At 41.2% G+C, this 57,671-nt stretch carries 50 protein-coding genes and 1 pseudogene (1 of these 51 cut by a window edge); 13 read left to right on the top strand and 38 right to left on the bottom strand.

The genetic code is table 11. The features are described 5' to 3' along the window. From FFR60_RS15010 to tgt, 8 genes and pseudogenes are all read right to left on the bottom strand, one after another. A partial coding sequence (locus FFR60_RS15010) for a Spy0128 family protein (protein WP_283205010.1) occupies nucleotides 1-2,948 on the bottom strand: 2,948 nt, incomplete at its 3' end. A gap of 250 nt (nucleotides 2,949-3,198) precedes the next feature. After that, nucleotides 3,199-4,779 carry an LPXTG cell wall anchor domain-containing protein gene (locus FFR60_RS15015; RefSeq protein WP_137664786.1) on the bottom strand — a complete coding sequence of 527 codons (1,581 nt, stop codon included), beginning with the start codon at nucleotides 4,777-4,779 and terminating at the stop codon, nucleotides 3,199-3,201. A gap of 261 nt (nucleotides 4,780-5,040) precedes the next feature. After that, nucleotides 5,041-5,307 (bottom strand): helix-turn-helix domain-containing protein, encoded by a 267-nt coding sequence (locus FFR60_RS15020; protein ID WP_137664787.1) that lies wholly within the window; start codon nucleotides 5,305-5,307, stop codon nucleotides 5,041-5,043. After that, a pseudogene (locus FFR60_RS15025) lies at nucleotides 5,294-5,428 on the bottom strand (type II toxin-antitoxin system RelE/ParE family toxin); the annotation flags it as partial. The pseudogene FFR60_RS15025 and the gene FFR60_RS15020, both read right to left, overlap by 14 nt. A gap of 20 nt (nucleotides 5,429-5,448) precedes the next feature. Beyond that, a complete protein-coding gene (locus FFR60_RS15030; protein ID WP_137664788.1) occupies nucleotides 5,449-5,799 on the bottom strand; it encodes a type II toxin-antitoxin system PemK/MazF family toxin in 351 nt (116 codons plus the stop codon). Continuing rightward, a complete protein-coding gene (mazE, locus tag FFR60_RS15035) occupies nucleotides 5,792-6,025 on the bottom strand; it encodes a type II toxin-antitoxin system PemI/MazE family antitoxin (RefSeq protein ID WP_137664789.1) in 234 nt (77 codons plus the stop codon). The genes FFR60_RS15030 and mazE overlap by 8 nt, the downstream gene beginning before the upstream one ends. Nucleotides 6,026-6,543: 518 nt before the next feature. Next, nucleotides 6,544-6,912: a preprotein translocase subunit YajC gene (gene yajC / locus FFR60_RS15040; protein WP_088934277.1), complete on the bottom strand. Its 369-nt coding sequence runs from the start codon at nucleotides 6,910-6,912 to the stop codon at nucleotides 6,544-6,546. Nucleotides 6,913-6,997: 85 nt separating this feature from the next. Beyond that, nucleotides 6,998-8,143, bottom strand: coding sequence for a tRNA guanosine(34) transglycosylase Tgt (tgt, locus tag FFR60_RS15045; RefSeq protein WP_137664790.1), 1,146 nt, complete (start codon nucleotides 8,141-8,143; stop codon nucleotides 6,998-7,000). 401 nt (nucleotides 8,144-8,544) lie between these two features. Here tgt and adhE point away from each other — a divergent pair, with 401 nt between their 5' ends. Continuing rightward, the gene (gene adhE, locus FFR60_RS15050) at nucleotides 8,545-11,148 is read left to right on the top strand and encodes a bifunctional acetaldehyde-CoA/alcohol dehydrogenase (RefSeq protein ID WP_137664791.1); all 2,604 of its coding nucleotides are present in this window, start codon (nucleotides 8,545-8,547) and stop codon (nucleotides 11,146-11,148) included. 76 nt (nucleotides 11,149-11,224) lie between these two features. On the opposite strand, the gene FFR60_RS15055 is transcribed toward adhE, so the two are convergent. Continuing rightward, nucleotides 11,225-13,867, bottom strand: a complete 2,643-nt coding sequence (locus tag FFR60_RS15055) for a cation-translocating P-type ATPase (RefSeq protein ID WP_137664792.1) — start codon at nucleotides 13,865-13,867, stop codon at nucleotides 11,225-11,227. 744 nt (nucleotides 13,868-14,611) lie between these two features. Between FFR60_RS15055 and FFR60_RS15060 the strand changes: the two genes are divergently transcribed. Further along, nucleotides 14,612-14,938 carry a hypothetical protein gene (locus FFR60_RS15060; RefSeq protein WP_137664793.1) on the top strand — a complete coding sequence of 109 codons (327 nt, stop codon included), beginning with the start codon at nucleotides 14,612-14,614 and terminating at the stop codon, nucleotides 14,936-14,938. 375 nt (nucleotides 14,939-15,313) lie between these two features. On the opposite strand, the gene FFR60_RS15065 is transcribed toward FFR60_RS15060, so the two are convergent. The 10 genes from FFR60_RS15065 to FFR60_RS15110 all read right to left on the bottom strand — a co-directional run bounded on the left by FFR60_RS15065 (nucleotide 15,314) and on the right by FFR60_RS15110 (nucleotide 24,070). After that, nucleotides 15,314-16,471, bottom strand: coding sequence for a mannitol dehydrogenase family protein (locus FFR60_RS15065; protein WP_171004948.1), 1,158 nt, complete (start codon nucleotides 16,469-16,471; stop codon nucleotides 15,314-15,316). 48 nt (nucleotides 16,472-16,519) lie between these two features. Further along, on the bottom strand, nucleotides 16,520-17,191 hold the full coding sequence (locus tag FFR60_RS15070; protein WP_137664795.1) for a ribulose-phosphate 3-epimerase: 672 nt from the start codon (nucleotides 17,189-17,191) through the stop codon (nucleotides 16,520-16,522). A 128-nt stretch (nucleotides 17,192-17,319) separates the two neighbouring features. Continuing rightward, nucleotides 17,320-18,144 (bottom strand): PTS system mannose/fructose/sorbose family transporter subunit IID, encoded by an 825-nt coding sequence (locus FFR60_RS15075; protein WP_137664796.1) that lies wholly within the window; start codon nucleotides 18,142-18,144, stop codon nucleotides 17,320-17,322. A gap of 21 nt (nucleotides 18,145-18,165) precedes the next feature. After that, nucleotides 18,166-18,924 carry a PTS mannose/fructose/sorbose/N-acetylgalactosamine transporter subunit IIC gene (locus FFR60_RS15080; RefSeq protein WP_137664797.1) on the bottom strand — a complete coding sequence of 253 codons (759 nt, stop codon included), beginning with the start codon at nucleotides 18,922-18,924 and terminating at the stop codon, nucleotides 18,166-18,168. Between the two features lie 15 nt (nucleotides 18,925-18,939). Continuing rightward, nucleotides 18,940-19,413: a PTS sugar transporter subunit IIB gene (locus tag FFR60_RS15085; RefSeq protein WP_137664798.1), complete on the bottom strand. Its 474-nt coding sequence runs from the start codon at nucleotides 19,411-19,413 to the stop codon at nucleotides 18,940-18,942. Further along, nucleotides 19,413-19,838, bottom strand: coding sequence for a PTS sugar transporter subunit IIA (locus FFR60_RS15090; RefSeq protein WP_137664799.1), 426 nt, complete (start codon nucleotides 19,836-19,838; stop codon nucleotides 19,413-19,415). Before FFR60_RS15090 ends, FFR60_RS15085 begins: the two co-directional genes overlap by 1 nt. A 204-nt stretch (nucleotides 19,839-20,042) precedes the next feature. Then, nucleotides 20,043-22,505 carry a sigma 54-interacting transcriptional regulator gene (locus tag FFR60_RS15095; protein WP_137664800.1) on the bottom strand — a complete coding sequence of 821 codons (2,463 nt, stop codon included), beginning with the start codon at nucleotides 22,503-22,505 and terminating at the stop codon, nucleotides 20,043-20,045. A 204-nt stretch (nucleotides 22,506-22,709) separates the two neighbouring features. Further along, a complete protein-coding gene (locus tag FFR60_RS15100) occupies nucleotides 22,710-23,159 on the bottom strand; it encodes a type II toxin-antitoxin system HicB family antitoxin (protein WP_137664801.1) in 450 nt (149 codons plus the stop codon). Nucleotides 23,160-23,190: 31 nt separating this feature from the next. After that, nucleotides 23,191-23,376 carry a type II toxin-antitoxin system HicA family toxin gene (locus FFR60_RS15105; protein WP_137664802.1) on the bottom strand — a complete coding sequence of 62 codons (186 nt, stop codon included), beginning with the start codon at nucleotides 23,374-23,376 and terminating at the stop codon, nucleotides 23,191-23,193. Nucleotides 23,377-23,527: 151 nt separating this feature from the next. Beyond that, nucleotides 23,528-24,070, bottom strand: coding sequence for a TetR/AcrR family transcriptional regulator (locus FFR60_RS15110; protein ID WP_171004949.1), 543 nt, complete (start codon nucleotides 24,068-24,070; stop codon nucleotides 23,528-23,530). A 118-nt stretch (nucleotides 24,071-24,188) separates the two neighbouring features. On the opposite strand from FFR60_RS15110, the gene FFR60_RS15115 reads away from it, so the two are divergent. Together FFR60_RS15115 and FFR60_RS15120 are read left to right on the top strand one after the other, a co-directional pair. After that, entirely contained in the window at nucleotides 24,189-25,133 is a 945-nt protein-coding gene (locus tag FFR60_RS15115) for an amidohydrolase family protein (protein ID WP_137664804.1), read from the top strand. A 22-nt stretch (nucleotides 25,134-25,155) separates the two neighbouring features. Further along, nucleotides 25,156-26,094, top strand: coding sequence for an alpha/beta fold hydrolase (locus tag FFR60_RS15120; RefSeq protein ID WP_171004950.1), 939 nt, complete (start codon nucleotides 25,156-25,158; stop codon nucleotides 26,092-26,094). Between the two features lie 62 nt (nucleotides 26,095-26,156). Here FFR60_RS15120 and queA read toward each other — a convergent pair whose 3' ends face one another. Further along, nucleotides 26,157-27,188 (bottom strand): tRNA preQ1(34) S-adenosylmethionine ribosyltransferase-isomerase QueA, encoded by a 1,032-nt coding sequence (gene queA, locus FFR60_RS15125; RefSeq protein WP_137664806.1) that lies wholly within the window; start codon nucleotides 27,186-27,188, stop codon nucleotides 26,157-26,159. A gap of 418 nt (nucleotides 27,189-27,606) precedes the next feature. On the opposite strand from queA, the gene FFR60_RS15130 reads away from it, so the two are divergent. From FFR60_RS15130 to FFR60_RS15145, 4 genes are read left to right on the top strand one after another with little or no spacing between them, the layout of a single operon-like run. Next, the gene (locus FFR60_RS15130; RefSeq protein ID WP_137664807.1) at nucleotides 27,607-28,779 is read left to right on the top strand and encodes a betaine/proline/choline family ABC transporter ATP-binding protein; all 1,173 of its coding nucleotides are present in this window, start codon (nucleotides 27,607-27,609) and stop codon (nucleotides 28,777-28,779) included. Nucleotides 28,780-28,781: 2 nt separating this feature from the next. Then, the gene (locus FFR60_RS15135) at nucleotides 28,782-29,417 is read left to right on the top strand and encodes an ABC transporter permease (RefSeq protein WP_088934267.1); all 636 of its coding nucleotides are present in this window, start codon (nucleotides 28,782-28,784) and stop codon (nucleotides 29,415-29,417) included. Nucleotides 29,418-29,420: 3 nt separating this feature from the next. Then, the gene (locus FFR60_RS15140) at nucleotides 29,421-30,338 is read left to right on the top strand and encodes an osmoprotectant ABC transporter substrate-binding protein (RefSeq protein ID WP_137664808.1); all 918 of its coding nucleotides are present in this window, start codon (nucleotides 29,421-29,423) and stop codon (nucleotides 30,336-30,338) included. A gap of 7 nt (nucleotides 30,339-30,345) precedes the next feature. Beyond that, nucleotides 30,346-31,008, top strand: a complete 663-nt coding sequence (locus FFR60_RS15145; protein WP_088934265.1) for an ABC transporter permease — start codon at nucleotides 30,346-30,348, stop codon at nucleotides 31,006-31,008. Nucleotides 31,009-31,062: 54 nt separating this feature from the next. Here the strand turns inward: FFR60_RS15145 and FFR60_RS15150 are convergent, their stop codons facing one another. The 6 genes from FFR60_RS15150 to FFR60_RS15175 all read right to left on the bottom strand — a co-directional run bounded on the left by FFR60_RS15150 (nucleotide 31,063) and on the right by FFR60_RS15175 (nucleotide 36,203). After that, nucleotides 31,063-31,998, bottom strand: coding sequence for a sugar-binding transcriptional regulator (locus FFR60_RS15150; protein ID WP_088934259.1), 936 nt, complete (start codon nucleotides 31,996-31,998; stop codon nucleotides 31,063-31,065). Between the two features lie 40 nt (nucleotides 31,999-32,038). Beyond that, a complete protein-coding gene (locus tag FFR60_RS15155) occupies nucleotides 32,039-32,845 on the bottom strand; it encodes a Cof-type HAD-IIB family hydrolase (protein WP_137664809.1) in 807 nt (268 codons plus the stop codon). Nucleotides 32,846-32,899: 54 nt separating this feature from the next. Then, nucleotides 32,900-33,205, bottom strand: coding sequence for a PTS sugar transporter subunit IIB (locus tag FFR60_RS15160; RefSeq protein ID WP_088934257.1), 306 nt, complete (start codon nucleotides 33,203-33,205; stop codon nucleotides 32,900-32,902). 78 nt (nucleotides 33,206-33,283) lie between these two features. Continuing rightward, the gene (locus tag FFR60_RS15165) at nucleotides 33,284-33,748 is read right to left on the bottom strand and encodes a PTS sugar transporter subunit IIA (RefSeq protein WP_137664810.1); all 465 of its coding nucleotides are present in this window, start codon (nucleotides 33,746-33,748) and stop codon (nucleotides 33,284-33,286) included. 14 nt (nucleotides 33,749-33,762) lie between these two features. Next, nucleotides 33,763-34,803: a zinc-dependent alcohol dehydrogenase gene (locus FFR60_RS15170; RefSeq protein WP_137664811.1), complete on the bottom strand. Its 1,041-nt coding sequence runs from the start codon at nucleotides 34,801-34,803 to the stop codon at nucleotides 33,763-33,765. Beyond that, the gene (locus FFR60_RS15175; protein WP_088934254.1) at nucleotides 34,800-36,203 is read right to left on the bottom strand and encodes a PTS galactitol transporter subunit IIC; all 1,404 of its coding nucleotides are present in this window, start codon (nucleotides 36,201-36,203) and stop codon (nucleotides 34,800-34,802) included. Before FFR60_RS15175 ends, FFR60_RS15170 begins: the two co-directional genes overlap by 4 nt. A gap of 215 nt (nucleotides 36,204-36,418) precedes the next feature. Between FFR60_RS15175 and FFR60_RS15180 the strand changes: the two genes are divergently transcribed. Genes FFR60_RS15180 through FFR60_RS15190 form a run of 3 tightly spaced genes read left to right on the top strand, consistent with a single transcriptional unit; the run spans nucleotide 36,419 to nucleotide 39,021 of the window. Next, nucleotides 36,419-37,072, top strand: coding sequence for an L-ribulose-5-phosphate 4-epimerase (locus FFR60_RS15180; protein ID WP_137664812.1), 654 nt, complete (start codon nucleotides 36,419-36,421; stop codon nucleotides 37,070-37,072). A gap of 29 nt (nucleotides 37,073-37,101) precedes the next feature. Then, nucleotides 37,102-38,007 carry a transketolase gene (locus FFR60_RS15185; RefSeq protein WP_088934252.1) on the top strand — a complete coding sequence of 302 codons (906 nt, stop codon included), beginning with the start codon at nucleotides 37,102-37,104 and terminating at the stop codon, nucleotides 38,005-38,007. A gap of 24 nt (nucleotides 38,008-38,031) precedes the next feature. Beyond that, complete coding sequence (locus FFR60_RS15190; RefSeq protein ID WP_137664813.1) at nucleotides 38,032-39,021, top strand: transketolase family protein; 990 nt, start codon at nucleotides 38,032-38,034, stop codon at nucleotides 39,019-39,021. A 41-nt stretch (nucleotides 39,022-39,062) separates the two neighbouring features. Here the strand turns inward: FFR60_RS15190 and FFR60_RS15195 are convergent, their stop codons facing one another. Both FFR60_RS15195 and FFR60_RS15200 read right to left on the bottom strand, forming a co-directional pair. Continuing rightward, nucleotides 39,063-40,103: a 2-hydroxyacid dehydrogenase gene (locus FFR60_RS15195; protein WP_137664814.1), complete on the bottom strand. Its 1,041-nt coding sequence runs from the start codon at nucleotides 40,101-40,103 to the stop codon at nucleotides 39,063-39,065. Between the two features lie 32 nt (nucleotides 40,104-40,135). Then, nucleotides 40,136-40,774, bottom strand: coding sequence for an L-fuculose-phosphate aldolase (locus FFR60_RS15200; RefSeq protein ID WP_371853547.1), 639 nt, complete (start codon nucleotides 40,772-40,774; stop codon nucleotides 40,136-40,138). A gap of 245 nt (nucleotides 40,775-41,019) precedes the next feature. Here FFR60_RS15200 and FFR60_RS15205 point away from each other — a divergent pair, with 245 nt between their 5' ends. Then, nucleotides 41,020-42,006, top strand: coding sequence for a DUF4947 domain-containing protein (locus FFR60_RS15205; RefSeq protein WP_137664816.1), 987 nt, complete (start codon nucleotides 41,020-41,022; stop codon nucleotides 42,004-42,006). Beyond that, nucleotides 41,996-42,589: a hypothetical protein gene (locus FFR60_RS15210; RefSeq protein ID WP_137664817.1), complete on the top strand. Its 594-nt coding sequence runs from the start codon at nucleotides 41,996-41,998 to the stop codon at nucleotides 42,587-42,589. Before FFR60_RS15205 ends, FFR60_RS15210 begins: the two co-directional genes overlap by 11 nt. A 57-nt stretch (nucleotides 42,590-42,646) precedes the next feature. On the opposite strand, the gene FFR60_RS15215 is transcribed toward FFR60_RS15210, so the two are convergent. The 10 genes from FFR60_RS15215 to FFR60_RS15260 all read right to left on the bottom strand — a co-directional run. Continuing rightward, nucleotides 42,647-44,491, bottom strand: a complete 1,845-nt coding sequence (locus FFR60_RS15215) for an ABC transporter ATP-binding protein (protein WP_088934246.1) — start codon at nucleotides 44,489-44,491, stop codon at nucleotides 42,647-42,649. A 15-nt stretch (nucleotides 44,492-44,506) separates the two neighbouring features. Further along, nucleotides 44,507-46,888: an ABC transporter ATP-binding protein gene (locus FFR60_RS15220; RefSeq protein WP_088934245.1), complete on the bottom strand. Its 2,382-nt coding sequence runs from the start codon at nucleotides 46,886-46,888 to the stop codon at nucleotides 44,507-44,509. Beyond that, a complete protein-coding gene (locus FFR60_RS15225) occupies nucleotides 46,888-47,334 on the bottom strand; it encodes a MarR family winged helix-turn-helix transcriptional regulator (protein ID WP_088934244.1) in 447 nt (148 codons plus the stop codon). Before FFR60_RS15225 ends, FFR60_RS15220 begins: the two co-directional genes overlap by 1 nt. Nucleotides 47,335-47,570: 236 nt before the next feature. Continuing rightward, nucleotides 47,571-49,394 carry a potassium transporter KimA gene (kimA, locus tag FFR60_RS15230; RefSeq protein WP_088934243.1) on the bottom strand — a complete coding sequence of 608 codons (1,824 nt, stop codon included), beginning with the start codon at nucleotides 49,392-49,394 and terminating at the stop codon, nucleotides 47,571-47,573. A 255-nt stretch (nucleotides 49,395-49,649) separates the two neighbouring features. Beyond that, nucleotides 49,650-52,385, bottom strand: a complete 2,736-nt coding sequence (locus FFR60_RS15235; protein ID WP_137664818.1) for a YhgE/Pip domain-containing protein — start codon at nucleotides 52,383-52,385, stop codon at nucleotides 49,650-49,652. Between the two features lie 154 nt (nucleotides 52,386-52,539). Next, nucleotides 52,540-52,857, bottom strand: a complete 318-nt coding sequence (locus tag FFR60_RS15240; protein ID WP_137664819.1) for a hypothetical protein — start codon at nucleotides 52,855-52,857, stop codon at nucleotides 52,540-52,542. Between the two features lies 1 nt (nucleotide 52,858). Continuing rightward, nucleotides 52,859-53,791, bottom strand: a complete 933-nt coding sequence (locus FFR60_RS15245; RefSeq protein WP_137664820.1) for an NADP-dependent oxidoreductase — start codon at nucleotides 53,789-53,791, stop codon at nucleotides 52,859-52,861. A gap of 2 nt (nucleotides 53,792-53,793) precedes the next feature. Then, nucleotides 53,794-54,252: a GNAT family N-acetyltransferase gene (locus FFR60_RS15250; protein ID WP_137664821.1), complete on the bottom strand. Its 459-nt coding sequence runs from the start codon at nucleotides 54,250-54,252 to the stop codon at nucleotides 53,794-53,796. Nucleotides 54,253-54,361: 109 nt separating this feature from the next. Beyond that, complete coding sequence (locus FFR60_RS15255; RefSeq protein WP_137664822.1) at nucleotides 54,362-56,242, bottom strand: ABC transporter ATP-binding protein; 1,881 nt, start codon at nucleotides 56,240-56,242, stop codon at nucleotides 54,362-54,364. Further along, nucleotides 56,232-57,671 carry the 3' portion of an ABC transporter ATP-binding protein gene (locus FFR60_RS15260; RefSeq protein ID WP_137664823.1) on the bottom strand. It continues 300 nt past the right edge of the window, so 1,440 of the gene's 1,740 nt are visible here — the last part of the coding sequence; the start codon falls outside the window, past its right edge; it ends in the stop codon at nucleotides 56,232-56,234. The genes FFR60_RS15255 and FFR60_RS15260 overlap by 11 nt, the downstream gene beginning before the upstream one ends.

Consider the following 57,671-nt stretch of genomic DNA (forward strand, 5'->3'; position numbering starts at 1 on the left):
TTTTCCTTTGTCTCGATCAGTTGCTCGGCAGAGTCGAATAGTTCAAAGCTAAAGTCCTGATCTTTCAACTCGCGGCCGGTTAATTTTTTCTCCGCTTCTAAAGAGACATCGATTGGTTTTGGTTTTTCTTTAAAGGTATTCTCGAATTGATTAGCGGTGTTTTCTTTGGCATCGTCATCTGTGTACGTGACTGTACTCTCTAATTTATCATCCTTTTCAGTAATCACAATCGTTGCCGTGACGGTCTTGCCATCGTAGGTCATGCCAGCTTCATTGCCGGCTTTTTCTTTGATCGTATATACATAAGTTCCCGTTTGATCAAACGTTAGCTTCTTGAACTCGATTGATGAACCATCGTTTTCCTTTGTCTCGATCAGTTGCTCGGCAGAGTCGAATAGTTCAAAGCTAAAGTCCTGATCTTTCAACTCGCGGCCCGTTAATTTTTTCTCCGCTTCTAATAAGACATCGATCGGTTTTGGTTTTTCTTTGAAGCTATTCTCGAATTGATTAGCAGTGTTTTCTTTGGCATCGTCATCTGTATATGTGATCTTACTTTCTAATTTATCATCCTTTTCAGTAATCTCAATCGTCGCTGTGACGGTCTTGCCATCGTAGGTCATGCCAGCTTCATTGCCGGCTTTTTCTTTGATTGTATATACATAGGTTCCCGTTTGATCAAACGTTAGCTTCTTAAACTTGATCGATGAACCATCGTTCTCCTTCGTATCAATTAACTGACCATTTGAGTCGAATAGTTCAAAGCTAAAGTCTTTGTCTTTTAACTCGCGACCGGTTAATTTTTTCTCCGCTTCTAATGAGACTTCGATCGGTTTTGGTTTTTCTTTTTGATTATCGACCAAGAACTGATAGCTGCTAGTTTCTCCGCTGGCTACCGTAATGGTATTGCCTGAGCTATATTCACCCGAATCGCCTTGGCGATGAGAATATTTTGGTTGATAGCCGTTCGTATCTATTTCTTCTAGCGTATACTGTTCTCCAGAAGTAAGGATTTTTTTCCAATCAGTGACTCTGCTTTCTTCTTCAAAGTTCGCTGAAGTATAAAAATCAATCGGGAATTCTTTGTCTTTTTCTGTCACCGTGGTTTTCCCGTATGCAACCGGACTTCCCTCATGCTTTAATTGGAAAGTAAAGACGGTCGGCTTACTCAGATTCGCAGTACCTGTGACAATCTTTTTCGCTTGTAGGTCGATCGTTGTTTGGTTCAGAATCAAAAAGTGTGTTCTTTTTTCAATGTTAGCATTGTAATCGTATTGATCCCCTTCACCAGTACCGCCCGTGATCAATGGAGAATACTCCGGACTGCCTATCTCGCGGATCAAATAGCTGTGTCCATCGGTCAAAACCGAGCGCCAGCCATTTACTTCCCCATTACCATCGATTTCATTTGTGTACTCTGCCTGAGAGCTTTTGTTTTTATAAAAATTAACTTTCACTCTTTCGCCTTTTTGAGTTACTTCTTTATCCGTAATCCCATAAGCGATTGGATTTGTGGGATCAGCCTGATCTACGATTTCAAATTCAAAGTGACGAGGCTTAACAAGTGCACCAGTTCCTTCAACCTCTTTTTCCACTTGAATAAACTCGCCAGTAACGCTTCCGCCAATTTGGTGGAAATGCGTATCCCATTCATCTTCTTCTGATCCATCTTCACCCCAAATAAACTGAGCCTTATTTGCATATATTCCGTTTCCGTATCCTTCACCGACTTGCACATCTGCATTAAAGCTCAATCCATAAGCGACGATCCCACCGCCACCGGGACTATTCTCAGGATCGCAATAGATCGTTTGTAAAGCTTCTTTTTGCTCTTGACTTAATGTGTCGTCGTTCATGATAGCATTCGCGATTGCTCCAGCATGAACCTCGTTATACAACGCGTGATCGCCCGGCATATTGCCAAAAGCAACGAACACCGTATCACTATTTTCGCTATCGGTGTAAACGCCATAAGCCAGACTGCCATTTTCTGTCGGATAGTTTCTCACACGATTCTGGAAATCCTCATATTCTTCACCTTCTTGAGGATAGACTCGGATAAACTGATCTTGGATTTGCAGATTGTTTGTTCCTTTTACGAATCGCGTTCCCATATGACCTTCACTATTGATTATCTGAACAGGAATCGTTACAAACAGAGAACCATCTTGAAATTTCATTCCGGGATCTAATTTATCGATCAATAAGCCATTTTCTCGTGGGATTATCTTATTATTCAATCCTGATTCCTGATTCGCTGAATATGTTTCAATCAATTCATTCAGACCTTGATTATTCACGACAAAAGACCAGTTGATACTATTTTGTCCATGATTTTGTTTCCCTTTTTTATGGAAAGGAAGTTGGTCATCTGGAAATGCTTCATCGTCAGGATCATGCCCTTCACCACCGCCAGGATCAGTAATTTCTAGTTTAGGAATAGTGACCGCACCGTTACCGCCACCATCGATATTCGTTCCGGCTTTCAGCGCTTTTACATCAACCGACAGCCAGCCATCGGCTAATACATCTTGTTTGGCTCCCTCTTCATTGATCTCTACAACAAAGTTATTTCCAATTAATGAATATTTTCCCAAACTGGGGCCATCATAAGGATTATCTAGGTCATAAGGACCTTCATCACCATAGCCGCCAAAATAAGTCGGGTCAGGTAAAGAGAGCGTAAAGCTATCTCCAGCTTCTACTCCATCCATATTTTCTTTAGATACTTCCCAAAAGTACTTTATATGGATCGTATCTCCCTTCACTATCTTGTTTTCATCATTAATTTCATGACCATTCTTTGTCACCTCACAGCCAGTAATATCCACAAGATTCGTGATGTCCTTTGCGGCTGTCGACACACTGGGGGAAATAGTAACTAACGCGGAAATATAGGAACTAAGCAATAATACCAGCATAAAAATGTTTGATAATTTGTTTTTCTTCATTTCTTCACACTCCTTATTTTTTAAGATAGAGATTAACAACAGTTTTTCGAAAAAATTATTATTAAATTATAATCAAACTAAAAGCCTCTTTGGATATCTTCTATTATTCATTTTCTCAAAATTTTTATCGTTTTTGAGCCTATTTATTAAATATATTTTTCAATTTTTTAATACAATATTAATAAATTGGATTTTCTAAAATATAACTAAAGCTGATCAGCGATGGTCTGCTGATCAGCTTTAGTTTTGATTATCTTTTTTTCTGATAAAATCCTAGACTAACAAGCAGCAGGCAACCGAGTATATAGAAAAAATTATTTGTTTTCATTCCTGTATTGGGATATTTCTTTTCGGTTGAAGAGGGGACTGTTTTGCTTGCTTGTTCACTACTTGCGGGTTTGCTAGATTCTGATTCCTTCGGGAAAACCTTTTTTACCGGTGCCGCTTTTTCTGTTTTTGCATTTTCTTTTGTTAGCGTTACTAGCTTATCCGCTTCATCAAAGGTAAATTCGATAGGCTGACTATCTCGTTCATAGCCTTCCGGTGCCGTTATCTCCAGTAAGGAATATTTCCCATCCGGCAAGGAATTGATGTGCAGCTCTCCGTTCTCATCGGTGATCAGTTTCTTGCGAAGATACATCTTCTCCCCTTTGGCATTCTTTAATTCAAACTCGGCTCCTTGAAGCTTCTCTCCGCTGGCTGAATCTGTCTTAGTCAAAAGAATACCTTTCTTGTCATTTTCTGTTTGGTCGGTTTCATCAGTCGATGCTGGTGCCGCTATTCTCTTACGAGCAGTATCCTTAATTTTCAATTCTTCTTTGGGTTGTCGCGGCTGCTCGTCTTTACTCTGAGGGATCGCTATTGCAGGGACTTTTGCTAAGTTGTTGGGAAGCGGCTCTTTCAGCGCTGTCTGATTTAAGATTTTGAAGTGCGTGTGCTGCTGCGTATCCGTCTGATAATCGTACTGATATCCTTCACCCACACCCCCAGTAATCACCGCCAGATATTCTGGATCGGGAACTTCGCGAATCAAATAGCTGTGCTCATCCTTTAATAGCGAATACCAGCCTAAAGCGCCTGTATTTCCAGCGATCTCCTCTAGCAAATTCCCTTGAGCAGTTTTATTTTTATAAAAAGCGATGTTGACTGCTTCGCCTTTTTGCACGATCCTTCTCTCTGTAATGCCGTAAGCGATCGGCTTTGTTAGATTTTCTTTATCTAGGATCACGTATTCAAAATTCCGTGGACTGGTTAAACTTCCAACGCCTGCTACTTTTACTTCTGCTTGAATCAGTGTTTCCGACTCAACGATTTCTGCTTTAGGAATATTGGTTGAACCCATGCTGATTCCGCTGCCTGCTTGGATAGCTTTGGCTTTGATCGCGAGTTGGAGATTCAGCGTCTCTTTTTGCTTTGCATCCTGTTCATTGATGGTGACTAGCAGTTGATTCCCATTTCGTTTCGCTTGTCCGAATGTTTCATTCGTTAAGGTATTTTTCAGTTGCGGTGGCGGACTGTTCTCGTCAATCCGAAAATAGTGATTGTCTGGTAAGGAAAGAGTGAAGGTGTCGCCTGCCTTGATCTCAGCGCTTTTCTCTTGTTCGATCTTCCATGAATAAATCAGCTGCACCGTATCATTCACTCGAATCTTATTTTCCTTTGATACCTCGCTGCCATCCTCCTTTATCACTTTCAAATCAAGCAAACGTACTTTCTCCGTAAGATCTCCCTCCGCATTCGAAACGATCGGACACATCATCCCCATGACCACCATAAAAGAGCAAAACATCCAAAAAAACATAAGAATCGACAACCGGCTTTTTCTCTTCATTCTTATTCCCCCTAATAGCTATCTTTCTGTTCAAACGACTCGCGATTTTCTTAGGAATTCTCTATTATGACTTTTACTCAAAAAGTCTTCTCTTTTTTATTTTCTCAGAATATGTGTCGCAACTGAGCCGATTTTCAAATCTTATATTCCTTATTTTTTAGCCTCTGTAAGTAATCTGGTTTTTTGGGGAAATAAAAAAAGACATGCTAAAAAGCACGCCTTTTTATAACCACGGATTCCCATTCACTTAATTATTCAATTCTATAAAAACTCAACTTTTAATTTTTTACCCATTGCATGTGCAATTTCAGATAATTTATCAAAAGATACATTATCACCACGCTCAATCCGAGCAATAGTAGCTTGTGTCGTGTGAGCTTTCTCAGCTAATTCCGCCTGCGTCAATCCTGCCTCTTCTCGAGCGCGATAAAGAGAAATTGCAGTTTGCAACTTCTCCCCCTCCTTCTCATAAGCTTCAGCAAATTCAGGGTCTTTCAATTCTTCTTTAATTAAATCATCTATTTTCATTATCAAACCATTCCTTTCGCAATTCTTTAGCGTGATCAATTTCTCCTTTTGGCGTTTTCTCAGTTTTCTTTGTAAATCCATGAGTTATTACATAACGACCCGTATCTACATGGAAATATACTCCCATCTTGAAGAGAACCCCTAGATAGGGAAATTGAAATTCATAAGAACATGTTGCGCAATGTTTGTAAACTCTCTCGTTGAAACTTTTCCAAGGATTTCTACATTTCTTCCGCCTCGTTTAGTAAAATCCAAAGTGTATATCTGCTTCGCATTAACTTTGCTGCCGCTTTTCAAGGCCTCATTGTCAATACTGACAAAATAAGGTCGATTCTTATCGGTGCTAGTAACCGGGCATACGATGATTAGGTTAGAAGATAAACTGTATTCATCGCGGCTAATGACCACTGCTGGTCTCCTTTTTCTGATTTCACTCCCCTTTGAGGGTTCGAAGTCAATATAAACAATGGTTCCTTGTTCGATACTATTCATCCAATGTCCCGCTTTCTACAGTAAACTCTCTTGCTAAATCATCTTCTTTATCGATATACTCATTCATTTTTGCACCAGCAAAATAATCCTCTACTTTTGGAATCAATGAGATCGTCCCGTCAGCTTCTTGGGTAATATAGTAAATCTTGCCTTCTGGCACGTCAAACTTACTAGCGATCGTTACCATCACCGAATTTCCTTGCTTGCGTGTTTTGACTATATCCATAATAATCACTGATCCTTTCTTGAACTCTTCGTGACTATTATAACATGTAATTACAGTAATTACACGTTATCAATTCATAGGTACATTTTGAATTTCACTTCGAATCGGAATTATTCTGCTTTCCATTCTTGATCACGAGATTTTTCTACTTCCCTTAATGAATACCAAAGAAATTAGTTATTACATACTGCTATTCAAATAAATAAATGTTTGAATTGTCAATTTTGATTGTTATATAAGCAAAAACACAAGTTTTAGATTAACTATGATAACGCTTACTTAGTTAATAATCATTTCACAAAAATTCAGCAATAAAATCATTCCTAGATATTTAACGATTAGAAAGGCTTCGCGAACTCGCTCAGCTTTTGAGCAATAAGACCAAAATATTTCTAAATTGCTTCTCAAATTTCGAAATATTTTTGCTTATTGCCGATAAAGCTAGTTCGTGAAGCCAGACAAAAAAGGCGCGTATAAATACGCACCTTCACTATGAATCAATCTAAGTAAGAACTTGATTACTTGTCTTCAGTTTTATCTTCTGGTGTTTCTTCTACTACTGTTTCTTCTGGCATAGTTGCTTCTGGTTCAACAACTTCTGTTTCTACAGGAGCTGCAGTCGGTCCTACACCTGCTTTAACAGTTCGGATTGATGAACGGTCAAATACTAGGAAGATACCCTCACAGTCCAAAGTAACTGTTTTATCGCTGTTGTTGATTTCAGAGATCACACCGTGTAATCCGCCGATGGTTACAACGCCGTCTCCAACCTTCATTGCTTCTAATAGATTTTGACGTTCTTGCTGTTGTTTCTTTTGAGAACGGTTCATCATAAAGAACATTCCCAGCATCAACACAAGTAAGATAATCATTGAAAAGTTTCCCATTTAAAATTTCCCCTCGCATTCTTAGTAATTCCACTTTTAACTGTAACAAAGTTTACAGTCTTACACTAGCGTTTTTATCTATCCTTTAAAAACTTTTTGCGTTTTGCTTGTTAAAACCATATTCTTCAAAGAATGCTTGACGAAATTCTAACAAATTATCATCCATGATTGCTTGGCGAACTTGTTTCATCAAGTTGATCAAGAAGTATAGATTATGATAAGAAGTTAAACGAATTCCAAAGGTTTCATCGCAATGGATCAAGTGGCGAATGTATGCTCGAGTGTAATTACGACAAGTATAGCAATCACATTTTTCATCTAGCGGACGGAAGTCATGAGCGAATTTCGCGTTCTTAACGACTAAGCGGCCAGCAGATGTCATGCAGGTACCATTACGAGCGATACGTGTTGGCAATACACAGTCGAACATATCGACTCCGCGAATCACGCCGTCGATCAATGAATCCGCCGCGCCAACGCCCATTAAGTAACGAGGTTTGTTCTCTGGGATCAATGGTGTGGTGAATTCCAATACCCGATTCATCTCTTCTTTTGGCTCACCGACAGAAAGTCCGCCGATAGAGTAGCCAGGGAAGTCCATGCTGACTAAGTCTTTCGCACTTTGACGGCGCAAGTCTTCAAAGCCAGCCCCTTGAATGATGCCGAATAAGCCTTGTGTTGCTGGATTCGCATGAGCTTTTAGACCACGTTCGGCCCAGCGAGACGTACGTTCCACAGATTTTTTTACGTAATCATAGCTTTCATCAAATGGCGGGCATTCGTCAAAGCTCATCATGATATCTGAGCCTAATTTATTCTGAATATCGATCGCCTTTTCTGGTGAAAGGAACATTTTTGATCCATTTAAATGATTCTTAAAATGCACGCCTTCTTCAACGATATTGCGCATATCAGCTAAAGAGAATACTTGGAAGCCGCCAGAATCGGTTAGGATCGGCTGATCCCAATTCATAAATTTGTGCAGGCCGCCTGCTTCAGCGACTAGATCTTCTCCTGGGCGCAGCCAAAGATGATAGGTGTTGCTCAGGATGATTCCGGCCCCCATCTCCTTTAATTCCTCAGGTGACATTGTTTTTACGGTGGCCAACGTTCCTACCGGCATGAACATCGGTGTCGGGAAGGTTCCGTGAGGCGTAATGATCTCGCCAAGACGCGCTCCTGTATGTTTTTCTTTCTTTATTAAACGATAAGAAATGGCAGGTTCAGTCATTTAATTTCCTACTTTCTTCTATATATGTATGTGTTTGCAACTTGTACCATAATACTGGTTTTACCCCGCTTTTGCAACTTTCTCTAAAGGGATTAAAGCTTCTCATAATATTTGAAAACCTATTTGTTCAAAGAAATACAAAGTTGAACATTTTCATCCTTTTCAAATAAATGAACCATTTGTGCAATTTTCCATTTCGTCATTTTCACGATTCGAAAAAGCTTGGATTTATCAATAAAACCTAGACCAAATGAAATAAAAAGGAAAATTCCATAAGTATTCTCATTTCATTTTTATCTTTAAATAGCATTGTGAAATAAATCTTTATTAAAATAAAGCGTTTACATTGTTAGGTGTACCAATTATGATGAATGTGTAAAAAAAATATTAGGAGGAAAAAAATGGTTAAAGCAACTGACAAGAAAAAGACGGAAACAATCGATGTCGAGGCCATGATCAATGATCTGGCAACGAAAGGAAACGACGCTTTAAAAGTTTTAGCACGCTTTGATCAAGAAAAAGTGGACCATATCGTTCACGAAATGGCCATGGCAGCATTAGATAAACACATGTTGTTGGCTAAGATGGCAGTAGAAGAAACTGGTCGCGGAATCGTTGAAGACAAAGCGATCAAAAATATGTATGCTTCCGAATACATTTGGAACAACATCAAAGATGACAAGACCGCCGGGGTGATCTATGAAGACAAGCAAAAACATCTTGTCCAGATAGCGGAGCCAGTTGGCGTTATTTGTGGTGTGACTCCTACGACCAATCCAACTTCAACTACTGTCTTTAAGTCGCTGATTGCTATTAAGACTCGGAATCCAATTGTCTTCGCCTTCCATCCAAGCGCGCAAAAATGTTCGGCTGAAGCGGCTCGGATCGTGCGCGATGCAGCTATTGCGGCAGGTGCTCCGGAAAATTGTATCCAATGGATCGAGCAGCCATCGCTTGATGCCACGCAAGGATTAATGAATCATCCGGGAATCGCGATCGTCCTAGCAACGGGCGGCGGCGCCATGGTGAAATCCGCTTACTCAACTGGTAAGCCGGCTCTAGGGGTAGGGCCAGGAAACGTCCCTTCTTATATCGAAAAAACGGCGAATATCAAACGTGCGGTGAACGACCTGCTCGTTTCCAAAACATTTGATAGCGGAATGATCTGTGCTTCTGAACAAGCAGTGATTGTTGACAAAGAAATCTATGAAGATGTGAAGAAGGAGTTCCAAGCGCATCAAGTTTACTTTGTTAAGAAAAATGAATTGCGCCAGTTAGAAGCTGTTGTGATGAACGAAGGCAAATATGCCGTTAATCCAAAAATCGTCGGCTTCTCTGCAAAAGCGATCGCTGATTTAGCCGGTATCGGTGTACCAGAAGGAACAAAAATGCTCGTTGCTGAAATTGACGGTGTAGGACCAGATTATCCATTGTCTCGTGAAAAACTGTCTCCTGTCTTAGCAATGATCAAATCAAATAATACGGAGCACGGTCTTGATTTATCTGAGGCGATGTTGGAATTAGGCGGTCTAGGACATACCGCGGTCATCCATACCGAAGATTCCGATGTTGAATTGGAATTCAGCTTGCGGATGAAGGCTTGCCGGATCTTGGTGAATTCACCATCATCTGAAGGCGGTATCGGAGACATCTACAATGAATTGATCCCATCTCTTACATTAGGGTGCGGCTCTTACGGAAAGAATTCAGTTTCTCATAACGTATCTGCCCTTGACTTGATCAACATCAAAACTGTAGCGAAACGGAGAAAAAACATGCAATGGTTTAAACTTCCACCAAAAATCTACTTTGAAAAGAACTCTTTGTTGTATTTGGCTCAAATGGAAAATGTGGAACGCGTCATGCTTGTTTGTGATCCTGGGATGGTTCAATTCGGTTATGCAGATATCGTTCGCGAAGCTCTTGGACGGCGTAAAAATGACGTGAAGGTCGAGGTCTTCTCTGACGTTGAACCAAACCCTTCTACAAATACTGTTTATAAAGGCTTGGAAATGATCATCAACTTCCAACCAGATACGATCATCGCTCTGGGCGGCGGTTCTGCAATGGATGCGGCGAAAGGAATGTGGATGTTCTTTGAACACCCAGATACTTCATTCTTCGGCGCGAAACAAAAATTCTTGGATATCCGTAAACGGACATACGGGATCGAACCACCAGAGAAAACACAGCTAGTATGTATTCCGACGACTTCGGGTACCGGTGCTGAGGTTACACCGTTTGCCGTTATCACAGATAGCGAAACACATGTGAAATACCCGTTAGCAGACTATGCCTTGACTCCAAATGTAGCGATTATCGATCCGCAGTTTGTACTAACACTGCCTTCTTCAATCGCAGCGGATACGGGGATGGATGTGCTGACTCACGCGATCGAGTCTTATGTCTCTGTCATGGCATCTGACTATACCCGCGGACTGAGCCTGCAAGCGATCCAAATCGTCTTTGACTACTTAGAAAAATCAGTGAAAAATGGCGATGAGGAATCACGCGAGAAGATGCATAATGCTTCTGCGATGGCTGGGATGGCCTTTGCCAATGCCTTCTTAGGAATCTGTCACTCTGTCGCTCATAAGATCGGTGGCGAATACGGCATTCCTCATGGACGGACCAATGCGATCCTATTGCCGCATATCATCCGTTACAATGCTAAGGACCCGCAAAAACATGCGATGTTCCCTAAATATGACTACTTCCGTGCGGATGCTGACTATGCAGCTATCGCGAAATTCTTAGGTCTTAAAGGCAAGACGACAGCTGAATTGGTCGAAGCTTTAGCAACGGCTGTCTACGATCTAGGCGTATCAGTTGGGATCGACATGAATCTGAAAGCACAAGGTGTGACACAAGAAAAACTAGATTCTACTGTTGACCGGATGGCTGAGTTGGCCTATGAAGACCAATGTACAACAGCAAATCCAAAAGAACCATTGATCAGTGAACTAAAAGAAATAATCGTTACCAGCTTCGATTACCAACCGTAACTCCATACAGCAAAAGCCCCGCGATGATTAAATTCATCGCAGGGCTTTTGTCATTTATAATAGAAGAAACACAGTCTTAAATTTCTTCTGGATCTACTTCTGGTGCTTTATGGAATTTGATCAGCTCGTTGACAATCAGCGGAACGATCGATAATAAAATAGCGATGATCCAATGATTCATACTGATTGGAACAAGATAGAATAATTCTTGTGTCTGAGGAATCAAGGCGATCGCCGTTGTGATCCCAAGTGCCAACCAAGCCATTTGAGCCAATGATTTATTAGTTGCCAAATCGACTTTAAACATCGATTTGCTGCTGCGTACATTGAAGACGTGCAGGATAGATGAGTAAGCCAATACTAGAAACGCAACCGTTTGACCAACTTCTAAACTTGGCGGTGTAAAGTAGCTGATGTGCTCCACAAATGCGCCAATGTAAAAACCGATCAAGGTCACAACCGTAAACACGGCGGCATTCAAGCCGATCTTTTGCCATAGTCCTCGAGCAAAAATCCCCTCGTCATGAGGAATTGGTTTTTCATCCATGATCCCCGCCTCTGCAGGTTCTCTGCCTAGCGCAAAGCCTGGCAATCCATCCGCTACTACGTTAACAAATAATAGTTGAACAGCCGTAAACGGTGCTCCCCAGCCTAATAGCATAGCAATAACCACAATAAAAATCTCTGAGATATTACAGCTTAACAGGAAGTTGATCGCTTTACGTATCCCCTGATAAACAGAACGTCCACGAGCTACCGCATCAACGATGGTCGCGAAGTTATCATCCGTCAGCACCATATCCGCTGCCCCTTTTGCCACGTCGGTTCCGGTAATTCCCATGGCACAACCAACATCACTGGCTTTCAACGCGGGTGCATCATTGACCCCGTCACCGGTCATAGCCACAACTGCGCCTGTCCGCTGCCAAGATTTAACGATTCGGATTTTATCTTCTGGTGTTACCCGTGCATAAACGGATAAGTCTTTGACGCGATCATCTAATTCTTCATCGCTCATCTTTTGCAGCTGAGCGCCGGAGATCGCCTCTTTCCGACTCTTCATGATGCCTAATTCTTTTGCAATCGCTCCTGCTGTTACTACGTGGTCACCAGTAATCATGACTGTTTTGATGCCCGCCTTTTTCGCACGCGCAATCGCCGCTTTTGATTCTGGACGCGGCGGATCGATCATCCCGATCAATCCCATCAAGCGTAAATTCTTTTCCAACGCTTCTGAGGTGATCTCTGTTGGTTCTTCCTCATGGATCGCATATCCCACAGCAATCACCCGCAATGCTTTTTTCCCAAAGCGGTCATTAACAATCGCTGCCTGATCGACATCACCATAATGGAATTTTGGTAATAATACGTCGAAAGCGCCTTTTGTGATGGAGATAAATTTCTTCCCGCGCTTATGTACAGTCGTCATCATTTTTCGATCAGAATCGAAAGGAATTTCACCGATCCGCGGATATTTTTCTTCCAGCTCAGCTTTCGTATGATAATTTTCTTCTACTGCGCGAACGATCGCCGCTTCTGTAGGATTGCCTTTGATTTCTAATTCATTGTCATCATTTTCCACGATAACATCGGTACACAAAGCCGCAATGCTTAACACCTCCATCGCTTCTTCCGTCATACCTTCTTCAGTATCGACCACAGAATCACCATGTGTCCATACTCGTCGAACACGCATTTTATTTTGCGTCAATGTCCCTGTTTTATCGGAACAAATCACATTCGCTGAACCTAACGTTTCTACAGCCGGCAATCTGCGAATGATCGCATTTTTCTGTGCCATCTTCTGAACGCCATAGGCCAACGTTAGCGTCACAATAACCGTCAGTGTTTCAGGAACCGCAGCGACTGCTAAAGAAATCGCCGTGATGAACATGTCCAACATCGGTTCGCCTTGCATCTCTCCAATGAAAAACACAAAAGCCGCAGCTGCCAAAGCGATCAAACTGATCCGTTTTCCTAACTGATTTAATCGTTTTTGCAGAGGTGTTTTTTGAGTTTCATCACTATTTAAAAGACCAGCAATTTTCCCCATTTCAGTTTCCATACCAGTCGCCGTAACAATTGCTTTTCCGCGACCATTTACCACCGTTGAGCCTTTGTAAAGCATATTCAAACGATCGCCTAAGGAGTCATCTTCTTCTCCAAGATAGTCGGCCTCTTTCATGACCGGTTCGCTTTCACCAGTCAAAGCTGATTCTTCTACTCGCAGCTGTGAAGCTTCCGCAATACGAGCATCCGCCGTGATCATCGTTCCTGATTCCAGCAGCAAGGTGTCTCCCGGCACCAGATCTTCTGCATCAATCTCAAGCTGCTTGCCGTCACGTATGACGGTCGCCGTCTGCTTGTTCATATCCTGCAATGCCGATAAGGCTTTTTCCGCATTTCCTTCTTGAACAATCGCTAAAACCGAATTAATAATAACAATCGCAATAATCAGAAAGCTTTCAAAATAATCGCCGTGATCCGTGGCAATCGCTGTGTATAGCGAGATTATCGCTGCCACCAATAAAATAATCGTCGTGAAATCTGTTAGACTATGAAAAAATTTCTTTACCAGCGATTCTTTAGGCGCCTCTTCAAACTTATTTTTTCCGTTATTTTTTATCTTTTCTTCAACTTTTTTTTCCGTCAATCCATTATCTAAATCTGCACCATACTCGCTTGTCACAGTATCTACTGTCTCTTTGTAGGGTTCCATCCTATTCCTCCTTTTGTTATAAAAAAACTACTTATATTATTACTATAACATAGGAAAGTAAAAGAACTCAAAGCATACACCTTGCGAACTCTTCAAAAAGTAACAAAATAAATTATTCAAAATAACCAGTAGTAAACGCTTTCAAAAAATGACTAGTTGTGCTATATTATAGATACAAGGAAGGAGGAACTTAGATCATTCGAAGGATTTCTCGATAAGGAAGTAGAAAAAAGTAAACAATAAAATTGTTAGTAATACAAGATTCACCTAAAAGTTGTCAAGAGTGTATGTGTGAAGTATTTCTTTATAAATAGTGAATGCGTATCAGAGGTTGAGTAGTACATCAAACACACAAGTAAAAAGATACGTAAGTAAGAAAAGTTTCTTAAAACTGAATAAAAGTGAAAACGTAGTAAAAACAAATATTTATGTTTATAGTCAAGAAATTCATGTAATACTTTGCATGTATCATATAAAGTAATATAAAATTCGAATGAACTAATCCTTCCGATATTCTAAGAGCCAGGCAGTCGAGAGCCTGGCTTTTTTGTGTTTAAGTTTGCAATCCATTGAAACAACAACGATTTGAAGCGGTTTTGTAAAAATTGATTGCCAAAAGTTTGCACTGAATTGCACTGTTTTGAACATCAATTTTAGCCAAGTTTTAGCCACTTTCTAAGACCTAAAAACGAGGCTTACGCCCTATGAAATCACCGAAAATAAAACATAGGGAGTGGCTTAAATATGGGATTCAATTACGATCAAAAAAGAAAAGATTATCTCGTTGGCGAGATTTCACATGAAGAATTTTATTTAGAATTTGCAGACGCGATCAATTTCGATGACCTTGCATCGTTAGTGCCAGCGGATGCTTGTAAATCGCGTGATCCACATCTAAATGATGTTCCATTAAGATTGTGGGATTATCGGTTCTCTGAGGTACGGTTCTTACTATCACGAGCAATCAACCAAGGGCGTCTCATCAAACGATTAAACGGACTATCAGCAGCGGAATCTGCTTGCTTGTTGAAAGACGTTGCTAGAGAATGTATGACTGCTGTATTAATTTAAAAAGCATTCCGGTATCATATATCGGGCGGTATGCCAATCAGACATCTAATTCAATAGAAGCATGGCTTTTCCTATTGAATCTATATAAATAATCCGAGCTGCATCATTTTATTGATTTATTTGTCATACACTAAAAATTATCTTACTTACTTAAGAAAAGTTTCATAAACTAACTTATGTGACTAATAAGCTAATTCATGAAACAAGAAAATAGTAAATTTGTTGATTCATATTTTGGTCTAAAGAAAAAAGACGACTATATTTTAGTCGCCTTACAGTTATTACTTCTATTTTTTCAGAAAGCTGAATAACTACTTATGCAAAATAATTACTCAACATTTTACAGATTTTTAAAAAGAGCTTTATAATACACTCTTAAATAACATTATAATATTCTAAAACTTGATTAAACATATCTGATCCTTTTTGAAGTCCAGAAAATCTTTCGATTGCGGCCTCAATACCATTTTCTTTGATGTACTCTTGCAATTCTACTGCTTCTTCATCATCAGAATTATCGTACTTAAAGGCATACGCAGCACCATACAACAAATGATCATTTGATAGATTATACTCAGCAGCAATATATGCAGGTCCCATTATTCTATCATCTGATGATAATTTGCGAATAGGTTGACGTGCAACTCTGGCGATTGGATCATTGATTCCTTCTTGATTATAATCGTCATATCGTTTTAGAATCATTTCACTGATATAATTATTCATTTCATCATTAGAAAAGCCAAATTTCTTTTCCAAGCCCGCTGCAGATTCAATTACTGCTTTTTTCACTATTTTCTGAATATCTTCATCACGAAGTGCTTCATCAACCATTTTGTATCCTTTTGTATGTCCGATATAACTAGTTATTGCAAGCCAACAGTTCACTAAATAGATTTTTCTTTTAAGTACTGCTTCTAAATTATCTACATACTCAGCACCTGAAATAGGTTTACTATCCGGATCATCCAATTTTTGACGTTCGATCGCAAGTTCATGAGAGTCACTAACTGCTGTGCCTTCTCTCCCCTTATAAATTCCACCAAATACGAACCTATCAACACCTGTATTAGGATACGAACCAATCTCTTTTAACTGATCCAAAGTAATAATACTTGTATCAGTCATAAGATTTACTAACGTATCTGTTCCCATGATGGCATTTTCGCACGCCATTACAAGTACTCTGCTTCGTCCCTCATCTAATCGTCTCTTTAAGCCTTTAGCTAAAATGGGGGCAACACTCACTAAATTGCTTTTCATAACAGACGTCATAATAATATCTACTTGCGTAATAGCTTCAAGTATCACCTCTTGATTTTTCAAAAGTGATAATGCGGAAACATTATCAATAATCTTTTCTTCATAATTATGGTTAGTTAGAAACAAACTATAACGGTTGTTTTCGTTTATTTCTTCGATCACTTCATTAGAAACATCTGCAAAGATAATTTCATACCCATCCTCATGAAGAAGATCTCCAAGAAAACCCTGACCAATTTTTCCGGCTCCAAAGATTAGTGCTTTTTTCATTTTCAAATAGACCACCTTCTCTTTAACGTTAAATCATTTATCTATTCATTAACCCAGTACATGCATAAAATCATCGTAATATTTTCCAAAAGTACTTGGATCTTTAAGAATTTTTGAGGCACTACCTACTACAAACCCATTGGCACCGCTTTCAAACATTTTTTTACTATTCTCTGGTGTTGTATTACCGTCAACTAAAAGATCTATGTCAGGATTATATGAATCTAGTAATTGTCTAATTCTCTTTAATTTATCGAAAGAATTAGGAACCAATGTCTGTCCTGCGAATCCTGGATTTACTGTCATTAAGGTCACGTAATCTAATTGATCAACACACTCTTCTAAATAAGAAATAGGAGTTCCTGGACTAATTACCAGCCCAGCTCTACAGCCCATATCCTTTATCGTTTGGAGTAATCGATAGGATTGATTCGTTGTTTCTGGATGAAAACTAATCCAATCATCTTTTCTGGTATTAAACATAGAAATGTATTTCTCAGGTTCGTTAACCATCAAGTGAAGATCTATCGGAATTTGGGTCATCTGCTTTAAATCGTTAAAAACAGATGTACCTAACATGATATTTGGAACAAAATGACCATCCATTACATCAAAATGAATGACAGAGAGATTATACTTATCAAATTGTTTCATGTACTCTTTATATTCATAAATTTTTGGAACCATTATTGATGGAGATATAAATCTGCTTAATCCCATACACTGTACACGTCCTTTATTTTTTATAGCAGTTTAAATGACTTACATCTTTGTTTGTAAATATGATGATGTATTTGATCAGAGTCAATTCAAGACCGTTTACACGAGTCCCCTTGTTTTTGCTAAATTTAAAAGATCCCAATGATCGCTCCGACGGCTGAGATCAATACTAAGATCATGAGCACAGTCGTAGACTTCATTTTTTTATTCAAACAGAACAAGGCTATCATCGTTACAGCTAATGGCAGCATCCCTTTTAGTAATTTATCTAAAATATCAGTTTGTACATTCAGCTTTAAATCACCAAATTTAAATACTAATCCTGTACTCAAGCTGACATAATTCGCTGTCAATGCACCGATAACGACGCCACCCATAACTTTGGCTCCCAGCATTACTTTTTTCAGCAAGTCGCCACCCATTAGTTTCTGGATTCCTTCTTTCCCGTAACTATAACCTTGCATCCACAAGTAATACGCAAGACCTAACATAATGACGAACATTGATACGACGTAGAAAATCGGACCAAAGACATTTCCTTCTGAACCGATACTAATCGCAATCGATAAAAGAATTGGTACAAGTGTTCCCTGCCACAGCGTATCTCCGATTCCGGCCAATGGCCCCATCAAACCTGTCTTAATTGAATTGATCGCGTCCCCTGTAATGGGTGCCCCAGCCGCTTTTTCCTCTTCTAAGGCAATTGTTAATCCGCCGATGATTCCTCCAAAATGAGGTTCTGTATTAAAAAATTCCAAATGACGATGATAGCTTTTACGGAGAGCTTCTTTGTCATCACCGTAAAGTTTATCTAAGGCCGGTAGCATGGCATGTAAAAAACCAGATGATTGCATACGCTCATAGTTGTAATTTGAATGAGAGAAACATGTCCAACGCCAGAAACTTTTTTTGATATCCTTTTTCGTTAATTTCTTTTCTACTGTCTTTTCCATTGATCTGTCACACTCCTTTAGTTAAGCTTGATTAGGTTTAAAGAATAATTGTGTATAAACAAACGCCGTGATAAAGGCTAAGATTGATACGGCAATGATCGGCAATTCTAAATACACTGCCAAAACAAATCCTAAGAAGTAGAACGCTGCGGTATCTTTGCTCATAATTGATTTCAAGATCATCGCAACCCCCAGTGCTGGTAAAACACCACCAATTACTTCTAGTATATGCAACGGTTTGCCTTCTAATGCATCAAGAACATCCTTCACAACCCCTGATCCGAAATAGGCAACAATAAATACTGGAATCACTGAGATCAGCATTAAAAAGAGTTGAGGCATAAACATTTGGATACGATCAATTTTTTTAGAATCTACTTCATCCGCTGCCTTATCGATCATATGCAAGAACGAAATATCGACTGTCATATGAGCAATCCAGATTACAGTTCCTAATAAACCAATCGGTACTGCCATCGAAACTGCCACTTCTGGTGAAGCATTTGCTGCCATCGCTAGAGCCGTTCCCAATGTTCCTGCCAATCCTGGATCCATCGGTACAGTCCCCCCGGCAGAAATATAAGCGAGATATGGCAAACTAATCGCCGCGCCAATCACACAACCTTGAACGACATCTCCAAGTACTAAGCCTACCAATGTTCCACAAATCAACGGACGGGCTAATATTGTACTTCCTAACAATGTAAGCCAAGGTGTCCCATTAATACTCAGATAATAAATCAAACCAATCAACAAAGCTTGAAAGACATTAATTTCCATTTTTTTCGCTCCTCTTTATAAGTATTGTTCGATATTCGCACTCTTTTCTTCTGGAATTACTTGAACATATACAGAAGTTCCACCTAGCATAATTTGCTTGAAACACGCGCGCTCTTCATCACTGACAGAAATATTGCGATATAATTGCGTGCGGTCTTTTCGTGCACCCATTCCACCAACGTTTAATTCTTCGATCTTCACACCGCCATCAATAACATTTTTAATCACCTTTGGATTCTTCGCTAAAACGATCAACTTATTTCCATCCGCTTCCTGTGTCAGATAATTGATTGCTTCTTCTTCGGACATGATTAATACCTTGATTCCCGCAGGAGCTGATGAAGTCATGATCATCTTCAAAAAATCATCCTGTGCTACTTCATTATCAATAATAACGATTTCATTTGCTTTTGTTTCATGAACCCATGCAGTCATAACTTGACCATGGATCAAGCGATCGTCGATTCGAGTAAATACAATATTTCTCATTATGCTTCCTCCTCAGTAAATGTTTTTGCTTCTGTAAATAGCTCTTTGATTCCCTGTTTTCCTGTATCCATCACATGTTCGCTTAATTCTTCTAATCCCATCGTTTCTCTAAGCAGGACACTTTCGATAAACATTGAAAAATTGATTCCTGAAACAGAACGATAGAATGTATTTGGCAGTTTCTTCACACAATATGCCGTTGCCTTAAATGGACTGGCACCATATAAATCAGAAAAAACCAGCACACCATCACCATCGTCCAGTTCCTTGATCTTTTCCGCCGTTTGGTCGTAAAACTCATCAATATTGTTGCCTTCATACAGCCCTAAGTAATCCACTTTCTCATTTGTTCCAACGATCATTTTTCCACTTTCTACTACTCCTTGAGAAAGATTTCCGTGGCTTAACACTAAAATCCCAATCATACTCTCACCTCTTTACAAAATTCTTCTTACACCTTTACTAAAGCAAGAGCCGTGCCAACTTTTTCGCACACATCTTTTTCCAGCTACAGCAAGCGTTTCCAAATATTCGATCCACGATGTGTAACAGATTTTGTCACACATTAGGATTTTTTTCATGTGTGCGTAACCAAAAAAATATCTGTCACACATGATGTGTGACAGATATTAGATAAAGGGACGAATAATTTTGGTTACATATAGGATTTCACTAGCAGAAAGCTCTGCACCATAAGTTCTTTCTAGTATATTGAGCTCTTTAGCAACAAGTTGATATAGCTCATCTTTCTCTTCTTCCTCCACTTCGAACTGCAGTCCTTCTTTTCGGATCGCCCTCTCGATCATTCCTAAACAGTGAAAATAGAATTTGATGACTAAGGTGTCAATAATCTCAAATTTGAATTGTTTTGATAACGAAATAAGAATCTCATCAAGAATTTCTGTCGCACCATAAACGTTTAAGAAAATGACGCTCTTTTCCAAAGAATGGTAAAACAAATGGTCTTTGTTTTTAATCAGCCTACGACTGGAGTAATCAAAGATGTTCGTATTTTTTCGATTGGCAGTATAATAATTTGCTTCCTCCAAAAGCTCATTGACTAGTTGCTGCAAACCCATATTGGCAAACAAGGCTTTTCTAGTCGCCTCGATAATGATTGGCGACGTAACATTATCAATAATCATCGTATCGATGCCCGTATCTTTTATTATCTTGGCCGGAAAAGTTGCTAATGAACCCATGTCGGCTAAAAGAAGAACACCAGAACCTTGATCCAGCGTTTTGACTACAGCAACTGCCTTTTGATACACGTTTTCCACTGAATCATCTAGCGGCATATCAACACCCACCGCATGATTGATCCCTAATAAATCATTTACCATTTTAGCCAAATTCGTTGCGACACCAATTCCATGCATTAAAATTAATATTCCAATTGGATTTTTCCGTACATCCTTATAGATTGTATCTAAAAACAGCTCAATAATATCTTGCTCTTCTGCTGGGACTTCAATATTCATTTGTTTGTTCACTTCAGCAATCAGTTTATCGGCATATTTTCTTAACGGAGAACCAGAGACCTTCTCGACAACCTTCGTTGCACGATAGGAAATCGTACTCGTTTGAAGCTTCAATACCAAAGCTTCGATGTGAAGGGCTAAGTTATAAGTAACATGGGGATCACACTCAACTTCTAGCTCATTAGATATTTCTTGAATTACTTTGTCTACGATTTCTAATACTTCTATGGAGACTAGCTTTTCAATACCTTTATTTCGCGGTCTTTCGATGATTTCGGGCTTCAAATCTACGGCAAAAAAATCATCCAAAAAATAAGTGATCTTTTGTTGGATTTCTTTTATTGAACGGCCTTCTCTTAGAAGTGTAGAGTACTTTTCTAGAATCGACTTATAGAAGGAACTTTCATTGCCGGTGACGACTGCATAGTTAATTTCTTGCTGCTGATTCTCTTGTTTTTTCTTACCTTGATAATAAATACTGTCTCTAAATAACTCATTTCTCTTATTCTTTTCATTTTCCTGCAGTACGCGTTCGATTTCTATATCTTCGCCAGTGATTTCGATTCTTTCCTGCTTTTTAATCATCGCTTGGGCAAATTCCTTGGCGCAAAAGATTTGAATATCATTTTTCAACTGTCCAATATTTCCTAGACAATGATAAGTCGATAAATATTCTAATACATTCGCTTTGACTAGAATTTCAAGATCGATTTTTTCGGATTCTAAACAAAAGAAATAGTCAATCAACTGTAGGCGTTCTTGCGTACTTCGATCCTTTAAATCCGGTAAAGTCAGAACCATAGGAAAGCGTCGCTTAAACGTTTGAAGAAGTGAACTCTCGATATTTTCAGTAGTTGCACAAATTATCAATACATCTACTTCTCGAGCAACACTTTCAGTTTCTCCCAACCTGCGGTATTTCCGCGTATCGATGATCGTAAAAAGCATTTCTTGTCCTTCTGGGGGAAGTCGATGGATTTCATCTAAAAATAGAACACCATGATTCGCCTGTTCGATCATTCCGGATTTATCAGCTTCTGCACCGGTAAACGCACCTTTCACATAACCAAAAAGAACTGATAATAATAATTGCGGATTATTGGAATAGTCTGAACAATTAAAATGAAGAAATGGACTTTTGTCATTAAAACGACCAATTTCTTGACCATACTGAAACATGATTTTTGCAAAAGTTGTTTTACCAACTCCAGTAGAACCAAGAATGATTGTATGTAATCCGTTTGGCGGATACATGATAGCAGCTTTTGCAAGGTTGGTATGTACCTCCATACTCCCTTTTGCTCCGATAAAATCGGAAAATATACTTGTCTCTTTAATTTCTTTTGATGCTTGTTCACTTTTTTTCGTTGGGATTGATGCTGGTTCAATTGCAGTATTTTCACCAAGATAATAGTACTTGACTGGTTTTCCCTTCAATTTCCCCAGTCTTTTCTCTCGAACCAACGCATTCAACTCGCGACTCGCAGCCGTTCTACTAAGAGCTAGATTTTCACTGACATCGAGTGTCGTAACTTCTAAATCAGACTGCTTTGCAGAACCTAACGCCTTTCTTTCCCGTACAAAAGCTAGTATTTCCTCTTTCCTACTCACAACTCCACGTCCTTCCGAAGAGAATGTATTCTATGTCAGATTATATTTTAATTAGAACATAAGTCAAACGCCTAAAATACATTTTTTCAGGAAAAGAAAAACTATGTAAGCAAACACTTTCCTAGGAAAAGCAGGTACTTACACAGTTAATATTGCACTCTCAAAAGACATGCTGAAAAGCACGTCTTTTTTACTTTGTTAAATCTATGCACCTATCTTTTTTTCTACAATCGCATCAGTAAGTGTTTTTGAAAAATTCAAGTGTAACTCCTTACCTAACTTGTCAGCCCATTTAGGAATGGTCAAAGTTTTCTTTATAGGCTCATTAGCACTTAAATATTCATCTAATTCAACACTCACCATTGAGATAAATGACTTTGCAGCATTAAAAGTAAATTTAAAATCATCATCATCTTGAAACGGTCTATTTTTTACCAAACTAAGAGAATTTATGTCAGAAGGTTCAGCAATAGAACGCTCATTTTCAATATCATCTGCCAAGCGAATGCCTAATAAATCAGAAGCCATAAAGATAGAATCTGAAATATCACGTCCTTGCGTCATCGCGTCCAAATCAGGAATATAAACTTGATAACTTGCTTCTAAACCGTCACTATCATCAAAAAAGAATAAAGCTGGATAACTAACTAACATTTCAATGCCCCCTTTCAAAATTCGGAGCTAGCTACAGTAAGCCAGCATCCTTTAAAATACTCCGCTCAGTTCCTTTTTTTAATTCACCATGCGGAACAATCAATGGTCTTGTTAATCCCTCTTGTGTCATTTTTATGTGAGAACCTTTCCCACCCTCAGTTTTTTCAAACCCATGACTTTGAAGTAACTTCACCATCTCTCTTTGTGTCATTGGCATTGTGCATCATACCTCCTGACAACAAAAAGTATAACACGTGTTACACGTATAGTCGATAGTTTCATACGTGTAATACGTGCTAAATTTAAGAATTACTCAAAACCCTATCACTTCCTCCTAGACTAATAGATAAAATTCCCACGTAATCATTTCAGCTTTGTTTATAAGGAAAGACGTCTTCTAAGGAGAGCTGCTGACTAGCAAACACGCTAGTCGTCATCGCTGTGACTAACTCAGCTAATTTATCGGGCGGCTGCAGCGGTTTTTCATTCAGCCAAGCCATCACCACTCCGATATGGGCATTCACAACATAATTACTCAATACCTGACTCAGCGTTTGATCGCTTGTTTTACTATAAATAAAATTGCGATAGACATCGATCCCGATTTGGTTCATTTTATAATGAAATTGCGGCCACATTGAGCTATTGTTAAAGGTTTTAAAGTAAATAGCATGATCATAAATATAGGTGAAATAATGGTGATAAAACTCTAGCGGACTGTTGGCGGTATATTTTGCGACCCCGGACAATCCTTTCATGTGATAATCCAAGACCCATTGGAAAAACTCTTCTTTTGTCTCAAACAAACGATAAAACGTCGAACGACTCACTTCTGCCTTGCGAATCAATTCAGAAACTTTGATTTCTTCTACGGATTTAAACGTTAAAAAATAGGCAAATGCTTCCAGCAAGCTTTGTTTACTCCCAGATAATTTTTCCATAAATGAAACAGAATTAGAAATTCTGTACCTCCTTTTTTCCTCTGACCTCTCTTAAAATAAAGGTACATTAATGAAAGAGGGAATACAAATGTTTAACAAAATCGATTTTCATACCCACTTCATTCCTAGAGCTTATGAAGCTTACTTGGAAAAATACTATGCTGGCAAAGCAGACGGCGTAGCTACTCCCCATTGGTCAGTAGAAGATCATTTGCAATTAATGAAGGATAATCAGACCACTCATTCAGTTCTTTCCTTATCCAGTCCACATCCGAGTCTCGGAACAGCGGAAGAAACAAAAGAATTGATCCAGAATATAAATCAAGAGGCGGAAAAAATCTGCCAAGCTTATCCAGAAAAATTTTCTTTTTGTGCCAGCCTTCCTTTACCTTCAATTGAAGACTGCCTAGAAAGCATCGATCGTTTCGCTGATACTGCATTTGGTTTTTCATTTCCGACGAATTGCCAGGGGCTTTATCTTGGCGATGAAAAACTAGAGCCCTTGATGTCCGAATTAAACAAGCGGCAAGCAAAAATTATGATCCACCCAACTGAGCCTCATAAACAGACGATTCATGCTGGTGAGCTGGTGAAGACACCTTTAATGGAATTCTTCTTTGATACAACTCGGGCAATCGTAAATTTGGCGCAAAACCAAGTCTTTTCTCGTTATCCAAAAATCACTTGGATTCTTCCCCACGCAGGCGCCCTGCTGCCGATCATCGCCCAACGAATCAGCGAAGGAAATAAATTCTTAGCCGATCCTGATACACCCAAACCTGATGATCTGTTAGCTGTCTTAGCGCAAAAAAATCTTTATTTTGATTTAGCGGGAATGGTCTTGCCTTATCAATTGCCGACCTTATTACAAATCATTGACACCGAACAATTACTATATGGTGGTGATTTCCCTTATACACCCGCCAAAGCTGTGCAAAATTATGCTAGAAAAATCGAAGAAACCGATTTGTTTTCTCAACTAGAAAAGCAAAAGCTTTTTTATGACAACGGTCAAAAACTTTTACAAAAATAATTTCTTTAAGGAGCGAATACAAATGACCTATCAACAACCGCGTTTAGATCATGAAAGTGAATCTTATAAAACCGCAGCACAAGCAGAAAAAGAACTATTAGCCGTTTACGGCTTAACGGAAAAGGAGCATTGGTTTACTGAGCAAAAGGAAAACCTGCGTATTCGCGTATCTGAAATTGGCGAAGGCACTCCAGTCCTAGTGGTACCGGGAAATACTGGCGATATGTTTCCCTTCACGCCCTTACTGGCACAAATGAAGGACAATAAATTCTTCCTATTTAATCGTCCCGGCGGCGGGCTCAGTGATGGAATGAATCATGAAAAAGTCGCGATTCGACCATTTATCATCGATTTGTTTGATCAGCTGCTGGCGGAGCTGCGCTTGGAAAAAGTGACCATTATGGCTCATTCAATGGGCTGTCATTGGTCATTATGGTATGCTATGGCTCGACCTGAACGGGTGGAAAAGCTGGTGCTGATCGGAAATCCGGGCCGCGTAATGCTGGGCAAAACACCTCTTCCGCTTAAAATGATGGTAAAACCAGTCATTGGTGAACACGCAGTGAAAAAGATGGTGCCAAAGGATTATGACCATGCCTTAAATGGCTTAAAGATGATGGGGACCAATGAAGACGTTTTGGCTAACATGCCAAATGAGTTTCGCGAATGCTACTATCGTTTCCAAAATCTGCCAAACTATCAAGAATCGACCCTTTCTTTACTCCGGGCCTTTAACGCCAATGACCAAAATGAAATCAAAGCGGCTGAACTTTCTGCGTTAAACTTCCCAGTGGAAATGATCTGGGGCGCAAAGGATACGTTCGCCTCTGTTGAGAAAGGACAAGAAATCGCTGCGGCTTTTCCAAATTGTCAGTTTAAATTGATCGAAGACGCTGGACATATGCCGTGGATCGATCAGCCTGTGATTTGCGCTAGATTAATTTCACAGTTCATTAATTAGCAGCTTTTTCAATACAAAAAAGTCAGCGAGTTATTTTCGCTGACTTTTCTTCTATTACTATATTATTTTACAAACATCGCATCACCGAAGCTAAAGAAGCGATAACGTTCTTCAATCGCATGGTGATATGCCGCTAATGTTTTTTCACGGCCGGCAAATGCACTCACTAACATCACTAAAGTGGATTTTGGCAAATGGAAGTTCGTCGAAAATGCTTGAACGATCTTAAACTCATAGCCCGGTGTGATGAAGATATCCGTCCAGCCGCTATCCGCTTTGATCTTCCCATTGAATTTCGTACCGATGGTTTCCAGTGTGCGGATCGACGTTGTTCCAACGGCGATAATCTTTCCGCCATTGTCACGAACCTCATTCAGCTCAGCAGCCGCTTCTTCTGTTAAACGATAAAATTCACTGTGCATTTGATGCTCCGCGATATTATCCACACTCACGGGACGGAAAGTTCCCAGTCCAACATGCAAGGTTAAGTAGACTAGTCTTACGCCCTTTGCGGCGATTTTTTCTAATAGTTCTGGTGTGAAGTGCAACCCAGCAGTCGGTGCTGCGGCCGAACCGTTTTCCTTGGCATAAACGGTTTGATAACGTTCTGGGTCTTCCAGACGTTCTTTGATGTATGGCGGCAGCGGCATTTCGCCTAATGATTCTAGATTTTCTAAAAATATTCCTTCATATGAAAATTCTACGATTCGCCCACCGTGTTCCAGCTCTTTTTTCACTTCTGCTCGTAAACGACCGTCGCCAAAAACGATTTGAGTCCCGACTTTTGCGCGGCGTGCGGGTTTAATCAAGGTTTCCCATTCGTCTTTCTGCGTATTGTTTAGCAATAATACTTCTAAATGCCCCCCGGTTTCTGGCTTCTCACCATATAAACGAGCCGGCAACACCCGAGTATCATTCATCACCAAGGCGTCTCCTGAGTTTAATTCATCAATAATCTCATCAAAATGTTTATCCGCGATCTGACCAGTTTCCCGATCTAAAACTAATAAGCGCGAACTATCACGTTTTTCTAGAGGGGTTTGGGCAATTAATTCTTCAGGTAAATCAAAATCAAAATCTTCTGTGGTTAACATAGCTTCTCCTCTTTTCCTCGGCTATTTTATCATGGGTAACATACAAAGAAAAGTCTCTTGCAGTTTGGTTCGGCTCGCCGTTAAATTAGAAAAGCTCTCATTTTCAGGAAAATTTTCCTTTAAATTTAATATTTCGTTTTTTTTAAATCCTCTTTAACTATGCTTATGATAAAAAATGATTGTCTTCCAAAAATCATAAAGGTTATTTTATAATCTCCAAAAAAGGATGTTATCACCTTGAAAACAGTCCCAAATGAGCCGGTCATTTGCTTTTTTATCCGCTTTTGTAGCATACTGAAATTATAAGTCTGTTAAATTTTTTATATTTAAGATACTAAATTCTCTTTGATTAATTACTTCAACGGGAAATTTCTTGTTTAAAAATTTGAACAGACAAAACAGGAATAGGAGTGTAAAAATGATTGAGTTTGACCACGTTTCTAAGATATACAATGGAAACAAAGTAGCAGTTGAAGACATCAACCTCTCTTTTGATAAAGGAGAATTCATTTGTTTGATTGGTACCAGCGGCAGCGGAAAAACCACGACGATGCGCATGATCAATCGGATGATCGATCCGACAAAAGGAACGATCAAAATCAATGGTGAAGATATCCAAAAGAAAAATCCGGTTGAGTTACGCCGTCAGATCGGTTACGTGATTCAAAATATCGGCCTAATGCCCCATATGACAATCCGCGACAATATTACTCTTGTCCAACGATTATTAAAGGTAGACAAGGCAGAGCAAAACAAGACAGCAGAAAAAATGATTGATTTAGTCGAGTTGCCTCGCGATATGCTAGATCGCTATCCCCATGAATTATCTGGTGGACAGCAGCAGCGGATCGGGGTTGTTCGTGCGCTTGCAGCCGACCAAGATGTCATTTTGATGGATGAACCCTTTGGCGCTCTTGACCCGATCACCCGTGATTCTTTACAGGACCTTGTGAAAGACCTGCAAGAACGTTTAGGTAAAACCATCGTTTTCGTTACTCACGATATGGATGAAGCCTTGAAGTTAGCTAGCCGGATCGCCATCATGGATAACGGAAAAGTGATCCAATTTGATACACCGGAAAACATTTTACAAAAACCAGCAAACGAATTCGTCGAAGAGCTTTTAGGCGAGGACCGTCTATTACAGGCAAAACCTGATACGACAACCGTTGGCGAAATCATGATGCATACTGCCGTTTCCATTACACCAGAAAAGAGTCTGCAAAACGCGATTCGTCTGATGCGTGAAAAACGGGTGGATACATTATTGGTCGTAGATGAAGAAAAAATCCTAAAAGGATTTGTGGATGTGGAAACAATTGACCGGGAACGTCGTCATGGCAAAGCTACTAGTATCGGCGATATCATCAATCCGAACGTTTTCTACGTGAAAGAAGCTGCGTTAGTGCGCGATAGTTTGCAGCGCATTCTAAAACGCGGCGTAAAATATGTTCCCGTAGTGGACGACAGCAAGCATCTGGTCGGCATCTTAACCAGAGTGTCCTTAGTAGATATCATCTATGATGTCCTTTGGGGCGAAGAAGATACTTTTGGCGATGCGGCTGAAAGCATCACCAGCGAGGAGGCGTAATCATGCAAGCATTCATCAATGAATATGGTGGGCAAATGCTGACAAAGAGCGCTGAACATTTGTATATCTCCGCCATCGCTCTAGGCCTTGGTATCTTAGTCGCTGTCCCTTTAGGAATCTTATTGACTCGGCTGCCAAAAATCGCGAACTTTGTGATCGGGATCGCTAGCGTTTTACAAACTGTCCCTTCGCTTGCTTTATTGGCCTTAATGATTCCCTTTTTTGGCGTCGGAAAATTACCGGCAGTCGTTGCCCTTTTTATCTATTCGCTCTTACCGATTTTACGAAACACCTTTATCGGAATGAAGAATGTCGATCGCAATTATCGTGATGTGGCTAAGGGGATGGGGATGACGAACTTACAGTCGATTTTCTCCGTTGAACTACCAATCGCAATCCCGACTATTATGGCTGGGATTCGTCTAGCTGCCGTTTATGTTATCGCTTGGGCTACACTAGCTGCCTACATCGGTGCAGGCGGTTTAGGAGATTTGATTTTCAGCGGTTTGAACAACTTCCAACCGCCTTTGATTATCGCTGGGACCGTACCAGTCATTTTGATGGCACTGATCGTGGACCTATTATTAGGTTTCTTAGAAGATCGCATGACTCCAGCAGCATTAAAGGAGGAGAAGTAAAGAATGAAAAAACTAAAAATAGTTGCTTTACTCGGACTTTCCCTGCTTCTGCTTAGCAGCTGCTCATTTCCTGGTTTAGCCTCTAACGATAGCGAAGATACGATCGGGATCACTGGCGGAATTACTTCTGAAGCGCAGATTTTGGCTAGTTTAGCCTCTGGCATGATCAAGCATTATACCGATCTGGACACGACGATCATTAATAACTTAGCGACAACAACGATCAATCATCAGGCGATGATGAACAATGATGCCTCCATCTCGGCTGCACGTTATACCGGAACTGATTTGACGACTACTTTAGGTTTGCCGGCGGAAAAAGATCCGAAAAAAGCCTTCAATACGGTGCAAACTGAATTTGAGAAACGCTATCACCAAACTTGGTTCACTTCTTACGGTTTTGACAATACGTATGTGTTTCTTGTTCGTAAAGACACCGCAGAAAAATATAATCTGAAAAAAGTCAGCGATTTGAAAAAACATGCTGGTGAATTAAAAGCTGGAGTCGATACCGCTTGGATCACTCGTGAAGGCGACGGGTATGACGGCTTCAAAAATGCTTACGGCTTTGAATTTTCTTCAATCTTACCCATGCAGATCGGGCTCGTTTACGATGCCGTCGATGCGGGTAAGATGGATATCGTTTTAGGCTATTCAACAGATGGTCGGATCGCCAGCTATGATCTTGTGATGCTGGAGGATGATTTGCACTTCTTCCCGCCTTACGATGCTGCTGCAGTTGCCACTGATGAGGTCTTGAAGAAAAATCCGAAGATCCGCACCGCTTTAAAACGTTTAGAAGGAACCATCACGACCAAAGAAATGCAAAAATTGAACTATCGTGCCGATAACGATTTAGTAGAGCCTTCTGTGGTCGCAGAAGATTTCTTGAAGCAGCACAATTATTTCGAAAAGGAGTGAGGCAAAAATGGAAAACATGAATACCCTTCAACAATTCATCACCTATTTCCAAACCAACGGTGCCTACGTTTTCAGTCAGTTTGTGCGTCACTTCCTGATTTCGATTTATGGGGTGCTGTTTGCATCAATCGTGGGGATTCCAATCGGGATCTTCATTTCAAAGCATTATAAATTAGCTAACTGGGTGATCCGAATCGCCAATGTCATTCAGACGATTCCTTCACTAGCCATGATCTCGATTTTAATGATCGGTTTAGGCTTAGGGGTCAACGTCGTCATTTTGACCGTCTTCCTATATTCATTACTGCCGATCATCAAAAATACTTACACCGGCATGCGTCAAGTCGATAAAAATGCGCTGGATGTCGGAACTGGAATGGGGATGACATCGTGGCAGCGGCTTTATATGATTGAACTGCCGCTTTCGGTCTCTGTTATTATGGCGGGGATTCGTAATGCGCTAGTTGTCGCAATTGGGATAACTGCCATCGGTGCTTTCGTCGGAGCCGGCGGTCTGGGGGATATCATTATCCGCGGAACCAATGCCACAGACGGGACTTCCTTGATTTTAGCCGGTGCATTGCCAACAGCTTTAATGGCGATCATGACCGACTGGATTCTAGGAATCGTAGAACGGAAATTAGACCCCGCGACAAAGACAAGTAAATAGAAAAAAGCAATGCTGTTAGAAGTTTTCCCTTCAAACAGCATTGCTTTTTTTCATTTAACTATTCAACAATTCATACCCAACTTCTTCATCGCAAATCAGGACGTTGATCAATTTCCCATTGATTGCTCCCAAGGTTGCCGTCGCTCGCTTCTTCGAGCAGACCGCCCCAATACTGATGGGCGCTAATCGTAGAGAATCCAGCCCGCTGGAAATCGGAAATTGATTGCGGTATTGAATTTCTTTTCCGTTGATATCAAAAGCACGTCCGATCATCGTTCCCACCGCACCTTCAGCGACTAGATCATTCAGATCGCGATTGTCTAAGATACCTGAGGAGACCAACGTGTTGCGGGTCGTCTCAATATTTCCGATCCCGCTAAAGGCCACATCGATTTTCCGGCCGAGGGAAATATTCAAATCAATTTGCGGCTGCGCCAATAATTCTTCCTGTAATTTCCGCGAATTAACAAAGGCCGGAGCGTTGAAAAATTCGTGGCGGCCATCTAATTTCTGCGCCAAGCGGAAAACCAGCTCGTTGCCATCCATGACAGTCCGATTGGGACCTAAACTACCGGTTAATTGGACCACATGAACATTCTTCAAATCATGAGCCGGGAAGTTTTTCACCATTTTTTCGACGGTCACTCCCCATGAGATCCCCAGCAGCCGATCATTCGCCAATACACCGCTGATATAATCTGCCGAAGCCTTCCCCACGTTGTTTAAATCATAGTCATATTCGCCTAAGCCCTTGACCACAATGACTTCTAATAAATCAAACTTTTCCTTTAACTGCATCATCAGGGTGTTGTTCCGTTCGAAAGGCGCTTCGATCGAGATTTTAACAATTTGTTTTTCCCGTGCTTCTTCCAGCATTCTGGAAATGGATGGACGTGATACCCCAATTATTTTCGCAATATCATTTTGGTTCATCCTATCTAAATAATACAGTTCTGCTACTTTTAATAATGTAGAAATATCATTCGCCATTTTTTCCTCCTAGTTCAAATACCGGTCGAGCATCCTCTAATCATGTAATAAAATCGTCGATCATTTCCAACGCTTTTACTACGCCGTCTTCATCATTTGTTGGACAATGCCATTTAGCTGCCTGCTTTAATTCAGGTGTAGCATTTCCCATCGCGATCGATTGCGAAAATCTTTCGAACATCGAGAGATCATTTCCATTATCACCAACCACAAACACCTGATCATCAGAAATACCGTAATAATTCGCCAGCTCAGCTAAAGCATTTCCTTTACTAACATTTTTCTTGGCAAATTCGATCATGGTGGGATAGCCCTGAACACATGAATAGTCCTGTGAAAAACGTTGTTCTACCATACTTTTATTCTGTTTAATTATATCGGGGTTATCACAAATAAGCAATTTGGAATATTTATCATTTGAATCAAGTTCGTTCATTGCACAAACCTTTAAATGATTATTCGTCAAAAAGCAAAATTCCAATGTTCCAACATTGATCATTGGGAAGGTAGTGGTCGCCCCCTGATCATTCACCGCAATACAGGATAAGCCATTCTCACGACAAAAAATAGTCAGCTCTCGATAATCTGCAAAATCAAGCAGCTCTTCAGCTAGTTTCTGTCCATGGCCGTTTTGCACCACCGCACCATTGGCGATGACATGATAATCATCGGCAATCCCAGCCGTTTTCGCATGAGGCAAGACGCCTGACATTGGGCGTCCCGAACAAAAGGCAAATCGATATGTATCGCAAGCGGCTCTTCGTTGAATCGCCTCAGCTACTTTTTCAGTTAATTTTCCGGTAGAATCTAGTGCCGTGCCATCAAGATCTAAAGCAATTAAATTCATCAGGATTTCCTTTCAAAAAAAAGACTGGACATTCTTATCCAGCCTTTCAAAATATTATTTTCCCATCTCTTTTAAGGCTTTCAACGCTGCATCTAAAAATGTTTCTTCATCTAATCCAGTCAGCAGCCCAACAGAATTTATTTGCGGAATTCCTTCTGCGTCTGCTGGATCAATCGGACTAGTGAAAGCGACTAAATCAATATCGCCATTTGCGACTGCCCCTTTGACCATTCCAGGATTGACCTCTTGGATCTCTACTTCATACCCGTGTTCTTCTAACAATTCTATGATCCGTTCGCCAACCATAGCCGAACTAACTGTACCTGAGCCGCATACAGATAAAACTTTTATTTCTGTCATCGCTATCCCTCCTATTTTAAATAATCTACTGTGTGCTTTTTTTCATTATAGTATAACGCTTACAGCAAATGTTGCTTTTTAGAATTTAATTTTGCTGGTCACCGCTAAAACTTCCTCTGGTGTCTTAGCTGAGCCGATCGCATCCAAGTCTTCTCTGTTTTTAAAAACACTCATTAATTGCCGCAGCAAAGCCAGCTGCTTCTTCGGATGTTCCATCGCCAGCGGGAAAAAGATATTGCTTTGCAGCTTGATATCGGGACTTCCCATCATAGAAACCTCGATTGGCTCCTTTGTAACAACGACACCCATCCCTGGTCGCAAAACATGTTCAGGATCAGTATGAGGAATCGCGATATTATGACCATCCGCCGCTAAGCCAGTCGGAAATACTTTTTCTCTGGCAATCACTGCATCTACATAGGATGGTTTGACGATCTGCGCCTTTTCAAACTCAGCACCGATCAACTGAATAACTTCTTCAAAGGAATGAATATCCTGATCGAGTAAAATACAATTTCTTTCAACGAGATTTTTTTCTTCCATCGCTGCACCTCACCTTATTCTTTGTTCGGCTGTAAAACAACTTTGATTTCATCGCCAGCCATCACTTGTTCAATCGCTTCTTCCCATTTATCTAATGGATAGATTTTGGTAATCAAACGCTCCGCGTCGATCTTGCCTTGCCTCATCAACTCTAAAGTCAAATGCCAAGTAGAAGGTTTTTGCGACCGTGAGCCAATGACATTCATTTCTCTTTGAACGATCGAATTCATGTCTAGTTCGTTTAAACTTTTGGCAAAGACACCCATTTGTACCAGCGTTCCTTTTTGTTTTAAATAATCAAAGATTTTTTTGATCGCCGGCGCCGCACCTGAGCATTCAAAGCAATAATCTGCGCCTTTTCCGTTGGTAAATTCTTTGATGAGCGCTGTTGCATCTTCTTTCAGCGAATCAATTACCATATCTGCACCTAACTCTTTAGCCGTTTTCAGACGCTCCGCATCTTGAGTGATCCCTACGACGATTACTTTGGCCTCGACACTTTTTAATACCTGGCTTAAGCATAACCCAATCGGACCAGGCCCGACAATCACTGCCACATCATTTTTTTCGACTTGCGCTTTTTCCAGACTGGCATGAACACCGCAGGCAATCGGTTCCGTGATTGACGCAGCTAACAGACTGATCTTATCATCTAAAATATGAACACTTTCTTCGCGAGTTAGTACATACTCCGCAAAACTGCCATTTACTTGGCTGCCTAAGCCTTTGCGATTCAAGCAAAGGTTGTACTCTTTGTTATGGCAAGATTCGCACTCGCCGCAAGTAGCAAAGGTCGTTTCGCTGGTGACTAATTGACCTTCTTGTACTTCTGTTACCTTTTCTCCCACCGCTTCCACAATTCCGGAAAATTCGTGACCCAATACTAACGGAGTCTTCAAGCGGTCATATTCTCCTTTGAAGCCATGAATATCTGTTCCGCAGATGCCGGTATAGATAACTTTGATCAAAACTTCTTTGTCTTTTGGAACAGGTTTTTCAATCTCCAGCAACTTCATTTTGTTGTAGCCAGGTTCTGTTTTGACTAGCGCCTTCATGCAACCACCTTTTCTTTGGGACCATCATTTTTTTCACCTTCCAAGAAACTCCAAACAGCTTGTTTGTTTTTCTTGAATAAGACATACATCGCTAAGTAAAGCACGACCACGATACCCATCCATAAGAAGTTCCCCGACAAGAATGCTAAGAAAATCAATGCCATTACCGGATTGTATAAAATCCCGAAACTAGTAATCATCATGGCACCCTCAGGAATATTCACACCAACCTGAGCGGCAACTTCTGTAAAGTAAGGAGCAGTTAAAGTACAAACATATAATCCGATCGTAAACCAGATAATACCTGAGATCACGCCTTTGAAGATGTTCCCTTTTGAAATACAAATAATCATTTCTACCATATATGGCAAGGCGATCAAGTCAACCAGCGGCAAGGTTTCGTTGCCTGGCAAGATCATCGCCAACAATACCATGATCGGAATCAAAATCAGACCTGTCATCAACGTTGCCGGTTCGCCATAGCCAACCGCATCATTCACTGAAAGCATCCATTCACGATTCTTTCCGCTGCCTTTTGCCGTTTTCTTACTAGCGTTCGTCAAGCTGGTAAATGCTGAAGCAAAGATACTCGCAACCCGCGGGAAAATCGCCATAACTGCTGATACGGCAAGTCCCATTGTCAGAACACTGCCCCAGCCGTCTAATGTAGTTAACGTATTCAAATTCCCCATGATCCCAATCAGCAAACCAAGAAACAGTCCTAAAGTGACCGGCTCTCCTAAGAAGCCTAATTTCTTCTTCAAGGTTGCCGGGTCCCAATTGATCTTGCCTGCACCTAATTTGTCTAAAATCCAATTCATTATGATCGCATAAGGTACCGAGGTGACGTGGTGGGGTGCCGTCAAGGTCGTTCCTGGTAGATTGTAGTAATTCGCCCAGCGTTTGGCGATCACTTCTCCCAGCAGCATCACGTATAAGTTCTGAACGATCATACAAGCCATCGCTAATGCCATGTTGTCTGTGATCAGATAAATCATTGACCCCCAGACCATGAAGGAATAGTTATTCCACATGTCACTCGGCATAAATACATCGGTCCATTTAATTAAGAATAATGCCACTTGCAGGACCAATCCTACTACTAAGAAAACCACACCTACTTGAGTAGAGTAAGCAATAACGGAAGTCGCCTGCCAACCTGTATCAAATACTGGCAATTTGACACCTGTTTGCTCAACCATATTATTGATAACTGGTGTAACGATTGGAACAAATGAATTAACGATCAAATTGAATCCCGTTAATCCGATCCCAGCATTCAAAGCAGACTGGAAGGCCTTTTTAGGTTTGACCTTTAAAAATAAGGCCACGATGAACAACATCACTGGTACGACGACGGCAGCACCAAATGAACTTAAGATATTTTGTAACAACTCCACAATAATTCCTCCTTTTATTGAACTTTTTTTCACTTGTTAGAACTTATGAAAAGTATCGCATGGGTTTTTCGTTCTGTCAACACTTTTATTGAAAACGATTGCACTGGACTTATATCTATCGTTATTACTATTAAAGGATGAAAAACGACAAAAGATATATTGACATTTGTTCTTTATGATGAAATAATGTAAAAAACAACATTGGAGGTATCGTTATGCTTGAACAATTGAAAGAGACCGTCTGCAAAGACAATAAAGCGCTTCCTAAAAATGGATTGGTTTTATGGACGAGCGGAAATGTCAGTGCAAAAGATCCAGAAACAGAATATGTGGTCATCAAACCCAGCGGAATTCATTTTGATGATTTGACTCCGGACAACATGATCGTTGTAGATTTGGCAGGTAACGTAATCGAAGGAGAACTGACTCCATCTGTCGATACGGAATCGCATCTATATGTATACAATCACTGTCCAGACGTTTTAGGGATTACTCACACACACTCTCCATACGCTACTGCCTTTTCAATCGCCGGAGAATCATTACCTATTTATACAACAACTTCTGCTGCTGTTTTCGGCAGAGAGATTCCTTTATCTGAAGTTGCGGCAGTTGGCGAAAAAGCGATTGGTGCTGAAATCGTACGCTGTTACCAAGAAACGAACTGTCCGGCAATTTTGTTAAAAAATCACGGCGTCTTTACAGTAGGAAAATCCGCTACAAACTCTCTGAAAAACGCGGTCATTCTTGAAGAAACCGCTCAAAGTGTCTATTATGCCAGAACATTGAATGCGAAGCTTGAACCGTTGGAATCCTCATATACTTCTGAGGTATATGATTTTTATCAAAATAATTATGGTCAAAAATAAAGACAATAAATCGAAAAAGGAGTTTTATCATGGCAAATAATTATACAATCGCTGATGTAGAAAAAGCTGCAACGAACATTCGCAAACACGTACTAAAACTAACGATCGAAAGAAACGGCTGCTACCTGTCACAGGCTTGTTCTTCCGCAGAGCTTTTCGCGACCCTCTACTTGCGGGTACTAAATTTAAGCGAAAGCAAAGCACCTCGGTTACCGGAAAAATTCCCAGGAACCCCTTCAAAAGACAATATGGATTATATTCAAGGAGCAGCATACCACGGATCATTAAAGGCACCCTATGATCGCTTCTTCGTCTCCCCGGCACACTATGCGGCACCTGTTTATGCGGCATTGATCGAAGCGAACCGCTTAGATGAAAAAGCCTTAGAAATGTTCAATCGCGACGGCTACTCAATGGAAATGATCGGAGCAAATCATACACCCGGATTTGAAAACGCTGCCGGCACATTGGACCAAGCGATCAGCGTCGCTGGCGGAACAGCCCATGCAAGAAAACTGCGTGGCGAAGAAGGTCGCGTGTTTGTCATGATGTCCGACGGCGAGATGCAAGAAGGACAATTATGGGAAGCGCTCCAAGCCGCCGTTTTTTACGAACTAGATAATCTGGTGCTGCTAGTCGATGTCAATGGACAGCAGGTCGAAGGTGAAACGAAAAAAGTTATGAACGTCGAACCATTAGAAAGTCGCTTCACCGCATTCGGTGCAAAAGCCGTTTCAGTAGACGGACACGACATTCAAGCCATCGAAGAAGCTGCTAAACAGGGAGAAAAAAATAAACCATTAGTCATTCTTTGCTACACCGATCCAACTCAAGGAATCCCCTACTTAAACGAAAGAAGACCGATTCTGCATTTTGTTCGTTTAAAACAAGGGGAAGAAATCGAAAAATATACTAAATTCTACAATGAAATGTAATCGAGACTAGGAAGGAGTTTTATTATGAAAATTGAATCGGATGTTCATTCAAAAAATATGATTAAATTTGCTCAGGAAAATGAGGATGTTTTAGTTTTATCTGCCGATCTCGGCACTTCTTGCGAGGTAAAGGAATTTCCAAAAGTCTTCCCTGAAAAATACTTATCCATGGGAATAGCGGAACAAAATATGCTAAGCTGGGCAGCCGGTTTAGCACGGGAAGGCTTCCGACCATTTTTGCACACTTTCGCTGTTTTTCTATATCGCAGACCGTTAGACCAATTAGAAATGTCGATCGCCTACCCTAATCTGCCGGTTTCACTTTTAGGTTTCGTCCCTGGGATCACTACTCCTGGCGGGGTTACCCATCAATCGATTGAAGATGTAGGTATTTTGCGAACGATTCCCAACATGACGATTTTCGATTGCGGGGATGCGACAGATGTGGAATCAGCATTGGAGATCTGCAAGGAAGTAAATGGACCGATCTATGTCCGGATGCTTCGTGGACAAATGCCGCGGCTCTTTTCTCCTGACAAACCAACCGAGTTTAACAAAGGCCGAGTAATTTCTGAAGGCGATGATGTCGCACTATTTTCCAGCAGCATCTGTACCGAAGAAGCGATGCGGGCAACTCAATGGTTAGAAAAACAAGGCGTTTCTGTCCAACACGTTCATATCACGACCCTCAAGCCATTTACTGATCCATTAGTAGTGGAATCTATTCAAAAAGTAAAACACGGAGTAGTGACAATGGAAAACCACGTAACGATCGGCGGCCTAGGCACCGCTGTCGGAGAAGTGATGTTAGAGAATCAGCTCCATAAGCAATTGATTAAAGTCGGAATCAACGACGAATGGACCCATGGTGCTTCAAAACCTTATTTACTGAAAAAATACGGGTTAGATGCTGCTTCGTTAATCAAAGCTGTTGAAAAAATCTTAGACAAAGACCTCGGCTTCAAAGAAGAGGAATTAGAAGATATCCGTTTAGAAGATTACGATCGCGTATAAAACAAAAAGTGATCCTGAGAAAAAATCTCAGGATCATTTTTTTAAATGATAAATTCACTCTCGCCAGTCTTTACATACTCTCTCACCTTTCGCGCTAACAAGAAAGGCGAATTTGGGATCGCATCTACAGTATCTCCCGCAATATGCGAAGTAATAACTAAATTGTCTAAATCCAGCAACGGATCATCCGAATGCATCGGCTCCTGCCACACCACATCGATTGCTGCTCCAGCGATTTTCCGTTTCTTCAACACATCAATAAAAGCCTCTTTATCAAGAATTCCTGGTCGAGCAGTATTAATCAAATAGGCGTTAGGTTTCATCAACTCCAATAATTTCTCATCCACCAGCTTTTCTGTTTCTGGTGTCACCCGCATGTGAAGAGAAACTATATCAGCCTCGGTAAATAATTCCTCCAAAGAAACAAAACGCAGCTCAAGTCCTGAAGCCAGCACCTTCTTTTGATCAATAAACGGATCATAAGCGATGACGTTTACCCCCAGACTGATTAGACGTTGGGCTACCATTTTCCCAATATGACCTAAACCTACCAGTCCAACCGTTTGTTCAGAAAGCGTCGTCCGATATGCGTCATTCGGAAATTTTTTAGGCCACTTGCCCTGCATCACCGCCGCATGGGATAAGGCAATATTTCTAGTCACCGTGTAGATCAAACCTATCGTGTAGTCTGCAACCGGCTCGGCATTTCGAATGATATGAATGACTGGTATATCTTTTTCCCGCGCAGAATCAACAGCGATATGCTCCACCCCGCCGCGACACGTACCGATCAGTTTTAATTTCTCTGCCCTTTCCAGCATTTGTCGTGTTACTGGTGCAAGATGAACGAACAAATACTCTACATCTGCGATTTCTTTCATGATCCCCTCAGGAAGATCTACTGACTCCGGACCATGCTCTTCGATCAATTTCAAGTTTCGTTGAAATTCTTCTGGCGAATCTTCTCCGTGCCATTCTAGCATGACGATCTCTAATGGTTCAGGAAGCCCCATTGACTCAGTCGCTCTTTTCAAAGTATCTACCGCGACAAATGCATCTCCGACGACAACTACTTTACTCATTTCCCCACCTCTTCACTAGTATTAAGATCAGCCTATTGACCATAACTTGGAAATTGTTCATGTACTTTTGCCATATCTGACTGCGCTAGTACCACTGGATTACCTAACAATGACGCTCCCACATGCAGTCCAGCCAATCGTTCAATCTCACTCGCCACCGAAAAAGCCTCCTTGAGCGTCGGACCGCAAGTCAGCAAACCATGATTTGCTAAGAAACAAGCATAGCGGTCTTCCATCGCCTCAAAAGCATATTCTGCTAATTCTTCTGTTCCAAAAGTAGCATATTTAGAGCAGCGAACATCATCTCCGCCTGCAACCGCTATCATATAATTGGTAGCTGGCAGGTCTTTTCGGCAAGTCGCAAGGATCGTGCTAAATGTCGAATGCGCATGTACGACAGCCCGAATCTCTTCTCCACGTTTCTGATAATTGATTAAATGCATCTGCCATTCACTCGACGGCTTACGAGTACCTTCAACAATTTCACCAGCAAGATTCAGCAAGACAATATCGTCTACCGTCATCTCAAAATAATCAATCCCGCTCGGCGTGATAGCCATCAACTGCCTTTCGGGATCATATACACTGATATTCCCGCCAGTGCCAGCCGTTAATCCTGTCGAAATCAACCTTTTGCCATATTCAACCAGCAGCGCTTTTTCTTCTTCCATCATTTAGAAACAGCTCTTTTATGAAATTTTGTTCTTTATAAAGAAATTATTCTCTAGACAGACCCTAACACCTCGACGATAAATAGTCAATCTAGAACTAAAGTTTAATCTATAGAAATTATTCTCTAAAAATAAAAATCAGCGAGCGAATAATCCAATCTCTTCTTTTCCCAAGTGATTGCCCCATGGTATCATTGGTAAAAAGTTATTCACTTGATGACTATCAATAAACTTGGAGAGAAAAAATGAAGGGTCTAGTTTGTAAATATTGCGGCGGGAACCACTTTACTAAAACAGAAGAAGGCTATGAGTGTACCTACTGTCATGCCGTGTATGAATTTGATGATGAAATTGAGCGAAAGAATGTTCAGCGAAAGAAACCACCGATCATGCGGTTGGCTTTGCTGCTTATTTTCGTGATCCTTGTGGTCAGCGGTTTGCTCATAGCAGGTACAAAAGAAAAAACTAGTTCTTCTTTAAGCACGACTAAGGCTAATGGTACGAAAGACACTTATTCAGCCAGCCAATTAAAAAATCCCGAACGAAATGTTCGAATCGCAGAGCTTTCTTTAAATCAAGCCGATATCAAGCAAGCCAAAGCTTCTGTAAAGGAATATGGCGGAGAGAAAACGGAAGCATTCGAAGAACGATTGACGAATGCGCAAAAGGAACATGAATCGTTAAAAAAGAAGAGAACAAAAACGGCCCCAAAAGCAGATATGATTATCGAAAACCCGGATTCTGAATTTGCTGTAACGACCTACTATCGCGAAGCAGGTTTTTTAAGTGCTTATGGACCCGACTTCGATCAATACTCCGCCGCAGATATTTTGCGCATTTGGGGGCAGCCGGATGAAATCATTACCGATTCCCAACAAATCCAAAAAAATATTACGCTGGAATTCGATGAAAATAATAATCCAGTAAGCTACGAAGCCAAAAATCTTAGAGAACAATGGCAGCAAGGCCAAATGACGTGGCGAGAGGTCAGAGCTTTTATTGCACTCATTCAAGATAATTCTTATGCTGGCTATACTAAACAATTCGTTTATGAGAAACAGGGGAAACCCAATGTCTATTTTTCAGAAGATCAAGTAGGTTACGTGACGCCGATAGTGCGCTACGTCTCCTTTAGCCGATTGCCTGAAAAATATCCTCGAGCAGGATTAGGCAAATACCCGGATGACTTCCCTGAAAACTATGGATCGGATGGACTCTATCATGAAAAGTAAGGAATGTATGAATTGCGGCAGCACTAAATTCAATAAAGTGGAAAATGGCTGGAAGTGCGATTATTGCGGCACGCTTTATTTGAATCCGAAAAAAGAAACGGCAACAACAGAAAAAAACACCAGCGAGCAACCTGGTCTTCAAAAGAAAAAGACCCGAATCCTCATTGGTGTTGTACTGGCGATCATTTTTGTTTTGGTCGGCCCGCTGGGATACCTGACCGTTAGTCTCAACAATACAAACACTGCCTATGAACCAATCGAACCTGGAACAGTAGATTCTTCAGAAGAAGAATTTCCCGGTGAATGGAACCAAAGCATCTACGAATCAATAAAAGTAGCCACAGAGAATTATGATGCCGATAATGAAAAGTATTCTTTTACAGGCGGTTCGAGCTATGAGGAACTAGAAAAACTCGTCGGCACTCCAGACACAGTAACTAGTTGGGAAAAAGAAAATTACGGCATGCCGCCAAGATCAATGGCTACTTGGAACAAAACCAAAAATGGTGATTTCACTAGTCATTCGATCACAGTCACTTACGAAAAGAAAACTAAGATGATCACGGACAAAGATCATCATTAATACCCGCTCAGCGTAAAAAAGAACCAAGCATCCAATAGCGATGCTTGGTTCTTTCGTTTATTCAGTTAATTCTTCAAATTGTGAATTATACAATGCGGCATAAAGTCCATTTTGAGCCAGTAATTCTTCGTGGCTACCTTGTTCCTTGATATCCCCGCCTTGCATATAAAGAATCTTATCTGCGTCTTTGATTGTTGATAGACGGTGAGCGATAACGAAGGATGTCCGGCCAGCCATTAAATTATTCATAGCTTCTTGAATCAATCCTTCTGTTCGGGTATCAACAGAAGACGTTGCTTCGTCTAAAATCAAAATCGGTTTGTCTGCTAAAATCGCACGCGCGATCGTCAACAATTGTTTTTGACCTTGTGAGATATTTGAAGATTCTTCATTTAATTCCATGTCATAGCCGCCAGGCAATGTCTTGATGAAGTGATCCACATGAGCGGCTTTCGCTGCTGCATAAACTTCTTCATCCGTAGCGTCTAAACGTCCATAGCGCAGATTGTCCATGATCGTTCCTTTAAACAACCACGTATCCTGCAGGACCATCCCGATATTTTTACGCAAATCGGCACGATTGAAGTCTTTGATATTATGACCATCGATCTTGATTGCACCAGAATTAACATCGTAAAAGCGCATCAACAATTTGACCATTGTTGTTTTACCAGCACCCGTCGGTCCCACGATGGCAACTGTCTGCCCCGGATCAACATGGGAGGTAAAATCTTGGATAACGATCTTATCCGCTGTGTAACCGAATTGAACGTGATCGAAATCAACCATTCCTTCAGCCTTATCAAGTTGAACAGGATTTTCTGCCGTTTGTTCTTCTTCATCTTCTGCTAAGAATTCAAAGACCCGTTCAGCTGCCGCAGCCATTGATTGGAGCATGTTTGATACTTGAGCAAGCTGTGCGATTGGTTGCGTCAAGTTACGTACGTATTGGATGAACGCTTGGATATCTCCGACAGTGATCGTCCCATTATAAGCCATGATCCCACCGGCAATCGCTACACCAACGTAACCTAAGTTACCGACAAAGTTCATGATCGGCTGCATCAAACCAGATAGAAATTGTGATTTCCACGCTGATTTGAACAGAACTTCATTTTGTTCTTTAAATTCTTTCAATGAATTTTCTTCTTCATTGAACAAACGAACGATCGTATACCCGCCGATAGTTTCTTCAACTTTACCATTAATTACACCAAGATATTCTTGTTGTGTCTTAAAGTATTTTTGCGAGTTCTTCACGACGACCATGATCAGCAATAATGATATCGGTACGATTAGGATCGCGATCCCTGTCATTTTTACTGAAATCGAAAGCATCATCACGATGACTCCGATAATCGTAAAGGTCGAAGTAATCAATTGCGTCAAACTTTGGTTCAATGATTGACCCAAAGTATCCACGTCATTGGTGATCCGTGATAGAACTTCACCAGTCGTGCGGCTTTCAAAATAGTTCATTGGCATGCGGTCGATTTTTTCAGAAATCTCTTTTCGCATCCGATACGTGATTTTTTGCGAAATCGTCGACATGATCCAGCCCTGGATGATCCCGAATAAGGAAGCTACCACATACAGGCCTAACATGAAGAGCAGGATGCCGCCGATTTTGTCAAAGTCGATCCCACCGGTTCCCTGATACTTTTTGATCAACCCATTAAATAATTCAGTAATCGCTTTTGATAAGATTTTGGGACCCCAAATATTGAAGATCGTTGAGGCGATCGCAAAAATCATTACAAAGAAAACCGCGATTTTATATGCACCAAGATACGATACTAATTTTTTGATTGTACCTTTGAAGTCTTTGGCTTTTTCTACTGGCGCAGCCATTCCTCGGCCAGGTCCGCCACCACGAGGGCGATTTTGTTTTTGTTCTGCCATTCTTCTCGCTCCTCCTTAATCCGCTTCTTCTATGCCCAATTCAGCATTGCTTAACTGTGACTGAGCAATTTCTTGATAGACCGCTGATGATGCCATCAATTCTTCATGACGTCCTTGAGCAACGACACGGCCTTCATCTAAGACGATGATGTTATCCGCATGCAGGATCGTTGATATTTTTTGCGCCACGATGATTTGAGTCGCATCCTTGATGTTTTCAGCCAATGCTTTACGCAAGGCTACATCGGTTTTGTTATCAAGGGCTGAGAATGAGTCATCAAAGATCAAAATCTTAGGATTCTTCGCTAATGCTCGAGCGATTGATAAACGTTGCTTTTGTCCACCAGAAACATTGGTACCGCCTTGAGAAATCGCACGATCAAAGCCCTGTTCATTCGAATTGATGAATTCAGTTGCCTGTGCGATCTCAGCAGCTTTTTTCATTTGCTCATCTGAGATATCCCCATCGCCAAATTTAATATTTGAAGCAATATCACCAGAGAACAGTACCCCTTTTTGCGGTACAAAGCCCATGATCTCATGCAGCTTATGCATACTCATCTCACGAATATCGATCCCATCGATCGTGATTCTTCCGCCGGTCACATCAAATAGACGCGGAATTAAATTGACGATCGTAGACTTCCCTGAACCTGTCGAACCGATCAAGGCTGTAGTTTCACCCGGCTTGGCTACAAAATTAATATGATGCAGCACATCGGCATCGGCATCGCCATAACGGAATTGAACACCTTCAAATTTCACTTCGCCTTTAAAGTCGTGGTCGTCTTTTGGCTGTTCTGGATCTTTAATGGTTGGTTCTGTGTTCAGCACTTCATCCACACGACCAGCAGCCACATTTGAACGCGGCAAGATGATCGATACCATTGACAGCATCATGAAGGCCATAACGATTTGCATCGTGTATGTGATAAACGCCATCATGTCTCCGACTTGCAACTGACCGCTATCCATATTATGTCCGCCGACCCAAACGATCAAGACAGAGATACCGTTCATTAATAGCATCATGATCGGCATCATTAATGACATCGCCCGGTTAACAAACATTTGTGTTTTCATCAAGTTCGTATTAGCCACATCAAAACGTTCTTCTTCATATTTTTCACGAGAGAACGCACGAATAACTGGCAGACCGGTAATGATCTCACGAGAAACCAAGTTGACCCGGTCAACTAATGTTTGCAGAGCCTTGAATTTAGGCATCGTTGTCAGCAGCAGAGTCACCACTAGGACTAAAACACCTGCTACAGCTACGCCGACGATCCAGCCCATGCCTGTACCTGTTTTATACACGCGATAAACGCCGCCGATACCTAAGATTGGTGCGTATAAAACGATCCGCATGATCATTACGATCCCCATTTGGATTTGTTGGATATCATTGGTATTTCGAGTGATCAATGAAGCTGGCGAGAATTTCTCCATTTCATTGTTTGAAAATTCCAAGGTCCGTTCATATTGACCAACCCGCAGGTTTTTACCCACGGTTGCGGCAACTAATGCAGCGATCAAACCAACGATGATTGCAGCAACTGCTGATACCAAAGTCAGACCGAGCATTTTAGCACCCGTTTTGATCATGTAGTCTGTTTGAATTTTCCCGGTATTGACATCTAAGGCTTTGTATTCCGCTAAGGTCAATTGGATACCCACTGTTTTCAATGAGTCTTCACCCATATCGCCTAAGCTTTCCTTCGTTGCTTTTCGAGCAGCGTCCACTTTTGCGGGCATGGCGTCATTTTTTGCTTTGAGCTCATCTCCAAGCTTCTGCGCTTCCGCACCTTTGGCTTGAGCTTCCGCCGCTAGGCTTTGAGCTTCTGCACCTTTAGCGGCCGCAGTCGCAGCATCCGTTGCAGCAGCAGCTTCTTGTCCGGCAGCTTGCGCTTGTTCGCCCAGTTCTTTGGCTTCTTGTCCCAATGCTTGTGCTTTAGCTGCGTCTTTTGAGATCGCTGTATAGTCATTGATGACTTCTTTGGCTTCTTTTGCATTGCTGGAATCCTTTGATCGAGTAGACGCGATCATCATCATTGGCAGATTAAAGATTTTAGCTAACTTATCTTTTGTCATGCCATCTTGAAGATCTAACTTATAAATTTCAACTTTCTTACCGTCAACGGTTTGAGTTGCTTCCTTATAATTATCTTTGATCGTCTGCTTCTCTTTTTCAGTCATGAAAATCTCGATTCCCTGAAGCGTTGATTTTCTGATTTTATCTGGAGTCGACTGTTCAAGCCCTCCTTGTTGAATACCAACATCGACGATATCCGATGTCAAACTTGGCAAACTAAGATCACTAGATGCTTGTACGATTAAAAGTAAAAATACGGCGATGATCGCATACCAGTATTTACCAAGATATTTAAAAATCTTCACTATTGATCACCTTCCCCTTCCGTGGATAATTTTTGAGAGTAGTTGACAAACTTGGTAGTTAATTCGAGATATTTGTTAGTATCTTCTTCTCCCATAAGTTCAAACACTCGAATAATTTTATTTCGCATCTCCTGCTTTTCAGCTTTGGCTACTTTTTTCCCGCATTCCGTTAAACTGACATTAATTCGACGTCGATCATCAGGATCCATTGTTCGACTAATTAATCCGCGCTTCTCCAAATTTCCCAGCACGGCAGCAATTCGAGCAGTTGACAGATTAAGCGTATCAGCTAATTGTTTCGGGTTCGTAGGTTCGCCTAATCGATCAAGTACTTTGATAACGATATTGGCACCTTTGCTGCTTTTTTCGATCTTACTGAATGCGCCGTGGCGATTTTTGACCATCAGCTGCATCAGCTCACGTTCAGCATCTTCTGCGAATGTCATCAAACTCCTCCTCCTTCTTTTCGAAAAATAATTTCTCTTTCATTAATACCTAATAGTGTTAGTAATTAATGCTGTTTGATATTACATCTAATAGGAATTAAAATCAACCTTTTTTGCTCAAAAAAAGAATGAATACGTTTTAATATTTATAGTCTTTGACTTTTTTTAAAAAAGACACTGACTCCTCAAAAAAGAAGCGCACCTGAACAACGGTACGCTCCTGTTAAAAAAACATGCTATTTCTTCAAATGGTAGTTGTAAGTACTAATGATGATATCATCGCGATAAGACAATCGGAAGCGTAATCGCAGCGCCGTTTGGTTGTGCAATGACCGTTTCCACGTTCTGTTAGGAACAAATTCCGGAATCAAAACAGTCGTAGTATAGTTGTGCTGTTTGGCGTTTTTACTTACACGGTCAACATAACGGCTGACCGGGTTGACGATTGAACGATAAGGTGAGCGAACGACTGAGAAGCGGACATCTGGGAATTTTTCACGGAATTCACGCCGGATCTCCCGTTCCTTCTCTTCGTTTTCCTCCAAGGAAACATGCATCGCAATCACATAATCGCCAATCGAACGAGCATAATTGATTGCCCCAATATTGACTTGCGTCACATTGCCGACTAGTACGATCACGGTGTTTCCGTCGTAATCATGCAATTCTACATCATCCGCCAAACGAAGCTGCTCTGCCACGTTCTTATAATGAGTATGGACTTTATAAAAAGCATAAATCAAAATCGGCATAATAATGAAAAATGGCCAAATGTCTGGCAGACGATAAATAAACAGAATCAGAACGATCGCAAATGAGATCAACGCACCAATGATATTGGCAATAGATTTTCTGATCCAATGCTGTCCTTCTTTACGCCATTTCAAAACCATCCCTGTTTGCGACAAGGTAAATGGAATGAACACACCGACTGAATACAAGGGAATCAAACGTTCCGTCGAACCTTGGAAGATCAAAAGCAAAACGATTGAGCCTAAAGCCAATGTGATGATGCCGTTAGAGTAGCCTAAACGGTCTCCACGGTCTTGATAACGATGGGGCAGGAATTTATCCTTAGCCAAGTTATAAGCCAAGACAGGAAAGGCTGAGAAGCCTGTGTTCGCCGCTACCGCTAAAATCAAAGCTGTTACGAATTGTAAAAGGTAATACATGATGCCTTTGCCAAAGACGGCTTCACCAACTTGTGACAAAACAGTGACTTCAGCCGTTGGAACAATCCCGAACCAATAGTTCAAGAAGGTGATCCCTGTAAAGAAGAACCCAAGAATCAAGCCCATCATCGCTAATGTTCCCGCCGCATTTTTAGCGCGCGGCTTTTTAAAGAAAGGCACGGCATTACTAATAGCTTCCACCCCGGTCAACGAAGAGGAACCAGATGAGAATGCTCGCAGCAACAGTGCGATAGAAATTCCCGGTACCACAGCCCCGACTTGCGCTGTCGCATGCACAGGTGCCGCACCAGAAATGATTTTCACTAAGCCGACAATAATCAAGATCGTAATGACCGCGATAAAGCTGTAAACCGGCACCATCAATAACCCAGCACTTTCACGCAGTCCGCGTAAGTTCATCAGCATCAATAATAAAACAATAATAACGGAAATCAGGACGCGATGATGATACAAAGCAGGGACCGCAGAAGCGATGGCCTCCGCACCGGCCGATACAGATACGGCAACGGTCAGCATGTAATCCACTAAAAGCGAGCCTCCAGCGATCAAGCCGGCGTTCTTCCCTAAGTTCTCACTGCTGACGACATACGCGCCGCCGCCATGAGGATAGGCATGAATAATTTGACGATAAGATAAAATCAATGAAGTCAATAAAACCAATACCACAAATGCGATCGGTAATGAATACCAAATCGCCGCTGCGGATAAGGTAACCAGAACAACGACGATCTGTTCTGTCCCATACGCAACAGAGGATAACGCATCTGAGGACAGCATCGCCAAAGCCGCAAAGCGCGACAGATTTTGATCATCATTTTCAGACGACTTCAGTGGCCGGCCAACCAGCAAGCGTTTAAGATAATCCACTAGACTCACTCCTTTTCATTTTAGAGGAATTAACCTCTTTGTCTTTCTTAATAAACAGCTTTTAAAAAAGACAAACAAGCGAAATATTACTCGCACTCAAACTAAATGTCAATGATTTTTTCAACGATTTTTCGTAACCTAAGTAAAACACGAAAGCAGGCAAAACAACAGCAATACGCTGTCATCTTGCCTGCCTCATTTGCGAGTTCTACTTTTGTAATTTTACGAAAATCCATACTAAAATTATAAGCTAGCTTAATGGAATATTTTACTTTCATGAGCCACTTTTGTAAGCTTCGTCAAATGCGGCTGCAGAAGCGGATATGCCCAAGTTCCTAAGATACCAAATACAATGAACAGTCCGATCATAATAATGATATCGCCGGTCGCGTTAGGCCAGTAGATCCCGCCGGCACTTTCACGCAGCAAGTTGACCGCGTGGGTAAATGGCAGCCACGGATTCACGGCTTGGAAGAACTTGCCCGATACTTGGATCGGATAGTTCCCGCCACCACCAGAAATGGAAAGCACCAGAATAATAATCGCGATTCCTTTCCCGACAGTTCCAAAGAGCGCCACAAGCGTATAAACAATCATCATGAAGGCTAATGCCACTAAGACAGCAAACAATACGCTGTACACTGGATTCTTCACATAAACACCCAACAAGAACATGTTTCCGAGTGTTACGATCAGGGCTTGTCCGACACTTACAACTAAGTACGTCAGCATCCGCGCGCCAAATTGTTCACGTTTTGTGTATTTGCCGCGATCTTTCTTATCCAAGAAAAATTCCGTTGTCGTCACACTTGAGAAGAGTACCGCACCTACCCACAAACACAAGGCTGTGTAAAAAGGCGTACTAGCCGAACCATTATTCGCGATTGGATACATCGTATTGGTTTGCAGTTCTACCGGAGTGGTGAAGAAGTCACTTTCCTTTTGTGCATCCAATTTCAATAATTTCAATACTTGACCGAAGTCGATTGTCTTATCCCCTTGCTGAATTGCGTTCGCCGCTTTTTGAATACCTGCCCGCAAGGTTGGATAATCGTTTTGAATCAAATCCGTCGCAAGATTCAAGGCTTGCTCAACCTCCGGCATTTTATCATTCGCTACTTTCAAGCCGCCGGTCAAATCTTTTTTCACACCTGGCCAATCATTTTGCATGAAGTCCGCAGCCAAGCCTAATTTTTGCTCAACTACCGGCAGCTCATTATTGTACAGATCTGCGCCAGTGTTGATGCCGTTGACAATCTCGTTCATATGTCCATTTAATAGTACATTTGCATCATGGACTTCTTGTCCGATCGCCGGCATTTGTTTTTGGTATTTTTCTAAGAAGGTAATCGCATTGCTGACGGTTCCTTCAGTTGAATTCAATAATGAAGCAAAATCAATTTGCTGCGCTTGGTTCAAGACACCTTGCGCGGTAGTGATCGTGTTGATTAATTTATCAAGGATCGTGCTGACAGTTTGACCTATTTGCTGCGGATCAATACTTCCAACTAAATCAGCAACATGCTTAGCTGCTGTTTGAACTTGTTGTAAGAAAGTTCTCGCTTGATCAATATTGCCGCTTTGGATAGCATTATTTAAATCACCCAATCGACCATTCAGATCGTCTAATGCTTGTTTAGCACTTGCAAGCATTGTTAAAATATTGGCAAGTTTTTGACTAGCGTCAGCATCACCATTTTTATCAGCTAAATCTTTCATGCTTTGAATCAAATTAGAGACCGAATCAATAGCGGCTTGCTGATCTTTATTTCCTTGAATAAAACTATTGATTAATTTCCCTAAATTATCTTTTTCTTCTTGACTTAATTGATTATCTTCCAGAGCGGTTTGCAAAGATGCCGCTAAAGAATCGGTCGTATTCGCAACCTCTCCTATCGATTGCAGCGTAATTTGAACGCTATTTGAAATACTTGGTACGGCTGATTTTAATTGCTCCGCACCATTTTTAGTGGTCGCCGCAAAATCATCTGCCTGATTGCCCAGCTTTTGAATATCCGGCAAGATCGTTTGGACTTGATGAATGATGTTCAAGCCTTGTTTGGCTTCGTTGATGCCGTCGTTCATCGTCTTTTCGATTTGAGCAAAGTCGCTATCGACTTGGGCGATTTGATTACCGGCCTGTTGAATTTCGGGAATTTTTTGTTGTAAGGTCAAAATCACACTGGCTTGCTGTTTGATTTCCGGCATTTTCTGATTCAAGGTGATCAGTTTTTGCCCCATTTCATCGACTTGCGGCAAGTAGGCTTGGATTTCATTGGCCTTGGCTAATTTTTCTTTCAGCTCAGGCAGTTTGCCGTGAACCTCTACGACCTCCTGTGTGTACTTATCGATCTCTCCTAAATTATCATTCGTCGTCAAAATCAAATCTTTGACTTTATTGATGCTGACTAAGTTCTCGTCAATGTTATAGCCAATCTCGTTAAAAACTTTCAGCAATGTTGAGCTGGCAGTTTTAATAAATTCTTGGCTGATCTCCTGCTGGATCGATCCGGCACCTTTATCAGTGATTTTTGGTGCGATCGCGTTGATCTTTTGATTCAAATAATACTCGATCTTTGGTTTTTGGATATCTCCGGATGTGAAACTCAATAAGTCCTTAGAGAATTCTTTGGGTAAATAGATACCCGCATAATACTTTCCGGACTTTACGCCTTCGACGACTTGTTCTTTTGAATCGACAAAGCGCCAGCCTAATTGCTTATTCTTGTGGAGGTTTTTGATTACTTCATTTCCGATCTCGACATCCTTGTCTTGAAACTTCGCGCCGGTATCGGCACTATAAACGGCGATCGGCAATTCGCCGGTATTTGAATATGGGTCCCATAAAGCCTTGATATTGAACCAAGCATAAAGCGATGGGATGATGACCAATGCGGCCATCAGAAAAATGGCGATCGGATTTTTGAAAATTCGACGCCAATCTAATTTGAATAGACTCCATGTGTGTTTAAGAGATTGAAAAACTTTCATTGATTTCACCTACTATTTTTTCTCGCTGAACTAATGTAGCACGGAATTTCGGCTAATTTCAATTCTCGTGAGCAGCTGAAATCACCTTTTTTGACATTCCTAACGATTTGTCACAATTGTATCCCTTTTCACCTATGAAATACTAAAGAAATGCTTAAAGACTAAGGTTCTTTATCCTTATAAAGCGATCTAAAAGTTGATCTGTCAGCGCCTCAAGCTTGTCTAAATCATTTTCTTCCGATAAGTTCAAAATGGGTGTTTCTTCCCAATCTCGCAAACGAATCGGCCGCACAAGATTTCCTTCCTGATGCAGCGTCACTTCTGGATGAGGATTTTTATCGCCGCAGGGTCCCGCGACTAAATAAGCAAATTGATAGCCGTCGTCAACTTCCCGTATACGATAATACCCATCCGACAAGGTCTCTGTTCCGTCAAAATTTGCTTTTATTAATTGCCATTTTTGTTGATTCATTTTATCCCACCTTCTTGATAATGATTTTTCCTGCTGATGGATGACCTTCTAATTTTTCATGACCGACAATCACACTTGCTAAAGTAAAAGGCAATACTTCGGCGATCGTCAGCTGAAGCTTGTCTGTCAACTTGGTCAAAGCAGTTAGAGCCTCAAAATCAGAGTAATCTTTAGATGGACCGAAGGATAGATAATTTCCTGTCTTCTTTTGATCACTTGGCAGATCATTCAAGGCAACGAAATTACCGCCCGCTTTCATAATCTGCATCCCCGCTTCGCCAGCACGCCCGCCCTTCGTCGCGTCGATCACTGTATCGGCCTGATCAGCAAAAAATGATCCTGCATCCTCTACATCATAGGCCGCAAACTGATCGGCTCCTAGCTGCCGGACCAACTCCTTGTTTCGCTTAGAAGCCGAAGCTAAGACCGTTTTTCCTTGCTCTTTTAAATATTGGACCAGCAATGAACCAACTGCTCCAGATGCACCTTGTACCATCACCGTTTCACCGATTTTGTCTCCTAATAAATGCGTCACTAAATTATACGCAGTTAACCACGGCGTGACTGCACCAGCAGCAGCTTCCCAAGTCATGGAGGCAGGTTTTTTCACTATTTTCTTGCCGGGAACCACGACTTCTTCACCATAAGTCCCGCCAACTGCATGAAGGATCACTTCGTCGCCGACCTTTACATGAGTGATCTCACTGCCGACTTCGGTCACGATTCCTGCACCATCATTACCTAGCACATAAGGAAATTTTAGCGTCCGAAAATCACGCATCGCTCCTTGTCGCAAGGCAATATCATAAGGATTGATTGCAAAAGCCTTAAGCTCAACACGCACATGAGTGTCATCAACAGGGCGAGGTTCCGCCTCGATTTCGATCAATACATCTTTCGCTGCTCCATAATCTTTTATCGCAAAACGTTTCATCTTTATACTTCCTCTCTGATAAAAACCATTGGCTGAAATCGAATTCCTGAAACGGTCTCCTCTTCGCCATTTAACTGAAATCCTAATTTTTCATAAGCTGGTACGGCATAAGGTGACGAATTGACGGTCATTCGTTCTGGCGACAACTCTGAAATCATCGCTTGATACATTCTCTTTGCGATTCCTTGACGATGATACGCTTCGTCAACAAAAAGCAGTGCGATATGAGCAGGTAAACGGACAGCTAATATACCTACGATTTGCTGATCGTATTTTCCGCACCAAACCTGAACCTGATTAGCCGACATTTCTTTTTCCAGCTCTTCATCCAAATAGGTCAAAAAATGAGTTACACCTTCGTCAGAATAATCCGGTGCCTCAAAAGTCATGAAGACTTTTTTGATCAATTCTTTCGCTTCAGCTAATTCTGAAAAATCCAACTGTGAAATTTCAAGTGCCATACCACCGCTTCCTTTCCGAGTCCTTTCTTTTCATTGTAGCGATTATTTTGTGCTTGTTCCAACAAAAAGGTGTGCCCCGCTTATGCAGGACACACCTTTTCTTGAATTGCTAATCCAATTCAACTTTTCCGGTATACAGTTGATAATACATTCCATGTTCCGCTAATAGACTTTCGTGGTCTCCTCTTTCAATGATTCGACCATGATCCATTACCATGATAACATCAGAATTTTGAATCGTTGATAACCGATGGGCGATCACAAATACCGTCCGTCCCTCCATCAAGCGATCCATTCCTGATTGAACGATGCTTTCTGTGCGGGTATCGATACTTGAAGTTGCTTCATCCATGATCATAACCGGCGGGTCAGCGATCGCCGCACGAGCAATCGCCAGTAATTGGCGCTGACCTTGCGATAATCCTTCACCATCACCAGTAATTACGGTGTCATATTTTTCTGGCAAATGCTGGATAAAGGTGTCTGCATTCGATAATTTGGCTGCCTGATAGACTTCTTCATCCGTCGCGCTCAGATTTCCGTAACGAATATTTTCTTTAACCGTTCCAGTAAATAAATGAGTGTCTTGCAAAACGATTCCTAAAGAAGTCCGCAGAGAACTCTTTTTGATCTTTTTAACATTGACGCCATCGTAACGAATTTTCCCTTCTTGGATATCGTAAAAACGATTGATCAAATTCGTGATGGTCGTCTTGCCTGCTCCCGTTGCTCCAACAAAAGCCACCTTTTGTCCAGGTTCCGCATAAAGATTGATGTTATGCAGCACCAGCTGGTCGTCGTTATATCCGAAGTTCACATCTTCAAATCGTACATCTCCGGTCAAGCGCACATAAGAGGTCGTTCCATCCTCATGGGGATGTTTCCATGCCCAGATTCCAGTCCGTTCTTTGGTTTCGATTAGTTCGCCGTTGACCTCTTTAACATTGACGAGCGTCACGTAGCCATCATCAACTTCCGATTCTTCATCTAATAATTGGAAGATTCGATCAGCTCCGGCTAAGGCCATAATGACAAAATTGATCTGCTGCGAAATTTGACTAATCGGTCCATTTAATGAGCGGCTCAACTGTAAGAAGGACGCAATCATCCCAACGGTCAAAGCTGAAACACCATAAACCGCGAACAATCCTCCAATAATCGCTACTAACACATATTGGATATTCAGGAGATTCATCATGATCGGCATCAAGGTATTCGCCGTAGCGTTGGCCTTTGAAGCACTTTCTTGCAATTGGTCATTGATAACATCGAATTCCTTCATTGCGTTTTCTTCATGGTTGAAGACCTTTACCACTTTTTGACCGTGCATCATTTCTTCGATATAGCCGTTGACCTTACCAAGCGAATGCTGCTGCTCACCGAAATATCGTCCGCTGCGGTTAGTAATGAAACGAAGCATCACAAACATCAACGAAACTGAAACGATGACAAAGCAAGTCAAAGGGATACTCAAGGAGAACATCGCGATAAAAACTGAGATGAAGGTCACCAGCGCCATCATCAAGTTGGGAATACTCTGCGAGATCATTTGCCGCAATGTATCGGTATCATTGGTAAAGTGGCTCATGATATCGCCATCGGCATTTGAATCAAAATAGCGTAAAGGCAATGTTTCTAAATGAGTAAACATCTGATCACGGATTTTCTTTTGCGTCCCTTCGGATACTTTTACCATGATCAAATTATAAGATAGTGTCCCGATGATCCCGACGACATAGATCAGGGCCATCATCATGATCGCTTTCAGCAACCCCGTAAAATTCGGATTGCTTTGACCAATTAAGGGTGTGATATAGTCATCGATCACGACTTGCAAGAACAGCGAGCCTCGCACGTTAGCAAATGCACTGATCAAAATCATGAAAAAGACAATGACCAGCTGCAGCTTATGCTCTTTCGCCATAATTTTTAATAGTCGCTTAATGGTTTTCATCGGATTGGATTTGGGCATTGTCGCTTTATTCATCATGATCACCAAATCCTTTCTGTTGAGAATCAAAGACTTCTTGATAGATCACATTATTTTCCAGCAGCTCATCGTGTGTTCCGATGCCATCGATTTTCCCATCATCCAACACGATGATTCGATCGGCATCTTGGATCGAACTGATTCGCTGAGAAATAATGAAAGTGGTCGTCCCAGGGATTTCTTTGGCTAAGCCTTCGCGAATCGCGCGATCGGTTTTTGTATCTACGGCACTGGTGGAATCGTCTAAGATCAAAATCTTCGGCTTCTTCAATAATGCACGCGCGATCGTCAATCGTTGCTTCTGTCCGCCGGAAACATTATTCCCGCCTTCAGAGATCATCGTGTCATACTTATTGGGAAACTCTTGGATGAATGAATCTGCCTGTGCGATCGTTGCGGCATGAATCACGTCTTCTTCCGACGCATGTTCATCGCCCCATCGCAGGTTGTCTGTGATAGTTCCGCTGAACAAGACATTGTTTTGCAAAACCATCCCGACTTGATCACGTAACGTTTCCAAGTCATAGCTTCGTACATCATGTCCGCCAACCTTGATCTCACCATGTGTGACATCATAAAGACGCGGAATCAGCTGTACCAGACTGGATTTTGAACTCCCAGTCCCGCCGACGATCCCGATCACTTCACCAGAAGCAATGTTCAAATCAATATTTTCCAATACTAATTTATCCATATCGTCTTTGTAGCTAAAGCAGACATTCTTAAATTCCACTGATCCGTCAGGAACTTCCGTCAACGGATTTTCGCCGTTTTTCAGATCGCTTTCCTCATTAAGCACTTCCGTGATCCGTTCCGCCGATGTGCGGGCGATCATCAATTGGACAAAGGTCATAGACATCATCATCAGACTCATCAAAATCTGCATCGTGTAGTTAAACATGCTGACCAGTTCTCCGGTCGATAGCGTCCCCTTGTTCACGATCACTTCCGCACCTAACCAAGAGAGCAGCAGCATACACGTATAGACTGCTACTTGCAAAAGAGGCATATTGAAGGCAACGATGCGCTGCGCCTTCGTAAAATTGTCAAAAACCTTTTTGGATACACGGCTGAATTTTTCTTCTTCGTGTTCTTCTCTTACATAAGATTTTACGACACGAATCCCTTGCAGATTTTCATGAACCACATTGTTCAATCGATCATACGTCCGAAAAACTTTTTCAAATAGCGGATGGGCAAAACGAATGATCAGCCCAAGTCCCACGATCATAATCGGTACGATCACTAAATAGATCATGGATAATTCCCGATTGATGTGAAACGTCATCACTAAAGAAAAAATCAAAATTAACGGGGAACGCACCAAAATCCGTATCACCATCTGATAGGCATTTTGTACATTGGTCACATCGGTTGTTAAACGAGTAATCAAGCTCGAACTCGAAAAACGATCAATATTCGAGAAAGA

The organism is Enterococcus hulanensis (assembly GCF_005405485.1).
GTDB lineage: Bacteria > Bacillota > Bacilli > Lactobacillales > Enterococcaceae > Enterococcus_A > Enterococcus_A hulanensis.

Bases quoted from the DNA above. Each gene is read 5' to 3' on its own strand.
- FFR60_RS15180 (WP_137664812.1), top strand. From the start codon at position 36,419: ATGCTTGAACAATTGAAAGAGACCGTCTGCAAAGACAATAAAGCGCTT.
- queA (WP_137664806.1), bottom strand. From the start codon at position 27,188: ATGTTAACCACAGAAGATTTTGATTTTGATTTACCTGAAGAATTAATT.
- FFR60_RS15225 (WP_088934244.1), bottom strand. From the start codon at position 47,334: ATGACATTCGCAGAAGATGCTGAACGTGAGCTGATGCAGCTGATGGTC.
- FFR60_RS15150 (WP_088934259.1), bottom strand. From the start codon at position 31,998: ATGGCGAATGATATTTCTACATTATTAAAAGTAGCAGAACTGTATTAT.
- FFR60_RS15135 (WP_088934267.1), top strand. From the start codon at position 28,782: ATGCAAGCATTCATCAATGAATATGGTGGGCAAATGCTGACAAAGAGC.
- FFR60_RS15190 (WP_137664813.1), top strand. From the start codon at position 38,032: ATGAAAATTGAATCGGATGTTCATTCAAAAAATATGATTAAATTTGCT.
- FFR60_RS15105 (WP_137664802.1), bottom strand. From the start codon at position 23,376: ATGCCAATGACACAAAGAGAGATGGTGAAGTTACTTCAAAGTCATGGG.
- FFR60_RS15015 (WP_137664786.1), bottom strand. From the start codon at position 4,779: ATGAAGAGAAAAAGCCGGTTGTCGATTCTTATGTTTTTTTGGATGTTT.
- FFR60_RS15195 (WP_137664814.1), bottom strand. From the start codon at position 40,103: ATGAGTAAAGTAGTTGTCGTCGGAGATGCATTTGTCGCGGTAGATACT.
- FFR60_RS15130 (WP_137664807.1), top strand. From the start codon at position 27,607: ATGATTGAGTTTGACCACGTTTCTAAGATATACAATGGAAACAAAGTA.
- FFR60_RS15115 (WP_137664804.1), top strand. From the start codon at position 24,189: ATGTTTAACAAAATCGATTTTCATACCCACTTCATTCCTAGAGCTTAT.
- FFR60_RS15215 (WP_088934246.1), bottom strand. From the start codon at position 44,491: ATGGCAGAACAAAAACAAAATCGCCCTCGTGGTGGCGGACCTGGCCGA.
- FFR60_RS15030 (WP_137664788.1), bottom strand. From the start codon at position 5,799: ATGAATAGTATCGAACAAGGAACCATTGTTTATATTGACTTCGAACCC.
- FFR60_RS15165 (WP_137664810.1), bottom strand. From the start codon at position 33,748: ATGGAAGAAAAAAATCTCGTTGAAAGAAATTGTATTTTACTCGATCAG.
- FFR60_RS15065 (WP_171004948.1), bottom strand. From the start codon at position 16,471: ATGAAAAAAGCACTAATCTTTGGAGCCGGAAAAATTGGTCAGGGTTTT.
- FFR60_RS15160 (WP_088934257.1), bottom strand. From the start codon at position 33,205: ATGACAGAAATAAAAGTTTTATCTGTATGCGGCTCAGGTACAGTTAGT.
- FFR60_RS15250 (WP_137664821.1), bottom strand. From the start codon at position 54,252: ATGGCACTTGAAATTTCACAGTTGGATTTTTCAGAATTAGCTGAAGCG.
- FFR60_RS15070 (WP_137664795.1), bottom strand. From the start codon at position 17,191: ATGGGATTAAGCAGATTTATATCTCCATCAATAATGGTTCCAAAAATT.
- FFR60_RS15155 (WP_137664809.1), bottom strand. From the start codon at position 32,845: ATGAATTTAATTGCTTTAGATCTTGATGGCACGGCACTAGATTCTACC.
- FFR60_RS15210 (WP_137664817.1), top strand. From the start codon at position 41,996: ATGAAAAGTAAGGAATGTATGAATTGCGGCAGCACTAAATTCAATAAA.
- FFR60_RS15080 (WP_137664797.1), bottom strand. From the start codon at position 18,924: ATGGAAATTAATGTCTTTCAAGCTTTGTTGATTGGTTTGATTTATTAT.
- FFR60_RS15140 (WP_137664808.1), top strand. From the start codon at position 29,421: ATGAAAAAACTAAAAATAGTTGCTTTACTCGGACTTTCCCTGCTTCTG.
- FFR60_RS15205 (WP_137664816.1), top strand. From the start codon at position 41,020: ATGAAGGGTCTAGTTTGTAAATATTGCGGCGGGAACCACTTTACTAAA.
- FFR60_RS15060 (WP_137664793.1), top strand. From the start codon at position 14,612: ATGGGATTCAATTACGATCAAAAAAGAAAAGATTATCTCGTTGGCGAG.
- FFR60_RS15235 (WP_137664818.1), bottom strand. From the start codon at position 52,385: ATGAAAGTTTTTCAATCTCTTAAACACACATGGAGTCTATTCAAATTA.
- FFR60_RS15185 (WP_088934252.1), top strand. From the start codon at position 37,102: ATGGCAAATAATTATACAATCGCTGATGTAGAAAAAGCTGCAACGAAC.
- tgt (WP_137664790.1), bottom strand. From the start codon at position 8,143: ATGACTGAACCTGCCATTTCTTATCGTTTAATAAAGAAAGAAAAACAT.
- FFR60_RS15170 (WP_137664811.1), bottom strand. From the start codon at position 34,803: ATGAAGGCGCTAGTCAAAACAGAACCTGGCTACAACAAAATGAAGTTG.
- FFR60_RS15100 (WP_137664801.1), bottom strand. From the start codon at position 23,159: ATGTTAGTTAGTTATCCAGCTTTATTCTTTTTTGATGATAGTGACGGT.
- FFR60_RS15145 (WP_088934265.1), top strand. From the start codon at position 30,346: ATGGAAAACATGAATACCCTTCAACAATTCATCACCTATTTCCAAACC.
- FFR60_RS15240 (WP_137664819.1), bottom strand. From the start codon at position 52,857: ATGAATCAACAAAAATGGCAATTAATAAAAGCAAATTTTGACGGAACA.
- FFR60_RS15120 (WP_171004950.1), top strand. From the start codon at position 25,156: ATGACCTATCAACAACCGCGTTTAGATCATGAAAGTGAATCTTATAAA.
- FFR60_RS15245 (WP_137664820.1), bottom strand. From the start codon at position 53,791: ATGAAACGTTTTGCGATAAAAGATTATGGAGCAGCGAAAGATGTATTG.
- FFR60_RS15090 (WP_137664799.1), bottom strand. From the start codon at position 19,838: ATGATTGGGATTTTAGTGTTAAGCCACGGAAATCTTTCTCAAGGAGTA.
- mazE (WP_137664789.1), bottom strand. From the start codon at position 6,025: ATGGATATAGTCAAAACACGCAAGCAAGGAAATTCGGTGATGGTAACG.
- FFR60_RS15075 (WP_137664796.1), bottom strand. From the start codon at position 18,144: ATGGAAAAGACAGTAGAAAAGAAATTAACGAAAAAGGATATCAAAAAA.
- FFR60_RS15200 (WP_371853547.1), bottom strand. From the start codon at position 40,774: ATGGAAGAAGAAAAAGCGCTGCTGGTTGAATATGGCAAAAGGTTGATT.
- FFR60_RS15020 (WP_137664787.1), bottom strand. From the start codon at position 5,307: ATGAAAATAGATGATTTAATTAAAGAAGAATTGAAAGACCCTGAATTT.
- FFR60_RS15255 (WP_137664822.1), bottom strand. From the start codon at position 56,242: ATGATGAATAAAGCGACAATGCCCAAATCCAATCCGATGAAAACCATT.
- adhE (WP_137664791.1), top strand. From the start codon at position 8,545: ATGGTTAAAGCAACTGACAAGAAAAAGACGGAAACAATCGATGTCGAG.
- FFR60_RS15055 (WP_137664792.1), bottom strand. From the start codon at position 13,867: ATGGAACCCTACAAAGAGACAGTAGATACTGTGACAAGCGAGTATGGT.
- FFR60_RS15085 (WP_137664798.1), bottom strand. From the start codon at position 19,413: ATGAGAAATATTGTATTTACTCGAATCGACGATCGCTTGATCCATGGT.
- yajC (WP_088934277.1), bottom strand. From the start codon at position 6,912: ATGGGAAACTTTTCAATGATTATCTTACTTGTGTTGATGCTGGGAATG.